At 59.7% G+C, this 57,671-nt stretch carries 51 protein-coding genes and 1 tRNA gene (2 of these 52 running past the window's edge); 25 read left to right on the forward strand and 27 right to left on the reverse strand.

All coding sequences use genetic code 11. The features are described from left to right. The 3 genes from hemH to WA367_RS14685 all read left to right on the forward strand — a co-directional run. Positions 1-672, forward strand: the 3' portion of a protein-coding gene (gene hemH / locus WA367_RS14675) for a ferrochelatase (protein ID WP_336057523.1). The gene continues 393 nt to the left of window position 1, outside the view; the window shows 672 of its 1,065 coding nt (coding positions 394-1,065); its start codon lies beyond the left edge, outside the window; it ends in the stop codon at positions 670-672. Positions 673-857: 185 nt separating this feature from the next. Continuing rightward, positions 858-1,808, forward strand: coding sequence for an SPFH domain-containing protein (locus tag WA367_RS14680; RefSeq protein ID WP_336057524.1), 951 nt, complete (start codon positions 858-860; stop codon positions 1,806-1,808). 12 nt (positions 1,809-1,820) lie between these two features. Continuing rightward, a complete protein-coding gene (locus WA367_RS14685) occupies positions 1,821-2,288 on the forward strand; it encodes an NfeD family protein (RefSeq protein ID WP_336057525.1) in 468 nt (155 codons plus the stop codon). A gap of 12 nt (positions 2,289-2,300) precedes the next feature. Here WA367_RS14685 and WA367_RS14690 read toward each other — a convergent pair whose 3' ends face one another. Next, the gene (locus WA367_RS14690; RefSeq protein WP_336057526.1) at positions 2,301-3,299 is read right to left on the reverse strand and encodes a KpsF/GutQ family sugar-phosphate isomerase; all 999 of its coding nucleotides are present in this window, start codon (positions 3,297-3,299) and stop codon (positions 2,301-2,303) included. Between the two features lie 231 nt (positions 3,300-3,530). On the opposite strand from WA367_RS14690, the gene WA367_RS14695 reads away from it, so the two are divergent. Next, positions 3,531-5,042 carry an outer membrane beta-barrel protein gene (locus tag WA367_RS14695; protein WP_336057527.1) on the forward strand — a complete coding sequence of 504 codons (1,512 nt, stop codon included), beginning with the start codon at positions 3,531-3,533 and terminating at the stop codon, positions 5,040-5,042. A 26-nt stretch (positions 5,043-5,068) separates the two neighbouring features. Here the strand turns inward: WA367_RS14695 and galU are convergent, their stop codons facing one another. Then, complete coding sequence (gene galU, locus WA367_RS14700) at positions 5,069-5,968, reverse strand: UTP--glucose-1-phosphate uridylyltransferase GalU (protein WP_336057528.1); 900 nt, start codon at positions 5,966-5,968, stop codon at positions 5,069-5,071. 177 nt (positions 5,969-6,145) lie between these two features. Between galU and WA367_RS14705 the strand changes: the two genes are divergently transcribed. Together WA367_RS14705 and WA367_RS14710 are read left to right on the forward strand one after the other, a co-directional pair. Then, positions 6,146-7,369, forward strand: a complete 1,224-nt coding sequence (locus WA367_RS14705; RefSeq protein ID WP_336057529.1) for a lytic murein transglycosylase — start codon at positions 6,146-6,148, stop codon at positions 7,367-7,369. A 17-nt stretch (positions 7,370-7,386) separates the two neighbouring features. Next, positions 7,387-8,751 (forward strand): SGNH/GDSL hydrolase family protein, encoded by a 1,365-nt coding sequence (locus tag WA367_RS14710; protein WP_336057530.1) that lies wholly within the window; start codon positions 7,387-7,389, stop codon positions 8,749-8,751. Between the two features lie 43 nt (positions 8,752-8,794). Here WA367_RS14710 and WA367_RS14715 read toward each other — a convergent pair whose 3' ends face one another. Next, entirely contained in the window at positions 8,795-10,252 is a 1,458-nt protein-coding gene (locus tag WA367_RS14715; RefSeq protein ID WP_336057531.1) for a glutamate synthase subunit beta, read from the reverse strand. 91 nt (positions 10,253-10,343) lie between these two features. Then, positions 10,344-15,074 carry a glutamate synthase large subunit gene (gene gltB, locus WA367_RS14720; protein ID WP_336057532.1) on the reverse strand — a complete coding sequence of 1,577 codons (4,731 nt, stop codon included), beginning with the start codon at positions 15,072-15,074 and terminating at the stop codon, positions 10,344-10,346. A gap of 487 nt (positions 15,075-15,561) precedes the next feature. Here gltB and WA367_RS14725 point away from each other — a divergent pair, with 487 nt between their 5' ends. From WA367_RS14725 to WA367_RS14745, 5 genes are all read left to right on the forward strand, one after another. Continuing rightward, complete coding sequence (locus WA367_RS14725; protein WP_336057533.1) at positions 15,562-16,605, forward strand: threonine aldolase family protein; 1,044 nt, start codon at positions 15,562-15,564, stop codon at positions 16,603-16,605. Positions 16,606-16,733: 128 nt separating this feature from the next. After that, positions 16,734-17,039, forward strand: a complete 306-nt coding sequence (locus WA367_RS14730; RefSeq protein ID WP_336057534.1) for a BufA1 family periplasmic bufferin-type metallophore — start codon at positions 16,734-16,736, stop codon at positions 17,037-17,039. A gap of 23 nt (positions 17,040-17,062) precedes the next feature. Next, positions 17,063-17,998 carry an MNIO family bufferin maturase gene (gene bufB, locus WA367_RS14735; RefSeq protein ID WP_336057535.1) on the forward strand — a complete coding sequence of 312 codons (936 nt, stop codon included), beginning with the start codon at positions 17,063-17,065 and terminating at the stop codon, positions 17,996-17,998. After that, on the forward strand, positions 17,982-18,758 hold the full coding sequence (locus WA367_RS14740; protein ID WP_336057536.1) for an HvfC/BufC family peptide modification chaperone: 777 nt from the start codon (positions 17,982-17,984) through the stop codon (positions 18,756-18,758). Before bufB ends, WA367_RS14740 begins: the two co-directional genes overlap by 17 nt. A 13-nt stretch (positions 18,759-18,771) precedes the next feature. Continuing rightward, positions 18,772-19,377 (forward strand): DoxX family membrane protein, encoded by a 606-nt coding sequence (locus WA367_RS14745; RefSeq protein WP_336057537.1) that lies wholly within the window; start codon positions 18,772-18,774, stop codon positions 19,375-19,377. A gap of 63 nt (positions 19,378-19,440) precedes the next feature. Here the strand turns inward: WA367_RS14745 and WA367_RS14750 are convergent, their stop codons facing one another. Further along, positions 19,441-19,908: an Hsp20 family protein gene (locus WA367_RS14750; protein ID WP_336057538.1), complete on the reverse strand. Its 468-nt coding sequence runs from the start codon at positions 19,906-19,908 to the stop codon at positions 19,441-19,443. 416 nt (positions 19,909-20,324) lie between these two features. Between WA367_RS14750 and WA367_RS14755 the strand changes: the two genes are divergently transcribed. Then, on the forward strand, positions 20,325-21,269 hold the full coding sequence (locus tag WA367_RS14755) for an alpha/beta hydrolase (RefSeq protein WP_336057539.1): 945 nt from the start codon (positions 20,325-20,327) through the stop codon (positions 21,267-21,269). 2 nt (positions 21,270-21,271) lie between these two features. Here WA367_RS14755 and hisN read toward each other — a convergent pair whose 3' ends face one another. Both hisN and WA367_RS14765 read right to left on the reverse strand, forming a co-directional pair. Continuing rightward, the gene (hisN, locus tag WA367_RS14760; RefSeq protein WP_336057540.1) at positions 21,272-22,045 is read right to left on the reverse strand and encodes a histidinol-phosphatase; all 774 of its coding nucleotides are present in this window, start codon (positions 22,043-22,045) and stop codon (positions 21,272-21,274) included. Positions 22,046-22,265: 220 nt separating this feature from the next. Then, positions 22,266-23,153 carry an N-formylglutamate amidohydrolase gene (locus tag WA367_RS14765; protein WP_336057541.1) on the reverse strand — a complete coding sequence of 296 codons (888 nt, stop codon included), beginning with the start codon at positions 23,151-23,153 and terminating at the stop codon, positions 22,266-22,268. 193 nt (positions 23,154-23,346) lie between these two features. Between WA367_RS14765 and cpdR the strand changes: the two genes are divergently transcribed. The 4 genes from cpdR (at position 23,347) to WA367_RS14785 (ending at position 28,453) form a co-directional block, all read left to right on the forward strand. Continuing rightward, the gene (gene cpdR, locus WA367_RS14770; protein WP_036478702.1) at positions 23,347-23,709 is read left to right on the forward strand and encodes a cell cycle two-component system response regulator CpdR; all 363 of its coding nucleotides are present in this window, start codon (positions 23,347-23,349) and stop codon (positions 23,707-23,709) included. A gap of 97 nt (positions 23,710-23,806) precedes the next feature. Next, a tRNA-Val gene (locus WA367_RS14775) sits at positions 23,807-23,881 on the forward strand. Positions 23,882-24,131: 250 nt separating this feature from the next. After that, a complete protein-coding gene (locus WA367_RS14780; protein WP_336057542.1) occupies positions 24,132-25,313 on the forward strand; it encodes an efflux RND transporter periplasmic adaptor subunit in 1,182 nt (393 codons plus the stop codon). Positions 25,314-25,327: 14 nt separating this feature from the next. Beyond that, a complete protein-coding gene (locus WA367_RS14785; RefSeq protein WP_336057543.1) occupies positions 25,328-28,453 on the forward strand; it encodes an efflux RND transporter permease subunit in 3,126 nt (1,041 codons plus the stop codon). A gap of 52 nt (positions 28,454-28,505) precedes the next feature. Here WA367_RS14785 and WA367_RS14790 read toward each other — a convergent pair whose 3' ends face one another. Continuing rightward, positions 28,506-29,747, reverse strand: coding sequence for an acyl-CoA dehydrogenase family protein (locus WA367_RS14790; RefSeq protein WP_336057544.1), 1,242 nt, complete (start codon positions 29,745-29,747; stop codon positions 28,506-28,508). A 139-nt stretch (positions 29,748-29,886) separates the two neighbouring features. Here WA367_RS14790 and WA367_RS14795 point away from each other — a divergent pair, with 139 nt between their 5' ends. The 4 genes from WA367_RS14795 to WA367_RS14810 are packed head-to-tail and all read left to right on the forward strand — an operon-like array spanning position 29,887 to position 33,068. Continuing rightward, positions 29,887-30,702, forward strand: a complete 816-nt coding sequence (locus WA367_RS14795) for an SDR family oxidoreductase (RefSeq protein WP_336057545.1) — start codon at positions 29,887-29,889, stop codon at positions 30,700-30,702. A 36-nt stretch (positions 30,703-30,738) separates the two neighbouring features. Next, a complete protein-coding gene (locus tag WA367_RS14800) occupies positions 30,739-31,218 on the forward strand; it encodes a MaoC family dehydratase (protein ID WP_336057546.1) in 480 nt (159 codons plus the stop codon). Continuing rightward, a complete protein-coding gene (locus WA367_RS14805) occupies positions 31,215-32,246 on the forward strand; it encodes a phosphotransferase family protein (RefSeq protein WP_336057547.1) in 1,032 nt (343 codons plus the stop codon). The genes WA367_RS14800 and WA367_RS14805 overlap by 4 nt, the downstream gene beginning before the upstream one ends. Positions 32,247-32,279: 33 nt before the next feature. Next, positions 32,280-33,068 (forward strand): SDR family NAD(P)-dependent oxidoreductase, encoded by a 789-nt coding sequence (locus WA367_RS14810; protein ID WP_336057548.1) that lies wholly within the window; start codon positions 32,280-32,282, stop codon positions 33,066-33,068. On the opposite strand, the gene WA367_RS14815 is transcribed toward WA367_RS14810, so the two are convergent. From WA367_RS14815 to WA367_RS14825, 3 genes are all read right to left on the reverse strand, one after another. Beyond that, on the reverse strand, positions 33,069-34,604 hold the full coding sequence (locus tag WA367_RS14815; RefSeq protein WP_336057549.1) for a sensor histidine kinase: 1,536 nt from the start codon (positions 34,602-34,604) through the stop codon (positions 33,069-33,071). Positions 34,605-34,776: 172 nt separating this feature from the next. Next, complete coding sequence (locus WA367_RS14820; protein ID WP_336057550.1) at positions 34,777-35,103, reverse strand: hypothetical protein; 327 nt, start codon at positions 35,101-35,103, stop codon at positions 34,777-34,779. Between the two features lie 63 nt (positions 35,104-35,166). After that, positions 35,167-36,225: a hypothetical protein gene (locus WA367_RS14825; RefSeq protein WP_336057551.1), complete on the reverse strand. Its 1,059-nt coding sequence runs from the start codon at positions 36,223-36,225 to the stop codon at positions 35,167-35,169. Between the two features lie 203 nt (positions 36,226-36,428). Here WA367_RS14825 and rpsU point away from each other — a divergent pair, with 203 nt between their 5' ends. From rpsU to WA367_RS14840, 3 genes are all read left to right on the forward strand, one after another. Beyond that, entirely contained in the window at positions 36,429-36,653 is a 225-nt protein-coding gene (gene rpsU / locus WA367_RS14830) for a 30S ribosomal protein S21 (protein ID WP_036478685.1), read from the forward strand. Positions 36,654-36,849: 196 nt separating this feature from the next. Continuing rightward, positions 36,850-37,641 carry a tetratricopeptide repeat protein gene (locus tag WA367_RS14835; protein WP_442935594.1) on the forward strand — a complete coding sequence of 264 codons (792 nt, stop codon included), beginning with the start codon at positions 36,850-36,852 and terminating at the stop codon, positions 37,639-37,641. A 73-nt stretch (positions 37,642-37,714) separates the two neighbouring features. After that, a complete protein-coding gene (locus WA367_RS14840; RefSeq protein ID WP_336057553.1) occupies positions 37,715-38,203 on the forward strand; it encodes a DUF992 domain-containing protein in 489 nt (162 codons plus the stop codon). Between the two features lie 86 nt (positions 38,204-38,289). On the opposite strand, the gene WA367_RS14845 is transcribed toward WA367_RS14840, so the two are convergent. The 11 genes from WA367_RS14845 to WA367_RS14895 form a co-directional block, all read right to left on the reverse strand. After that, positions 38,290-39,687 carry an NAD(P)(+) transhydrogenase (Re/Si-specific) subunit beta gene (locus WA367_RS14845; RefSeq protein WP_336057554.1) on the reverse strand — a complete coding sequence of 466 codons (1,398 nt, stop codon included), beginning with the start codon at positions 39,685-39,687 and terminating at the stop codon, positions 38,290-38,292. 1 nt (position 39,688) lies between these two features. Further along, positions 39,689-40,114 (reverse strand): proton-translocating transhydrogenase family protein, encoded by a 426-nt coding sequence (locus tag WA367_RS14850; protein ID WP_036478677.1) that lies wholly within the window; start codon positions 40,112-40,114, stop codon positions 39,689-39,691. Further along, positions 40,114-41,442: a Re/Si-specific NAD(P)(+) transhydrogenase subunit alpha gene (locus WA367_RS14855; protein ID WP_336057555.1), complete on the reverse strand. Its 1,329-nt coding sequence runs from the start codon at positions 41,440-41,442 to the stop codon at positions 40,114-40,116. Before WA367_RS14855 ends, WA367_RS14850 begins: the two co-directional genes overlap by 1 nt. A 73-nt stretch (positions 41,443-41,515) precedes the next feature. After that, the gene (locus WA367_RS14860) at positions 41,516-41,743 is read right to left on the reverse strand and encodes an aa3-type cytochrome c oxidase subunit IV (protein WP_336057556.1); all 228 of its coding nucleotides are present in this window, start codon (positions 41,741-41,743) and stop codon (positions 41,516-41,518) included. 143 nt (positions 41,744-41,886) lie between these two features. Further along, positions 41,887-42,720 carry an ABC transporter ATP-binding protein gene (locus tag WA367_RS14865; RefSeq protein WP_336057557.1) on the reverse strand — a complete coding sequence of 278 codons (834 nt, stop codon included), beginning with the start codon at positions 42,718-42,720 and terminating at the stop codon, positions 41,887-41,889. A 120-nt stretch (positions 42,721-42,840) separates the two neighbouring features. Next, the gene (locus WA367_RS14870; RefSeq protein ID WP_336057558.1) at positions 42,841-44,160 is read right to left on the reverse strand and encodes an ABC transporter substrate-binding protein; all 1,320 of its coding nucleotides are present in this window, start codon (positions 44,158-44,160) and stop codon (positions 42,841-42,843) included. A 70-nt stretch (positions 44,161-44,230) separates the two neighbouring features. Beyond that, positions 44,231-45,307: a branched-chain amino acid ABC transporter permease gene (locus tag WA367_RS14875; RefSeq protein ID WP_336057559.1), complete on the reverse strand. Its 1,077-nt coding sequence runs from the start codon at positions 45,305-45,307 to the stop codon at positions 44,231-44,233. A gap of 3 nt (positions 45,308-45,310) precedes the next feature. Next, positions 45,311-46,270, reverse strand: a complete 960-nt coding sequence (locus tag WA367_RS14880; protein WP_336057560.1) for a branched-chain amino acid ABC transporter permease — start codon at positions 46,268-46,270, stop codon at positions 45,311-45,313. 9 nt (positions 46,271-46,279) lie between these two features. After that, entirely contained in the window at positions 46,280-46,420 is a 141-nt protein-coding gene (locus WA367_RS14885; protein WP_081871044.1) for a DUF3096 domain-containing protein, read from the reverse strand. A gap of 11 nt (positions 46,421-46,431) precedes the next feature. Continuing rightward, positions 46,432-47,244, reverse strand: coding sequence for an ABC transporter ATP-binding protein (locus WA367_RS14890; protein WP_336057561.1), 813 nt, complete (start codon positions 47,242-47,244; stop codon positions 46,432-46,434). Then, entirely contained in the window at positions 47,241-49,229 is a 1,989-nt protein-coding gene (locus tag WA367_RS14895; RefSeq protein ID WP_442935595.1) for an AMP-binding protein, read from the reverse strand. The genes WA367_RS14890 and WA367_RS14895 overlap by 4 nt, the downstream gene beginning before the upstream one ends. A 258-nt stretch (positions 49,230-49,487) precedes the next feature. On the opposite strand from WA367_RS14895, the gene WA367_RS14900 reads away from it, so the two are divergent. Next, positions 49,488-49,688 carry a hypothetical protein gene (locus tag WA367_RS14900; protein ID WP_336057563.1) on the forward strand — a complete coding sequence of 67 codons (201 nt, stop codon included), beginning with the start codon at positions 49,488-49,490 and terminating at the stop codon, positions 49,686-49,688. Then, positions 49,685-49,945 carry a ParE family toxin-like protein gene (locus tag WA367_RS18205; protein ID WP_442935593.1) on the forward strand — a complete coding sequence of 87 codons (261 nt, stop codon included), beginning with the start codon at positions 49,685-49,687 and terminating at the stop codon, positions 49,943-49,945. Before WA367_RS14900 ends, WA367_RS18205 begins: the two co-directional genes overlap by 4 nt. Before the next feature lie 8 nt (positions 49,946-49,953). Here WA367_RS18205 and WA367_RS14905 read toward each other — a convergent pair whose 3' ends face one another. The 5 genes from WA367_RS14905 to WA367_RS14925 all read right to left on the reverse strand — a co-directional run. After that, positions 49,954-50,628: a Crp/Fnr family transcriptional regulator gene (locus WA367_RS14905; protein ID WP_336057564.1), complete on the reverse strand. Its 675-nt coding sequence runs from the start codon at positions 50,626-50,628 to the stop codon at positions 49,954-49,956. Between the two features lie 99 nt (positions 50,629-50,727). Continuing rightward, entirely contained in the window at positions 50,728-51,048 is a 321-nt protein-coding gene (locus WA367_RS14910) for a lysozyme inhibitor LprI family protein (protein WP_336057565.1), read from the reverse strand. Between the two features lie 115 nt (positions 51,049-51,163). Then, positions 51,164-51,943, reverse strand: coding sequence for an N-acyl amino acid synthase FeeM domain-containing protein (locus WA367_RS14915; RefSeq protein WP_336057566.1), 780 nt, complete (start codon positions 51,941-51,943; stop codon positions 51,164-51,166). A 169-nt stretch (positions 51,944-52,112) separates the two neighbouring features. Next, entirely contained in the window at positions 52,113-54,419 is a 2,307-nt protein-coding gene (locus WA367_RS14920; RefSeq protein ID WP_336057567.1) for a putative bifunctional diguanylate cyclase/phosphodiesterase, read from the reverse strand. 89 nt (positions 54,420-54,508) lie between these two features. Further along, positions 54,509-57,671, reverse strand: partial view of an indolepyruvate ferredoxin oxidoreductase family protein gene (locus WA367_RS14925; protein WP_336057568.1) — the 3' portion only. The gene runs 314 nt beyond the window's last position; only the last 3,163 of its 3,477 coding nucleotides appear in the window; its start codon lies beyond the right edge, outside the window; it ends in the stop codon at positions 54,509-54,511.

The raw sequence follows: 57,671 nt of genomic DNA on the forward strand, positions 1-57,671 counted from the left end.
GGCAATCCTTCCATCGAGGATGTGACCAGGAGCATGATTGAGCGCGGCTGCGACCGTATCGTCATGTTCCCGCTCTACCCGCAATATTCAGCGACGACCACTGCGACGGTGAATGACAAGTTCTTTGAGGCACTGCAGAAGATGCGCTTCCAACCGGCCATTCGCACGGTCCCCTCATATCAGGATGAGCCGGTCTATATCGAGGCACTGGCCCAATCCATCGAGCGCCATTTCGCAACGCTGGACTTCGCGCCGGATGTCGTTCTCGCCTCCTATCACGGCATTCCGCAAAGCTATTTCAAACGCGGCGACCCCTACCACTGCCATTGCCAGAAAACGACGCGCCTCCTGCGCGAGCGGCTCGGTTGGGAGAAGGACAAGCTCATCACCACCTTCCAGTCCCGTTTCGGGCCGGAAGAATGGCTGCAGCCCTATACAGACAAGACGGTTGAGAAGCTGGCGAAGGATGGCGTGAAGAACATCGCCGTGTTCAATCCGGGTTTCGTCTCGGACTGCCTTGAGACGCTGGAGGAAATTGCGGGCGAAGCCGGTGAGATATTCCATGAGAATGGCGGCGAGAACTTCACGCACATCCCCTGCCTCAACGACAGTGATCTCGGCATGGCCGTGATCGAGGAAGTGGTCCGCCGGGAACTCTCCGGCTGGGTATGATCACTTCAAGTGAAAATCAGGAACAATTGCGCCCGCTCGAACAGGCGGGCGCATTTTTGTTGTGATCAGCAGCGCACCGCAACCTTCTGTTGATCGTATCCCTGATGACAAGAGCGCAATGCTCCTGCCATAATCCGCATCATAAGGTTCACGCATTGATTTTCACGAGCCTCGCGGAGGAAAGCATGTTTTCCGGCTTTGATATTGTTCTTCTCGTTCTTGTCGTTCTCGTACTGCTTCTCATCTTCTCCGGCATCAAGACGGTGCCGCAGGGGTTCAATTATACGGTAGAGCGCTTCGGTCGCTATACGCGCACCCTCTCCCCCGGCCTGAACATCATCGTGCCCTTCATCGATCAGGTTGGCGCGAAGATGAACATGATGGAGCAGGTGCTCGACATTCCCACCCAGGACATCATCACCCGCGACAATGCCACCGTTGCTGTGGACGGCGTGGCGTTCTACCAGGTGCTGAATGCACCGCAGGCCGCGTATCAGGTATCCGGCCTGGAGAACGCGATCCTCAACCTCACCATGACGAATATTCGCTCCGTCATGGGTTCCATGGATCTGGATGAGCTCCTGTCCAACCGCGACGCCATCAACGAGCGTCTCCTGCGCATCGTGGATGAAGCCGCCAATCCCTGGGGCATCAAGATCACCCGCGTCGAGATCAAGGACATCAACCCGCCAGCCAATCTCGTGGAATCCATGGCCCGGCAAATGATGGCCGAGCGCAACAAGCGTGCGCAGATCCTCGAAGCGGAAGGTCTGAAACAGGCAGAAATTCTCGAGGCGGAGGGCCGCAAGGAAGCTGCGTTCCGCGATGCCGAGGCGCGCGAGCGTGCAGCCGAAGCAGAGGCAAAGGCGACGCAGGTCGTGTCGGAGGCCATCGCAATGGGGGACGTTCAGGCAGTGAACTACTTCATCGCGCAGAAATATACCGAGGCCCTCTCCACCATCGGCTCGTCCTCCAACAACAAGATCGTGCTGATGCCCTTCGAGGCATCTTCCCTGATCGGCACGCTTGGCGGGATCGGATCGATTGCCAGGGAAGTGTTCGGTGAAGAAGCCAAAACCGTGCGCCGCGCATCCAGTGCCCGCCCGCCATCCACGCGCTCCACGAACCAAGACTGATAGGCGGTGTTCATGATTGCCAGCATCGTATCGGAATTGGGCCCGTGGAACTGGATGGTGCTGGGCTTCGTGCTGCTGGCAGCCGAGATCCTCGTGCCCGGCGTTTTTCTCCTGTGGATCGGCATTGCCGCACTACTCACGGGCGCCCTGTCACTTCAGCTCTGGTCGCTGGAGATCTGGAGCTGGCAGCTTCAGGTTCTGGTATTCCTGCTGCTGTCACTTGCTGCCGTACTTGTTGGCAAGCGCCTGATGGACAGGACGGCCGATGAAGAAACCGACCAGCCATTGCTGAACCGCCGCGCCGAGCAGCTGGTTGGACGCACCGCCGTTCTTGAAGAGCCGATCACCAATGGCTTTGGCCGGATACGCCTTGGCGACACGACCTGGCGCGTGGAAGGACCCGACCTGCCTGTAGGCAGCCGCGTCCGCGTGAAAGCTGCACACGATGCGCAGCTTGTCGTGGAATCGGAGGAGAAGTGACCATGTGCCGCCTCAGGCGGCACCGATCCTCAGAAGATCGTGGAGATGGACAATGCCCACCGGCTTCCTGTCCTCAACCACCATCAGTGTCGTGATCGCGGACGAATTGACCATCTGAAGCGCAGTCGCCACCAGTGTCTCACCGGTGATCGTCTTGGGGTTTCTGGTCATCACGTCATCGACACTCATATCCAGAATGTCACTGTCCATGTGCCGCCGCAGATCGCCATCGGTCACGATGCCCGCCAGGCAGCCCTGCCCGTCCGTAATGCCGACACAGCCGAAACCCTTGCGGGAAATTTCGAGAATGGCTTCGCGCATATTTGTGCCAGTAGGCACAAGCGGAATGCGCTCATCGCGATGCATGATGTCGCCCACATGGGTCAGGCTCGCACCGAGCTGACCGCCAGGATGGAATGTGCGGAAGTGATCAGCGGTAAACCCTCGCGCCTCCAGTAGCGCAACGGCAAGCGCATCACCGATGGAAAGCTGCAGCAAGGTGGAGGTGGTGGGCGCAAGTCCATGCGGACAGGCTTCGGTCACCTTCGGCAGACAGACCAGCACATCGGCCTGACGCCCCAGTGCAGACTTCTCACCGGACGTCACCGCGATCAACGGAATGGCGAACCGCTTAGCATAGGCAACGATGCCCTTCAGCTCCGCTGTCTCACCTGACCATGACAGAGCCACGATGGCATCATGACGCGTGATCATGCCGAGATCGCCATGGGTGGCCTCAACAGGATGCACGAAATAGGCCGGCGTCCCCGTCGAAGCGAGCGTCGCTGCGATCTTGGAAGCAATATGTCCGCTCTTGCCCACGCCGGTTACGATCACACGACCTTCAATGCCTGAGATGATCTCGACAGCACGCGCGAAAGGCTCCGCGAGCCCGTTGTCCAGCGCAGCGTGAAGCGCGGCCAGACCCTGCTGCTCGGTCTCGATCGTGCGGCGTGCGGAGCTGAGTGCCTCAGCGCCTTGCGCACCCTGTTTGGTCTGTCTGTTCAACATGGGATCGCCGATTAGCGCTTTCGCGCGTCCATGTCCAATCAATGATGCTTCGCGTTTATATGGTGAGGCTGCAAAGGCAACTTCAACCATGTGTTAACCAACCCGCTTTACCCTTTCGTTACCAAGGCGCACCACGCGCTGCAGTCACAGAGTTTCCGGGGGCACATGTCGCGCAACGCGTTGAAGGGCAGTAATGCATGTCTATGGCTGGTGCTTACTGCAGGCACGGCCATGGCACCGCTCACGCACGCCCTTGCCCAGCAGGCAGAACTCCGTGGAGGTCTGAGCGATACGCAGGTCAATCGCCAACTGTTCTCCAACATAAGCGGTACCGGCATCCCCTCGACCGAATATGAACCCTTCACCCAATCTCCTGGCTCCAGCGAACCCAATTACGCGATCGACCACGGTCCGTTCAGCGACATCAGCATTCCCGAACGTCCCGCACCGCGTGGCAGAAATAATGAAGAGGAAAATATCGGAGAAGCGGGGATTGATGACCTTGCCACGAGCACTACACCGGCCCGTACGGATGAGCGCCGTGCGGATCCGTCGCGCGCCTCTGCTGCACAGGCAGCTGTCCCGGCGCAAGTGCCGGTTCGGCGCAATGATCCCAACCCCTATGCCCCGATCGGCCTGCGTCTGGGCACATTCAATGCCATTCCCACGCTGGAACAGGGCCTGACCTACACAACCAATGCCGACAATGCCGCTGATGCGGAGGAAGCGCTTCTTTCGGAAACGACGCTGCGCCTCGACGCCACCTCGGACTGGAGCCGCCATCAAGCCACCCTGTCGGCCTTCGGGACGATGCGTCAGTCCCTGTCAGGCGCCGAGATCGAGGAAATCCGTGCCGGCGGCGATGCAGCACTTCAACTCGACCTGTCCGACCTCTGGCAGGCACGCGCCACGCTTGGCTATCAGGTGGAGGAGGAATCCGCGGAATACGTACCGGAGACCGCAACTGCAGATGACCCGTTGCGCCACCAGATCAGCGCATCGCTAGGCATCACGCGTGATGTGGGACGCATTGCGCTGAGTGCTACGGGTGAATTGCTCCGCGATCAATATTCCGACGCCGATCTTTCTGATGGCTCCCGTCTCTCCCAGGAGGATCGTAATGCGACCCTCGCCTTGATGCGACTTCGCACCGGCTACCACCTTTCGCCGACCCTTCAGCCCTTCATTGAGCTCGAAGCCGGGCGCCGCTTCTTCGACAATGAGTTGGACCAGGAAGGATATTCACGCTCGGCAGACCGCTATGGAGCGCGCGCAGGCATTTCCCTCGACATTGCCGAAAAACTGCAGGGTGAAGTTTCCGCCGGCTGGCTAACAGAGCGACTGGATGACGATCGGCTCGGCGACATATCGGGCTTGACCTTGGCGTCATCGTTGGAATGGTCGCCCATGCGTGGAACGACCATTGGTCTTGATGCAAATACCACTGTTAACAGTGCTGGGGCCGCAGGTGACAGCGGCTCGCTGCTCTACGACGGAGCGCTGCGCCTTTCGCGCCAGTTACGTGCCAATCTCTCAGGCGATCTCGCCTTCGGTGTGGCATATGAAGATTATGCCAATGGCGCACATGACCTGACGCTGAGCGCACAGGCAGCGTCCACCTGGTGGCTCAATCGCTATGCGGGCCTCACCGGCCGCATTCGCCATGAAAAACGCACCAGTTCAGACGAGACACGAGAATATGACGCCACAAGCGTCTTCATGGGCCTGAAGCTGCAGCGCTGATCGCGCTGCAGGCTTTAATCGGCAAGTCAGGCAACCTTGCTTGAAAGGTCGGCTTCCTCGCGAATGATGTTGCGCGCGAATTCGGCAACAAACGGCGCCAGATCCTCACGCTGCAAGGCAAAGGCCAGATTGGCTTCCACGAAGCCTTCAGGCTGACCACAGTCGAAGGTGCGCCCCTTATAGATGTGCCCGTGGAAGCGCTGCTGCTTGAGAAGTGCACGCATGGCGTCCGTAATCTGGATTTCGCCGCCAGCACCCGTCTCCTGATTTTCCAGGAAGTGGAAGATCTCCGGCTGCAGGATGTAGCGGCCAGTGATGTAGAAGGGCGAAGGTGCATCTTCCGGCTTCGGCTTTTCGACCATCGAGGTGATCTCGAAACCGGTATGGGCATCCTCACCGCGGCCGACAATGCCGTATTTGTGCGTCTCCGACGGATCGCACTCTTCCACCGCAAGCACATTGCCGCCTGTCTTCTCGTAGAGTTCGACCATCTGCTTCAGGCAGCCTTTTTCCGACTGCATGATCATGTCAGGCAGAAGAAGCGCGAAGGGTTCGTTACCGACAAGTTCGCGCGCGCACCACACCGCATGCCCCAGCCCCATCGGCACCTGCTGGCGCGTATAGCTGACCTGGCCTGGCTCAGGCTGCATGGCCTTTAGCTTCTCGAGCAATTCCGTTTTGCCACGGCGCTCGAGCGTCTCATACAGCTCGAACTGATGGTCGAAGTGATCTTCGATTGCCGATTTGTTGCGGCCCGTCACGAAGATAAAGTGTTCGATACCCGCTTCGCGGGCCTCATCCACGACATACTGGATGACCGGGCGATCCACGACCGTCAGCATTTCTTTTGGCAGGGCCTTGGTCGCAGGTAGGAAGCGGGTGCCAAGACCGGCAACAGGAAATACGGCGGTACGGATTTTCTTCATAGGAAGTCCCTCTAACGAGAAATGAGCGGGCAAAGCCCGAAAACGCGCATCTTCTACAGGGGTTCCCTAATCAGAAGTAGAAGATGAAGCTGATATACGTTTCGCCTTAATCATAGGGTAAACTCTTTACTAACCGCAATCGGCCATACTGCAACGAGGTTTCCGATGGAGGTTCCAATGACTGCAAGCAGAGCCGCCCGTGGCTTTGTCGCTGTGAAGCTGTTTTTTGTATTGATTTTAGCGACATCTTTTTCAGCGCCGGCCTTTGCAGATGCCGGTTTTCAGCGATGGATACGTGATTTCCGATCCGTCGCGACGTCCCAAGGCATATCCGGCGCGGTCTATGACCAGGCGTTTCGTGGTGTCACTGCGCCCGATCCGACAGTGCTCGAAAAAGCACGCTATCAACCGGAGTTCCGCGCTGAGGCATGGGAATATTTCGACAATCGCGTGCAGGAAGCTGCCATTGCGGAAGGCCGCCAGAAGGCGCGTGAGCTCAAACCCTGGCTTGACCGCATTGAGCAGCAATTCGGCGTGAGCCGCTACATCCTGCTCGCAATCTGGTCGATCGAATCCAATTACGGTGCCGCACTGAAGCGCGACAATGTGATGAAGAACTTGCCTCAGGCTCTGGCAACGCTTGCCTATGCCGACAAGCGGCGCGCGAAATTCGCCCGCACGCAGTTGCTGGCAGCACTAAAAATCCTTCAAAACGGCGATGTTCGCCCCGACCAGCTTACCAGTTCATGGGCTGGCGCTATGGGCCATACCCAGTTCATCCCCACCAGCTACCAGGCTTATGGCGTGGACATGGATGGCGACGGTCGTCGCGATATCTGGAATTCGGTTCCCGATGCATTGGCGACCGCTGCAAATCTCCTGCGCAAGAATGGCTGGCGCACCGGCGAGACCTGGGGATACGAAGTGCTACTGCCACGTGGCCGGAAGTTCCCCGCAGGTTCCATGTCGCTCAAACGCTGGGGCGAGATCGGTGTCGTGCGCGCCAATGGGAAGGCCTATCCGGACGCCTCGCGCAATGCAGAGCTGAAGGTGCCTGATGGCCGCGAGGGCCCATCCTTCCTGATGACCAAGAACTTCTTCGTGATCAAGCGCTACAACAACTCGGACAAATATGCCCTTGCCGTCGGTCTTCTTGCCGACGCCATCCAGGGTGTCGGCGGCCTGGTCAATGACTGGAACCGCCCGTTCCAGCGCCTGTCCTTCTCCGAGACCCAGGAATTGCAACAGCGTCTGGGCGCACTAGGTTATTATGACGGAGAAATTGATGGTAAGATCGGCGGTGGCTCGCGTGAAGCCATCCGGCAGTTCCAGGCCCGCATGGGCTTGACGCAAGACGGGCACCCCAGCAAGGAAGTGCTCCAGCGGCTGCGAGGCCGATGAACTGAAGGGAGCGCCGCTTGGCCAAGAGAAACTGGTTTGACAGCGTTCTCCAACGCCTGACTGCAGCGGCGCTCTGCCTCCTTCTGGCAATCACCGGCCTCGGCGTCACCGTCGAGGCCGCGCAGTCGCAGGAACTTATTCGCAGGCAAAATCTGTTCGACCGCCTCTTCGGCGGCCCGAAACCACGCGAAGCTGCTCCACCCAAACGCACGATCCAACGCGCCAAGCCGAAACGACAGCGCGCGGCCCCGCGCGCCAAGCGCCAGCAACCGCGCCGACAGACACGCTCACGCCAGCAATCCGCACCGCGTCAGGCACCTGCCGCAGCAGCCACGAAACAGACCGACAAGTTGGAGAATGCTCGCGTCGTTCTCGTGGTGGGCGATTTCATGGCAGGTGGTCTGGCAGACGGGCTGGAAGCAGCTTATGCCGACGCGCCAGGCGTGCGCATCGTTGACAGAAGCAATGGGTCCTCCGGCTTCGTTCGCGACGATTACTATGACTGGAACGGCGAGATCGAGGCGATCCTCGAAGAAGTCAAACCTTCCGTGGTCGTGGCCATGATCGGCTCCAATGACCGCCAAGACATCAATGTCGATGGTCGCGCGGCATCACCGCGCAGCGAACCCTGGACGCAGGAATACCGCCAGCGCGTGAAGGATTTCGCTGCAGCCATCGCAGAGGAGAACATTCCGCTCATCTGGACCGGGCTGCCACCCTACAAATCCTCCTCCATGTCCTCCGACATGCTCGCCTTCAACGACATCCAGAAAGAAGCCGTCGAAGGTGTCGGCGGCGTGTTTGTCGATATTTGGGAAGGCTTTGTCGACGAGAATGGCTCCTTCATCTTCACAGGCCCCGACATCAACGGCCAACCGGTACGTCTGCGCGGCAGCGACGGCATCAACCTGACCCGTGCTGGACGCAGGAAAGTCGCCTTCTATGTCGAAAAGCCGCTGGACAAGGTTCTGGGCAATGCAGTGGATCCGGATATTGAGGCCGAGGACATAACGGATCTGCCAGCAGCGGCAGCCTTGAGCACGCCTCAGGCCGAGCCGGAAGAAACCAACCGTACCGCACCCATGAGCCTCGCCTCGCCAGAACTCTACGGCCCCACCGATCGCGTGGACGGAGCCGACCAGACGGGCATTCGCTACAGCCCGATGATGCTCGGTGCCGAGACGCCATCTGCGGATGAAGCTGAGGTGAAACGTCCCGCTCTTAATCGCCCTGCCACACCTGGACGTGCGGACCAGTTCCTCTCCACACCGCGTGATGATGAGAGCGGGAAGGACGCAGAGACGGACGGCGAGGAAGCAAGCCTCTCTCAGGCCAGCGACTGGACCACGCGCGGAAGCAAAACGGCCGGCAACGGTGAATGATCACCGCGCCGGCCGCTGATTGGATTATCTCTTGTGAGATTGATCAGCGCGGAAGCACCGTCTCTCCCATCAGTGCCTCGTCAATGGCGCGTGCCGCCTGTCGGCCTTCTCGAATGGCCCAGACAACCAGCGACTGGCCGCGGCGCACGTCGCCAGCCACGAACAGCTTGTCGACATTGGTGCGATAGTCGCGGTCATTTGCGACGACATTGGTGGAGTTGCGGCGATCTGTAGTGGTATCGAGCCGCTCGCCGAGATCCTTCAAGACGCTGTCTTCGCGCGGTCCTGCAAAGCCGATGGCGATGAAGGCGAGGTCGGCCTTGATAATGAACTCGGTACCCGCGATGGGCTTGCGCTTCTCGTCAACCTCGCAGCACTTCACGCCGGTCAGATTGCCGTCCTCGTCGCCGACAAATTCGAGCGTTGCTACCTGGAATGCACGATCTGCACCTTCCGCCTGGCTGGAGGAGGTACGCATCTTGGTTGCCCAATAGGGCCAGACCGTCAGCTTGTCTTCCTTCTCGGGCGGCTTCGGGCGGATGTCGAGCTGGGTTACGCGGACCGCCCCCTGACGGAATGCGGTGCCCACGCAGTCGGAAGCCGTGTCACCACCGCCGACGACCACAACATGCTTTCCGCCAGCCAGGATGGGCTCCTCGGCCCAGGCGACAGACTGGATGTCTTCGCCGCCCACGCGCTTGTTCTGCTGCACGAGATAGGGCATCGCATCATGCACGCCGTGAAGTTCGACGCCTGGAATGCCCGCAGGCCGTGGCTTTTCCGAACCACCGCAGTACAGAACGGCGTCGTATTCTGCCAGAAGTTCGTCCACCTTCTTGTCGACGCCGATATTGACGCCGCAATGGAAGGTAACCCCTTCACCCTGCATCTGCTCGATACGGCGGTCGATGAAGTGCTTCTCCATCTTGAAATCGGGAATGCCGTAGCGCATCAGGCCACCCGGCTTGCTCTCGCGCTCATAGACATGAACGTCATGACCAGCACGGCCAAGCTGCTGGGCTGCAGCCATGCCCGAGGGACCGGAACCGATGATCGCGACCTTCTTGCCGGTCTTCTGTTCTGCCGGCTGAGGCCGGATGAAGCCAAGCTCATAGGCCTTGTCCGCTATGGCCTGCTCGATGGTCTTGATGGAGACCGGCACGTCTTCAAGATTGAGCGTGCATGCTTCCTCGCAGGGTGCGGGGCAGACGCGCCCCGTCCATTCGGGGAAGTTGTTGGTCGAGTGCAGGTTGCGGATCGCCGTTTCCCAGTCCCCCTGATAGACCAGATCGTTCCAATCGGGGATCTGGTTGTGCACCGGGCAGCCAGTGGGGCCGTGGCAATAGGGAATGCCGCAGTCCATGCAGCGCGCAGCCTGCTTTTCGACCTCCTTGTCCGACATTGGGAGCGTGAACTCCTTGAAATGCCGAATGCGGTCGGAAGCCGGCTGATACTTGTGCACCTGCCGATCGATCTCGAGAAAACCTGTAACCTTGCCCATCAGTTTGTCCTTCTGCCGGGAGCTCGCGCTCCTTGAGAGGGCGTCGCGTCACATCGCGCCGGCCCTTGGTGGTTGAAGAGGGAGTTGGCGGCTATTCGGCCGCCATTCCCATGCGCATGCGTTCCATTTCTTCCAGAGCCCGGCGGTACTCGACCGGCATCACCTTGCGGAATTTCGGGCGGTAGTCTGCCCAATTGTCCAGGATCTGCTTGGCGCGCGTGGAGCCGGTATAGTGGAGATGGTTGGCGATCAGTTTGGCGAGGCGCTCTTCATCGTGGCGGGTCATGTCACCGGAAACGTCGACGCGGCCCTTGTGTGCGATGTCGCCACCGTGATGATGAAGTTTCTCGAGGATGTCGTCCTCTTCCGGAACCGGTTCCAGCTCAACCATGGCCATGTTGCAGCGCTCTGAGAAGTCGCCTTCCTCGTCCAGCACATAGGCCACGCCACCGGACATGCCTGCAGCGAAGTTGCGACCCGTTTGGCCGAGAACGACAACGACACCACCGGTCATGTATTCGCAACCATGGTCGCCGACGCCTTCAACAACCGCAACGGCACCGGAATTGCGAACCGCAAAACGCTCGCCCGCCACGCCGCGGAAGTAGCATTCGCCTTCCACGGCTCCGTAGAGGACGGTGTTGCCGACGATGATCGAGTTCTCCGGCACGATCTGTGCACGCTCATCCGGACGGATGACGATACGGCCACCGGACAGACCCTTGCCGACATAGTCATTGCCGTCGCCAATCAGCTCGAAGGAAACGCCACGCGCCAGGAAGGCACCAAATGACTGACCCGCGGTACCGGTGAGGCGAACGCTGATAGTGTCGTCTTTCAGACCTCTGTGCCCGAAGCGCTTGGCAACTTCGCCCGACAGCATTGCGCCGGCCGAGCGGTCGATGTTGCAGATCGGGAAGTCGAGCTGCACCGGCTCCTTGTTCTCAAGAGCAGGCATTGCAGCAGCGATCAGCTTGCGATCAAGCACATCGTCGATCGGATGCTTCTGGCGCTTCGTCCAGCGGATCTCGTCTTCTGGAGCTTCCGGCTTGAAGAAGACGCGGGAGAAATCAAGCCCCTTGGCCTTCCAGTGATCCACCACCGCGCGCTTTTCGAGAAGCTGCGACTGGCCGATCAGCTCGTCAAGCTTGCGCACGCCCATGGCGGCCATGATCTCGCGCACTTCCTCGGCAACATAGAAGAAGTAGTTGATCACATGCTCGGGCGTACCCTTGAAGCGCTTGCGCAGAACGGGATCCTGCGTGGCAATACCAACCGGGCAGGTGTTCAGGTGACACTTGCGCATCATGATGCAGCCGGCCGCGATCAGTGGCGCGGTCGAGAAGCCGAATTCGTCGGCACCCAGAAGCGCACCGACAATCACGTCGCGACCGGTCTTCAGACCGCCGTCAACCTGCAGCGCAACGCGTGAGCGCAGGCCGTTGAGAACCAGCGTCTGATGCGTCTCTGCAAGACCCATCTCCCACGGGCTGCCCGCATGCTTGATGGAAGTGAGCGGCGACGCACCCGTACCACCATCATAGCCAGCGATGGTGATGTGGTCGGCGCGCGCCTTCGCGACACCTGCCGCAACCGTGCCAACGCCAACCTCGGAAACGAGCTTGACCGATACATCGGCGGCCGGATTGACGTTCTTCAGATCGTAGATCAGCTGCGCCAGATCCTCGATCGAGTAGATGTCATGGTGCGGCGGCGGGGAGATGAGGCCAACGCCCGGCGTGGAGTGACGGACTTTTGCAATGGTCGCATCCACCTTGTGCCCGGGAAGCTGACCGCCCTCGCCCGGCTTGGCGCCCTGCGCGACCTTGATCTGCATCATATCGGAATTCACAAGATACTCGGTGGTGACACCGAAGCGACCCGAGGCGACCTGCTTGATCGCCGAACGCTCCGGATTCTTCGAACCATCCGGCAGCGGGTAGAACCGGTCCGGCTCCTCGCCACCCTCACCCGTATTGGATTTGCCGCCAATCTGGTTCATGGCGCGTGCAAGCGTCGTATGCGCTTCGCGGCTGATCGAACCGAAGGACATTGCGCCGGTGGAGAAACGCTTCACCAGCTCTTCCGCAGGCTCCACCTCTTCCAGCGGCACCGGCTTGCGCCCGATGTCCTCCGCCTTCTTGATGCCGAACAGGCCGCGAATGGTCTGTGCGCGGGCGCTTTCGCCGTTGATCAGGTCGGCGAACTCCCGGTAGTTCGTCCAGGACTTCTTGCGCACCGCATGCTGCAGCGTTGCAACCGCATCCGGCGACCAGGCGTGGTCTTCGCCACGCATGCGATAGGCATATTCACCGCCCACTTCCAGCGCATTGCGCAGGACCGGATCATGGCTGAATGCGCGGCTGTGACGCTCCACAGTCTCGCGGGCAACTTCCTCAAGGCCGATGCCCTCGATGGTGGTAGCCGTACCGGTGAAATACTGCGCCACGAAGTCGGTCTTGAGCCCGACCGCATCGAAGATCTGCGCCCCACAATAGGACTGGTAGGTCGAGATGCCCATCTTGGACATGACCTTCAGGATGCCCTTGCCGATTGACTTGATATAGCGATGCACAACCTCGTTGGCATCTACCTCCGGAGGGAATTCGCCCTTGGTATGGAGGTCAAGCAGCGTGTCAAAGGCAAGATACGGGTTGATCGCCTCGGCACCATAACCTGCAAGGCAGGCGAAGTGGTGCACTTCGCGCGGCTCGCCGGATTCGACCACCAGGCCGACAGCCGTGCGCAGCCCCTTGCGGATCAGGTGATGATGCACGGCAGCGGTAGCCAGCAGCATCGGGATGGCGATGCGATCGGGACCAAGCTGACGGTCCGAAAGGATGATGATGTTGTAACCACCGGCAACGGCGGCCTCGGCACGGTCGCACAGGCGATCAAGCGCTCCCTTCATGCCTTCCGCGCCTTCAAGCACGGAATAGGTCACGTCAAGCGTCTTGGTGTCGAAGCGGTCTTCGGTGTGGCCGATGGAGCGGATCTTCTCCAGATCGCCATTGGTCAGGATCGGCTGGCGCACTTCAAGCCGCTTGCGACGCGAATTGCCCACCAGATCAAAGATGTTCGGACGCGGACCGATGAAGGAGACAAGGCTCATCACCAGCTCTTCGCGGATCGGATCAATCGGCGGGTTCGTCACCTGCGCGAAGTTCTGCTTGAAATAGGTGTAGAGCAGCTTGGGCTTGTCCGACATGGCCGAGATCGGCGTGTCGGTACCCATGGAGCCGATGCCTTCCTGGCCGGTCGTGGCCATGGGCGGCATGAGCATGCGCGTGTCTTCCTGGCTGTAGCCGAAAGCCTGCTGACGGTCGAGCATCGACACGTCCTTGCGCAGCGCACGCGGCTCCACCGGCTTCAGCTCTTCCAGAATAAGCTGGGCGTTCTTCAGCCATTCCTTGAACGGGTGCTTGGCAGCGACCTGCGCCTTCACCTCCTCATCGGGTACGATGCGACCTTCCTCGAGATCGATGAGAAGCATGCGGCCCGGCTGCAGGCGCCACTTCTTCACGACCTTTTCCTCCGGTACCACGAGCGCACCGGCTTCGGAGGCCAGGATCACGCGATCATCATCGGTAACAAGGTAGCGTGCGGGGCGAAGGCCGTTTCGATCGAGCGTTGCGCCAATCTGGCGGCCATCGGTAAATGCGACGGCGGCAGGACCATCCCACGGCTCCATGAGAGCTGCGTGATATTCGTAGAACGCCTTGCGTTCATCGCCCATCAGCTTGTTGCCGGCCCATGCTTCCGGGATCAGCATCATCATGGCGTGAACCATCGAATAGCCGCCCTGGTAGAGGAATTCGAGAGCATTGTCGAAGCAGGCCGTGTCGGACTGGCCTTCATAGGAAATCGGCCAAAGCTTGGAGATGTCGTTGCCGAAGAGCTCTGAATCGACCGATGCCTGACGTGCTGCCATCCAGTTGACGTTGCCGCGCACCGTGTTGATCTCGCCGTTATGGGCGACCATGCGGTAAGGATGCGACAGCTTCCAGGAGGGGAAGGTATTGGTGGAGAAGCGCTGATGCACCAGCGCCAGCGCGGATTCGAAACGCTCGTCCTTCAGGTCGCTGTAATAGGCTCCAAGCTGATAGGCGAGGAACATGCCCTTGTAGACGATGGTGCGCGCCGACATGGAGACGATATAGAAGCCATTGTCACGACCGCCGGTCTCTTCATGGATGCGGCCGGAGATGACCTTGCGCACGATATAGAGGCGGCGCTCGAAGTCCTCGGCATCGCCAACACTCGTGCCGCGACCGATGAAGACCTGGCGGTGGACCGGCTCGGATGCAACAATGTCCGGTGCCTTTGACAGACCCGAATTGTCGACCGGCACGTCACGGAAGCCAAGAAGCTCCTGACCTTCCGCACGCACGACGTCCGCAATGACGTTCTCGATATGCTTCTGCAGCTCTTCATCTTGGGGCATGAAGAGATAGCCGACGCCATACTGGCCGGCTTCGGGCAGTTCCACACCCTTGGCCGCCATCTCTTCACGGAAGAGACGATCGGGGATCTGGACAAGCATGCCTGCGCCGTCACCCACCAGCGGGTCGGCGCCAACCGCACCGCGATGGGTGAGGTTCTCGAGCATGGCCAGGCCATCGCTGATGATGGAATGGGACTTCTGGCCCTTCATATGCGCCACAAAGCCGACACCGCAGGCGTCGTGCTCGTTCAGCGGATCATAAAGCCCCTGGCGAGCAGGCAGGCCGGAAAGAATTGTGGAGGCACGTTTTTCGGCGCGCGTCCTGGCCTGCACGTCAGACAGGTGTCCGCTCGTCGCAGATGGCGTCAGTTGCGTCATCGATACATCCTCCAATATGCACCTTGGGAGAGGCGAAGGTGCCGGTCAGTTGCAGGCGGGGCACTCGTCTAAGCGGCGCGTCCCGTTATGAAAGGTTCGGCATATCTTTCGAAAAGCCGGAAGAGCGTTCTCCCTCTCCCAGGGATCCGCTTCTTCTAGTGGCGTCACGCTGACCTGTTTCCGGGGCGTTCCGCTTTGTCGTTTCGCCGCCGTCAGCGCGCTCGATTATAGCGCAGTTTGACCGACGATGACGCGACTAAATAAGACAGGAGTGCTGTCCTATTTATTCAATTGCCAGAAAAGCGAGAGCCGCACAAGACGAAACAGCAAAAAATCCGCGCCTTCCCTGAAACAAAATTTCTCAAACAGCCATAATCCCGCAAGTTTTGGCTTTCGAGCGCAATTTTCCACAGTGCAGCACCGCACGGGCTTGCCTAGAAACAGGCCGAGACAGCAGTCTCTGCCCGCATATCAAAGGACATGATTCATGAATTTTGCATCCGACAACTGGGCAGGCGCACATCCCTCCATCAATGAGGCTCTCGCACGTCATTCGCAGGGCTTTGCCAGCGCCTACGGCACCAGTGATCTCGATCGCGAAATCGAAGACCAGTTCTGCAATATTTTCGAGCGACAGGTCGCCGTCTTCTTCGTCTCGACCGGCACCGCGGCAAATTCGCTTTCAATGGCTTTGACAATGAAGCCCGGCGGTGTGTGCTTCGCCCATGAGGCAGCGCATGTAATTGCTGATGAAGGTGGCGCTCCGGAATTTCTATCGGGCGGCGGTCGGCTGCGCGGTGTAAGCGGAGAACTTGGCCGCATCGATCCGGCAGCACTCGAGGCGGTCATCGCCGATTATCCGGCCGAGTTCGTGCATGCGGGGCAACCTGCCTCCGTCTCCATCACCCAGGCGAGCGAGATCGGAACCGTCTATGACCTCAAGCAGATCGACGCGATAAGCAGCATTGCCAAGAAGCACGGCCTGCCCTTGCACATGGACGGCGCCCGCTTCGCCAATGCGCTTGTTTCGCTGGACGCCACGCCGGCCGAAATGACCTGGAAGCGCGGCGTCGACATTCTCTCCTTTGGCGGCACGAAGAATGGATGCTGGTGCGCCGAAGCTATCGTAGTGATGAACCCGGACAAGGCGCGAGAGATGCCCTTTATCCGCAAGCGCTCGGCACAGCTCTTCTCCAAAAGCCGTTTCGTGGCCGCGCAGTTCGCAGGCTATTTTGCAGAGGATCTTTGGCTGAAGACGGCCCGCCATGCCAACGCCATGGGCAGACGCCTTGCCGAAAGCCTTACATCCGCCGGTACTGCACGCCTTGCCTGGCAACCCCAGGCAAACGAAATCTTCCTGATCATCGAGAAGCAGAAAGCTGATGCTGCGTTGGAGGCAGGAGCGCGCTTCTATCCGTGGCCTGTGCCGCGCGATGTGTCTTGCGGCGAAAATGAGGGCCTCTACCGCTTCGTGACTTCCTTCGCCACCCGCGAAGAAGATGTGGACGCACTGGCAGACCTTCTGAAGTAGCGACAAGGCGCTTCATCATCACGCGATGGTGAACCCGCACTCGCATGCGATTGATTTCCCCGTGAAGCCCCCGACTGCCAGTCTTTGGGGGCCGGAATGGTCCGGCTGATCTTCACGGAGGAATATCAATGTCCGGAAAAACCGCCCTCAGCGCTGCCTATATTGCCGGCTCGGTTGCTGCAGCACTTTCTGCCGCGACGCTTGCCACGGCCACCACCGCACAGGCTCAGTCCAAGGAAAAGTGCTATGGCGTATCCATGGCTGGCCAGAATGACTGCGCAGCCGGTCCCGGCACCACCTGTGCCGGCACTTCCAAGGTCGATTATCAGGGCAATGCCTGGAAGATGGTTGATGCCGGCACCTGCGCCGACATCGAACTGCCCGACGGTCGCATGGGTTCTCTGGAACCGCTCGACCGCGACATCCCATCCTGATTTTTTCCCCGGGGAGCGCGATCATGACCGGAACCCACCCAAACAGGGCAACCGGGAACGGCCGCTTTCCGGCTTTTTCCCTCGGCGCCGATGCGGGCGCGAGTTTCAAGCCGCAGCATTTCGATGCCATACTCGCTGACCACTCTGCCATTGGCTTTCTCGAAGTGCACGCGGAAAACTACATGGGCGCAGGCGGACCACCCCACGCCCTTCTTGCACGGCTGCGCGAAATCATCCCGATCTCGCTCCATGGTGTGTGCATGTCGATCGGAGGCCTGCAGCCTCTGGACAAGGATCATCTGAAGCGTTTTGCGGCACTCGTGGAACGCTACGAGCCGGCAATGGTGTCGGAGCATTTGGCATGGTCGACCCATGACGATGTCTTCTTCAACGACCTTCTGCCTCTGCCCTATACGGACGAAACCCTGGCACGAGTCTGTGACCACATTGATGAGGTGCAGAACACGATCGCCCGCCCGATCCTGCTGGAAAACCCGTCCACCTATGTCCTCTTTGAAGAGTCGAGCTGGTCGGAGACGGACTTTCTGAAAGAGGTCGTGCGCCGCACCGGCTGCGGCCTTCTTCTCGACATCAACAATGTCTTCGTCTCGGCCACCAATCACGGCTACAGCGCGCTGGACTATCTCGACGCATTCCCGCTGAACCAAGTTGGCGAGATACATCTGGCAGGCCATGACGAACAGGCCGACGATGAAGGCGCCCCCCTCCTCATTGACAGCCATGACCGCCCCGTTGCCGATCCGGTCTGGACGCTCTACGGCCATGTCATAGGCCGATGCGGACCGGTGCCGACGCTGGTTGAGTGGGACGCCGAAATTCCCGATTGGCCTATCCTCAAGGCTGAAGCCATGGCTGCCGGAGAAATCCTGGCACACGCTGCGCGCAGGACCGCGAGCAAGCGCAACGGCGCGGAAAGAGCCAATGGCCATCTCGTCTGAATCCCGCAGTTACGACCGCGATCTGGCGCAAGCCTTGAGCGGCCGCGGCGCCCCGAAGCCCGGGCGCATCATCGGCCCGCGGGGCAAGGCAGCCGAGAAACGTTTTGACGTCTACCGCAACAATGTTGCCTACAGCATCGCCTCTGCCCTGCTCGACATCTATCCCGCAACCGCCCGTGTGATCGCGGAGGACAATTTTCGTCGTCTCGCTGCGTTGTATCTGGAGCGCCACCCGCCCCGATCACCTCTTCTGTTCGAGTATGGACGGGAGATGGGTGCCTTCCTAGCCCGGTTCGAGCCGCTGTCCCACCTGCCCTATCTGTCCGATCTGGCACGACTCGAAAGAGCCTGGCTTGATGCCTATCACGCAGCCGATGCCGATCCGCTTGATGGTGAAACGCTTGCGTCGTGCAAACCGGAAGATCTGCCGGGGCTGACGCTCAAGGCCCACCCCACCATGCACATCGTCGCCTCGCCCTATGCCATTCTCGACATCTTCAACGCCAATCGCGGGCAGATTGCTGAACGACGGCGCATCAATGCCGCCAATGCGCAAACCGTGCTTGTCACGCGACCGCAGCTCACCGTTCAGCTGGCGGGAATCTCATCCGGCCAGGCGGCATTTATGGAACAGCTTTCCGCAGGGAAGCCCTTCGCCGAAGCAATCGGCGCGGCACAGGCGCGCGACCCCGGCTTCGATCTGGCTTCAGCCATCGCGCTGATGATCGAAAGCGGCGCCATGCTGCCACCAGCGCAGTGAAAGGAGAAGCATCATGCACAGTATCGCTCAACGGCTCGTCTCCATCCATCACAGGAGCTTCCGTGCGCTGGAGCACTTTGCTGACAACTGGCTTCCGGGCCTGGCCGCCCGCTTCGCCTTCCTCGCCGTGCTCTACCTCTACTTCCTGAACTCCGCACGCACCAAGGTTGGCGAAGGTTTCTTCGGCTTCTTCAACATCTCGGACGCAGCCTATTTCCAGATTGCGCTCCCCGCGGTGGAAGCGGCCGGTTTCGATGTCTCGCAGGTCTCCTTCTTCCCCTGGACACCTATTGTCTGGGCCGGCACCTATGCCGAATTCCTGCTGCCGCTCCTGATCGTGCTCGGGCTTTTCACGCGGCTAGCCGCACTCGGTATGATCGGCTTCATCATCGTGCAGTCTTTCGTGGACATCACCGTACACCAGGTGGGTGGCGAAACCGCCGGCGCATGGTTCGACCGCTTTTCCGACGGCCTCATCTGGGATCAGCGCACCCTTTGGGCCTTCCTGCTCGGCTATCTCGTACTCAAGGGCGCGGGCGCTGTGTCTCTCGACTGGGCACTGTGGCGCTGGTGGCATTCTTCACCTGAAACACCGCCCCATGCCGCAACGGTGACCTGAATGAAAAATGGCGGCGCCCATCGGCACCGCCATCTTCATGAATATGAGGTCTTCCGCGCCTGATCAGGCAGCAGTCTTCGCCTCGATCTGCTTGTTTGCATTCCCGGTCGCGCGTGCGATCGGAATGCGGCGCGGCTTCATTTCATCGGGAATGTTACGCTTCAGTTCGATATGAAGCAGGCCGTCCTTCAAAGTAGCGCCGGCAACCTCGACAAAATCGGCAAGCTGGAAGCGGCGCTCAAAGCTGCGCGATGCGATACCGCGATAGAGCAGCTCGACATTCTCCTCGCGGTCTTCTTCCTGCTTCTCGCCCTTGATGGTCAGCACGTTACGATGTGCTTCAAGCGAGATGTCGTCCTCGGAAAAACCGGCGACGGCCATCGAAATGCGATAGGCATCCTCACCCGTGCGCTCGATATTGTAGGGCGGGTAGCTCGGCGTATCGGGCTGGCCGATGGAATCGAGCATCGTGAAGAGCCGGTCAAAGCCGACGGTTGAACGGTAGAGCGGTGAAAAATCGACATGACGCATGGTCTGTCCTCCTGTTGAGCAACAAGTTTGCGTATGGCCTTTCAGAGGAACCCACATTGGGCGTTCCGGTGTTGGCCAGCGGCCCCGTTTTGGCAACCGCAGGAGATATTTGGGTACGCTTTTTCACCGGTTCAAGAGGCTGTAAATCCCACATCCGCAATGCCCCTCCCCCCCTATGGAGCGATGAATACAGCCTGAACAACGCCTTCTGTCTGCGTTCATCTGCAATCGGATAGGTTTGCTCCATACTCCGAGTTCGCAGGCTGTCTAACGTCCCTTCGACAGTCTGTGGCGATGCCGGGGGCGGGTCACCTGCCCCCGGCATTCTCCATATTTTCCAGCCTCGCCCTTTGAATTTCTGCCGCGTAACGCTATCACGCTGTCAAACGAGCCCAGCACCCAAGGCGGCGGAACCCATGGCTGAAATCCTTCTCCAGACGCCTGACAACCCGCTGCCTGAAGGCATCACCGCTGCCTATCTGTCCGCGCGGGACGGCGTGCACTTGCGCTATGCGATATTGAAGGCGCCGGGCTCACGCGGCACCGCCGTGCTTCTGACCGGGCGCAACGAGAGCATCGAGAAATATTTCGAGACGATGCGAGACCTCGCCGCGCGTGGCTTCACCACCGCAATTTTCGACTGGCGCGGCCAGGGCGGCTCGGATCGGCTGCTGCGCGACCCTCGTCGCGGCCATGTGGAGCGGTTCGATGCCTATGCGCAGGACCTCGATCAGTTCTTCGAAGAGGTCGTGCTGCCGGACTGCCGCCCGCCCTATAACGTGCTTGCCCATTCCATGGGAGCATTGATCGCGCTCAGTGCCGCCGACAAGCTCGTGAACCGTGTCAGGCGCATGGTTCTGCTCGCCCCTCCACTCACCTTTTCCGCACCCATGTCGATGAAGTGGCTGAAAAGGCTGGCAGGCTTCTATTTCGCACTTGGCCTTGGCAGCCGCTATCTGCCCGGCACGAAGCGCCGCGGCGTCCTGCCGCCCTTCAAGGGTAATCGGCTGACCACGGATGTCGAGCGCTTCACCCGCAATCAGAACATCGTGCGCGCGCACCCTCAGCTCGGTCTCGGCGGCCCGACAGCGGCATGGATCTATGCCGCATGCCTGGCGACAGAACAGGTGCGCGAGCCCGATTTCATGGCATCCGTCCGCATCCCGACACTTTTCATTGCTGCAGGAGCGGATCAGGTGGTCTCCACGCCGGCCGTCGAGCGCTATGCCCGCCATCTGCGTTCAGGCTCATCGATCACCGTCGATGGCGCCCGTCACGAAATGCTGCAGGAAACTGATCTCTATCGCGAACAGGTCATTGCCGCCTTTGCAGCCTTTGCAAAAACCGGCGAGATTGCCTGACTTCAGCCGCAAAGCAGGGCCAACGCTTCGGCATGAAGCTCCGGCGTGGCAGCAGCAATCACATCACCGCCCTCATCAGCCCGTCCGCCGTCCCAGCTCGTGATGACTCCGCCTGCCGCCTCGATTACGGGGATAAGAGCCACGATGTCATAGGTTTGCAGTCCCGACTCGATGACAAGATCGACATTGCCGCTCGCCAGCATCGCATAGGCGTAACAATCCGTCCCGTAGCGCGCCAGCTGCGAAGCCGCTTCCACCGCATCGTAAAGCGCACGCTTGCCGTCCAGAAATAGAGCAGGCGTCGTGGTGCAGATGGTAGCCTCGCCAAGTGTGCACGTCTTGCGCGTGGCAAGCTTCCGGTCTCCGCCGGGCCCTTCATAGTAACCGGCACTTCCGTCCGCCATGAAAAGCTCGCCTGTAAAAGGCTGCGCCATCATGCCGGCAACCGCACGGCCATTAACCTTCAGCCCCACAAGCGTGCCCCAGAGCGGTATTCCCGAGATGAAGGCGCGCGTACCGTCGATCGGGTCAATGACCCATTCACGACCGCTGGTCCCATCCTTGATGCCAAACTCTTCGCCAAGAATGGCATCATCCGGAAATTGCTCTTCGATCAATGTGCGGATGGCGCGCTCCGCCATGCGATCAGCCTCCGTCACCGGATCGAAACCGCTCGCAACCTTGTTCGAAACGTCTCCGTGAGAGCGAAAACGGGGCAGTGTCTGTTCTGCCGCGGCCTTGGCGATTCGGCGCATGAATTCCCGTTCGACGATCAATTTCGGCTCCCCGGACCGCGAAAAGGTCCCTATTTGGCTAATAAATTGTGCATGACAGCGCGGCAGCGGGCGCATCAATTGACACGGCCATGTCTGCACATAAAGTGATTCTCAGGGTAGATGACATGCTACCCTGCCCTGCAGCAAGGGCGTTTCCTCCCTGGACTTGTGGCCGTGTCGCCAAGGCGATGCGGTCTTTTTTGGGCAGTAGCAGAAGCGGCTATTCGGCAGCAAGCGGTGGCACGATGAAGTGCTGCGCGGGGATGTCCATCAGCTCAACCATGAATGAACGCAGATCATCAGCCAGGCGGGCAAATCCTTCCGTGCGCGTCAGATCTTTCTCGTTCATGTACAGCCCGCGATTGATCTCGATCTGCATGGCATGAAGCTGCTCGGCGGGACGACCGTAATGTTCGGTGATGAAGCCCCCTGCATAGGGCTTGTTGTGCGCGACGGTGTAGCCCTTTGAAGCCAGGATCCGGATGGCGCGCTCGACCAATGCCGGGCTGGCTGATGCGCCAAACCTGTCTCCAATGATGAAATCCGGACGCAGGCCCATCTCCCCGGTTCGAATATTGGCGGGCATGGAATGGCAATCCACCAGGATTGCATAGCCGAAGCGGCCGCGCGTCCGCCCGAGAAGATCGGCAAGGCAAGCGTGATAGGGTCGATAGATGCCGTCGATGCGCGACATGGCCTCGTCCAGCGCGATGCGGCTCTTGTAGATCTCCATGCCCTCGCCCACCAGCCGCGGCACGGTCCCGAGCCCTCCGGCAACGCGCGGGGATCTGATATTGGCATAAGGGGGCAATGGCTCGCGGAACATGCGCGGGTCGAGTTCCCAAGGCTCGCGGTTCACATCCAGATAGGCACGGGGAAAATTGGCGCTCAGCAACGGCGCGCCCAGCGAAGGGGCGGGCGCAAACAACTCATCCACATAACAATCTTCCGAACGCCTGATCGCGGTGGCGTCGAGTCGGCTCATCGATAGAAAGCGTTCCGGATAGTGGCTGCCGCTATGGGGGGAATTGAAGACGAAAGGCGCTGTCTGTGCGGGTTCCACGACCTTGAAGGCAGGAACTTTGCCGAAATCTTCTACTGCGCCCATTCACATTTTCCCGTTCGCCGCGCTTCGTCCTGCTGCACTTCGCGCGCCCCTTGGATGGAAGCGTGCCACCGCTGCGGGCTTGTGTCCATGCCTGCCACGGCAACATTCACTTGATATTTACCGTGCCCGAATCATATAGCAATGAGGTTGAAGGCGCCGGGTTCCGGCTGCCCGTTGAGACGCGGAAGTTGATATGGCACGAATTCTGCTTGCGGAAGATGATGAAGACATGCGCCGCTTCCTGGTCAAGGCGCTTGAGCGCGCCGGCCATGACGTGGTGGATTTTGACAATGGTGCGGGCGCTTATTCCCGCCTGCGTGAGGAGCCGTTCTCGCTGCTGCTCACCGACATCGTCATGCCCGAAATGGACGGAATTGAGCTTGCCCGCCGTGCGACCGAGATTGATCCTGACCTGAAGGTCATGTTCATCACCGGTTTTGCTGCGGTCGCGCTGAACCCCGATTCCGAGGCACCCCGCGACGCGAAAGTCCTGTCGAAACCCTTCCATTTGCGCGATCTCGTGAACGAGGTCGAAAAACTGCTTCAGGCGGCCTGAACGGGCCGCGTGAAAAACCTCGACGGCAAAGTTTGATTTTTGTTCGAGAGGCTATTGACGGGCGCTTGGAACTTGTGGTCTATGCGCCGCGTCGGATGGGCGTGTAGCTCAGCGGGAGAGCACTTCGTTGACATCGAAGGGGTCACTGGTTCAATCCCAGTCACGCCCACCATCCTTCCCCCAAGCAGATTGAATTTTCGGCAAGATCCTGCGCCGATCCAGCGCTTTTGAATAACGCGCCGCGCCCTGCAAGCCGCCTTATTGGCGGCACAGGCAGATGCTAAGCCTTACGACAATTTAATAATTTAACGCGTGAAACCCGCGCCGCGTGTGGCGTAAGAAGAACATGCACCCTGCAGCATGTTCTTCTGCGAGCGGGTTTTGCGCCAGTGATTTATTGATTCCCCTTGGGAGAATTTCCGATGAAGTGGTGGAAGCAGGCTCTCTTGAGCCTCATGCTCCTGATTGCTGCCGGTGCCGGCTGGTACCTGTTCTTTCCTGGTGCCAGGGATATCGCTGCGCGCTGGGGCCTCGAAAGCGGCCCTGCTGCCGCTGCAACTGCTCCTGATCAGAATGCTTCCGGCCAGCAGCGAGGCGGCGGTCGACCTGGCGGACGTGGTGGACGCGGCGGACCAGGCATGAACACCGCGGTCGTGGCCGAACCCGTAACCACAGCCATCATCAATGACCGCCTTACCGCCATCGGCACGGGCCGCGCCCAAAGCTCCGTCGAAGTGCGCCCCTTCGCATCCGGTCGCATTACCGATTTGACGATCGAAGCCGGAGCTCGCGTGGAAGCCGGCGACGTCATTGCGCGCCTCGATAGTGATGCGGAGACCATTGCGCTGGATCGCGCGAAAATCGCGCTGGAAGACGCGCAATCCACCCTCAAGCGCATCTCCGCCCTGCGTTCATCCAACACGGTCACAGCCGTTCAGCAGACCGAGGCTGAGCTTGCCGTCAGAAATGCCGAGCTTGCGCTGCGCGACGCGGAACTGAACCTCTCACGTCGTATCATCGCCGCGCCAATCGCCGGTGTGGTCGGCATTCTGCCGATAAATCAGGGTGCCTATGTCACGTCTTCCGATACCATCGCGCAGATCGAGGACCGTTCAAGCGTGCTTGTGGATTTTTGGGTACCTGAGCGCTATGCGCAGCAGATTGCAACAGGCATGACGCTGACCGCCCAATCCGTCGCCCGCCCCGCAGAGGTCTATGACGGCGTCATATCGGCCATCGACAACCAGATCGATAGCGAAAGCCGCACATTGCGCGTGCAAGGCAAGATCGCCAATCCGCAGGACCGTCTGCGCTCCGGCATGGCCTTCAAGGTGACGCTGCGCTTTACGGGCGACGAATATCCTGCGGTGCCGCCGCTGGCGATCCAGTGGGGCAATGACGGTGCCTATGTCTGGGCTGTCGTGGATGGTGTGGCCAACCAGAAGCCGGTCAAGATCATCCAGCGCAACACCGACAGTGTGCTTGTGGAGGCGGACTTCGCCGAAGGCACCCGAGTGGTAACGGAAGGCGTGCATGCCGTGCGTGAGGGCTCTGAGCCGCGCATTGCCGGTGATACGCCACAACGCGATCAGCGCGGTTCGTGAAGGAGAGCGCCGGCATGGCCAGCGAAAGCAACACCAGCGGCACTCTCGGCCTGACAGCCCTGTTCGTCCGTCGACCAGTCTTCGCCTTTGTTGTGAACACGTTGATCGCGGTCGCCGGTCTCGCAGCGCTCTACGGCGTGGAAGTGCGAGAATTGCCCGATGTTGACCGGCCGGTCATCTCCATCACAACCAGCTTTGACGGCGCAGCCGCGGAGACAATCGACCGCGAGATTACCGATTTCGTGGAAGGCGCGGTCGCGCGCATTTCAGGTGTGACGGCGATCTCGTCGCAATCCTCTTTCGGTCGCAGCCGCGTAACGGTCGAGTTCTCCGAAAGTGTCAATCTCGACACCGCCGCATCCGACGCTCGCGATGCCGTGGGCCGCATCGAGAACCAGCTTCCCGACGAAGCGGATTCACCAACGGTCGTTAAGGCCGATGACGATGCCGAAGCCGTGCTTCGCCTGGCTCTGACCTCCGAGACCATGTCAGTGGAAGACATGACGGTGCTGGTGGAAGAAGAAGTCGCCGACCGGCTTGCCGCTGTTCCAGGCGTTGCCGACGTGCAGGTCTTTGGCGACCGCGACAAGATCTTCCGCATCGACATTGATCAGACGCGCCTCGCCAGCCTCGGGCTTTCGGTAGCCGATATCAGCAGTGCCCTCAACACCATCGCTTTCGACACACCGGCAGGCTCGATCACCAACAGCACACAGGATCTGATCGTCCGCGCGACATCATCCATCGAAACCCCGGAGGATTTCGAAGCGGTCGAACTGGCGCAGAATGTGCGTCTCGGTGACGTCGCCACGGTGACGCTTGGTCCGGACGAAGGCGGCACCATCCTGCGCGCAAACGGCAAGACCGGCATAGGCCTCGGCATTGTGCGCCAGGCGCAATCGAACACGCTGGAAATCTCCAATGGCGTGCGTGAGGCTGTCGAGGCGATCCGCCCCAACCTGCCGGAAGGCACCACGCTGGAGATTACCAGCGATGACGCGACCTTCATTGAGGGAGCGATCCACGAAGTTCAGATCGCGCTCGGCATCTCGGTGACGGTTGTGCTCTTCGTGATCTTCATGTTCCTGCGCGACATCCGCGCGACCATCATTCCAGGTGTGGCCATCCCTGTCGCACTGATCGGCACGGTCGCTGCGATCTATCTCGCAGGCTTCTCGATCAACATCCTGACGCTTCTCGCGCTCGTGCTCGCCACCGGCCTCGTCGTCGATGACGCTATTGTTGTGCTGGAAAACATCGTGCGCCGCCGCAACGAGGGCATGGGCCCACGTGCTGCAGCCGTGCTGGGCACACAGGAGGTCTTCTTCGCCGTCATCGCCACAACGGCAACGCTGGTCGCGGTCTTTGTGCCGCTCTCCTTCTTGCCCGGTCAGGCCGGCGGACTATTCCGCGAATTCGGCTTCGTGCTGGCGATTTCGGTCTTTCTGTCCTCCATCGTCGCACTTTCGCTCTGCCCGATGCTCGCCTCACGACTGCTTGCCGCAGGTGTTCGCTTGGAAGGTGAAGCCGAGCGCAGTAACGGGCTTGGAGATCGCATCGGCGCAATCTTCTCCCGCCTCTATGCCGCCACGCTGCGTTTCTGCCTCAACGCACCTTCGCTGATCATCATCGCATCCATTCTATTCGCAGCAGCCGCTTTCAGCCTCTACGGCTCCATCAAGAACGAACTGACCCCAAACGAAGACCGCGCGATGGCCTTCATGCGGGTCTCCGCCCCACAGGGTGTGAGCGCGGATTACCTTGCCGGTCAGCTTCGCCGTATCGAGGCATTGGTCTCGCCTCTGATTGAAAGCGGTGATGTACGCAGCACGTTCTCCGTCTCGGGTCGCGGCGGCTCCAACAGCGGCTTCCTGATCCTTGGCCTTGCGCCATGGGACGAGCGTGAGCGTAGCCAGCAGGAGATCCTCGACGAGATCAATGCGCTGGCCGCACGGGTTCCAGGCGTTCGTGCCTTTGCCTTCCAGCCCAATAGCCTCGGCATCCGCGGGTCGGGCAGCGGTCTGCAATTCGCAGTGGCCGGCAGCAGCTATGACCGGCTCACCGCCGCAGCGAATGCCATCCTTGCGGAAATGGAGCAGGATGAACGCTTCGACCGCCCGCGCCTCTCCCGCGACGCGACCCAGCCGCAGCTGAAGGTGGTCATCGACCGTGAACGCGCTGCCGATCTCGGCATCAACTATACGGGCATGAGCCAGGCCATACAGGCTCTGCTCGATGGCCGTTCGGTCGGCTCGGTCTTCCTTGATGACAAGAGCATCGACGTGAAGATGCTTTCGACCCTGAACCCGATCAACGATCCGACAGATCTGGAAAACATCTTCATCAAGACAGGTGACGGCCGCTTCGTGCCGCTCTCCACCATAACCACGCTTTCCGAACAGGCCGTGCCACCCTCGCTCGGACGCGAGAACCAGTTGCGGGTGATCAACATCACCTCTTCCCTCTCTGACGGTTTCGCACTGGGGGAGGCGCTTGAGGAAGTGCAAAGAATCGCCGAAGACCACCTGCCACCGGGCGCACGCATCGTCCCTCTGGCCGAAGCCGCTTCGCTTGGCGAAACCACCAGCAGCATGTTCACGATCTTCGGCTTTGCCATCGTGATCATCCTTCTGGTCCTTGCCGCCCAGTTCGAAAGCTTTGTCAGCGCACTCATCATCATGGCAACGGTGCCGCTTGGCCTGGCCTGCGCCATCTTCGCGCTTCTGCTGACGGGCCAGAGCCTGAATGTCTACAGCCAGATCGGCCTTGTCCTGCTGGTTGGCATCATGGCGAAGAACGGCATTCTGATTGTGGAATTCGCCAATCAGCTGCGCGATCAGGGGCTGAATGTGCGTGAAGCGGTGGAACGCGCTTCAATCATTCGCCTGCGTCCGGTCGCAATGACCATGATCTGTACCGTGGTTGGCGGTATCCCGCTGATCCTTGCAACGGGAGCCGGTGCGGAAGCACGCGTTGCGCTGGGTTGGGTTATCGTCGGCGGCCTCGGCCTCTCGGCCGTGTCGACCCTTTACCTCACCCCGGTAGCCTATCTGCTGCTTGGGCGCTTCATCACGCCGAAGGTGGAAGAAGAAGCGCGTCTGACCCGCGAACTTGATCAGGCAACGTCCCTTCCAAGCTAAGCTCGAATGAACAATGTCAGGCGGCTCCTTGAGAACCGCCTGACAATCGAACTCAGATCTTTTCCTGAGTGTATTTCTTCAGTTCCGTACGCGCGATCTGGCGGCGGTGAACCGCATCAGGACCGTCCACGATGCGAAGCGTGCGCAGATGCGTCCAGGCACGCGCCAGCGGCGTGTCCTGGCTGATCCCCTGCGCTCCGAACAGCTGCACCGCCTCATCGGCCACCTTCAGCGCCATGCGCGGTGCTGCCACCTTGATCTGGCTGATCCAGGGTGCCGCCGCCTTCGGGTCGCCCTGATCCATCATCCACGCCGCCTTGAGGCACAAGAGCCGCGCCATCTCGATCTCCATGCGGCAATCCGCGATGATGTCGAAATTGGCACCCAGTTCCGCCAGGCGCTTGCCGAATGCCTGACGCTCCAGCGCGCGCTTGCACATAAGCTCCAGGGCTCGCTCGGCCTGCCCAATTGCGCGCATGCAGTGGTGGATGCGCCCCGGCCCAAGCCGCCCCTGTGCAATGGCAAAGCCCTTGCCCTCACCCACCAGCAGATGGTCTGCCGGCACGCGCACATTCTCAAAGCGGATGTGCATGTGCCCGTGCGGAGCATCATCCTCGCCATAAACGAGCATGGGCCTCAACACGGTCACGCCGGGCGTGTCTGCCGGCACAAGGATCATCGAGTGCTGCTCATGGCGCGAGCGGTCCGGATCCGGCGTGTGCACCATCACGATATAGATCGAGCAGCGCGGATCGCCCGCCCCTGATGACCACCACTTTTCGCCATTGAGCACATACTCGTCGCCATCGCGCTCGCAGCGCATAGAAATGTTCGTGGCATCGGATGATGCGACATCCGGCTCGGTCATCAGATAGGCCGACCTGATCTCTCCTTCGAGCAACGGCTTCAGCCAGCGCTCCTTGTGCTCAGGCCGCCCGAAACGCTCCAGAACCTCCATGTTTCCGGTATCCGGGGCCGAACAGTTGAAGACTTCCGCCCCCAGATGCGCCTTGCCCATCTCCTCCGCCAGATAGGCATACTCAACCGTGTTGAGTCCGTAGCCGCGCTCGGAATCCGTCAGCCAGAAGTTCCACAGGCCGCGCTCCTTGGCCTTGGCTTTCAGCCCTTCAAGAATCTCGCTCTGGCGCTTGGTATACGCCCAGCGATTGCCCTCACGGCCCACCTCGGCAAGAAACTCCTCGTCAAGCGGCATGATCTCCTCGCGCACCATGGCCGCGACTTTTTCATGTATCGGCTTCAGCCGCTCACTCATGCCGAGATTCATCTCGTCCATCCACATCTCCTCCCGCCATTTGGCCTGCTGGACGTGCCGGTGAAAACCGGCCCTTTACGAAAGCGTGAAAGGTGAACAGACTGCCACCACCTGTCAATCGCCATGGGCGTGGCAGGCGGCTCAAGGATGAGGAGACTTGATGAGCTATCTGGAGGAACTTTTCTCACTGAAGGGCAAGCGCGCATTGGTGACCGGTGGCGCCTCGGGCATCGGCCAGATGGCTGCCACGGCACTTGTGCAGGCAGGCGCCCATGTGATGATCGCTTCGCGTCGGGGAGAGGAATGCGAAGCAACGGCAGAAGAGCTGAATGCGCTTGAGGCAGACGGTTCAGCTGAAGGTTTTGCCGGTGACGTGGGAACCGAAGAAGGCATCAACGCACTGGCAAAGGCAGTCAGCGAGCGCACCGACAAGCTCCACATCCTGTTCAACAATGCCGGTGTCAGCTGGGGCGAGCGGTTGGAAAGCTTCCCCTACAGCGCCTGGGCGCGGGTGATGAATGTGAACGTCACCGGCCTCTTTCATCTCACCCGCGAACTTCTGCCAAAGTTACAGGCCGCAGCCAGCGATGCTGACCCTGCGCGCATCATCAATCTTGGCTCCGTCATGGGCACCCAGCCCGTAGCAGAAGGGGCTTACTCCTACACGGCATCCAAGGCCGCCGTACATCACCTCACGAAGACACTGGCGGATGAGTTCGCCGAGAAGCGCATCACGGTGAACGCCTTCGCGCCCGGCCCCTTCCAGAGCCGCATGACGGCTTTTGCGACCGGCTCGGACGAGAAAGCCGCTAAGGTGGGCTCGCGCGTTCCGTTGGGTCGCATCGGCCAGCCGGATGACATCGCAGGTGCCACCCTGTATCTGTGCTCGCGCGCGGGCGCTTATGTGACTGGAGCAATCCTGCCGATTGACGGGGGCCAATCCGTGCAGCACGGCATCAGGCTGTTCCGCGACTAGAAGAACAAGATGACCAACGGAGCTTGATGCGCCTTCATGAAGATGATCTCAATTGATGACGCCCGTGAACTTGTCGGCCAGGAAGTGGGCGTGTCCGAGTGGCGCATGGTCACGCAGGACATGATAGACAAATTCGCCGATGCGACGGACGATCACCAGTTCATTCATACCGACCCGGAACGCGCTGCGAAGGAGACACCCTATGGCGGCACCATTGCGCACGGCTTCCTCACGCTTTCGCTTCTATCCACCATGGTGTTCGAGGCTGTGCCACGGCTTGAAGGCACCGGCATGGGCGTCAATTTCGGCTTCGACAAGATTCGCTTCCTAAATCCGGTGAAATGTGGCGCGCGCATACGCACGCGCTTTCATCTTGCCGAACTGCGCGTACGCCCGTCAGGCATTGTCGAGGTGCATTACGACCTCTCCATGGAGATCGAAAACTCCATGAAACCGGCCATCACGGCACGCTGGCTGACACTCGCAATGCCCGATCGTACGGGGGAAGATGCATGAGCAAAGCCAACGCATCCGAAATCGAAGCGCTTCGGCCCTTTCTGGAGGATCGCGTCGCGCAGCTTGGAAGCATTGCGCATATCAAGAAGTTCGGGTCGGGTCAGTCAAACCCGACCTATATGCTGGAGACGAGCACGGGCAAATTCGTGCTGCGCACCCAGCCGCCCGGCAAACTTCTGAAATCGGCACATCGCGTTGATCGCGAGTTCCGCGTCATGCAGGCTCTGGCCGAAACGGAGGTACCTGTCCCACCGGTCCTCTTTCTGGCTGATGAGGACAATCCGCTTGGTCGCATGTTCTATCTCATGGGCCATGTGGAAGGCCGCATCTTCTGGGACCCCGCACTTCCCGAAGCTCACGACAATGATGAGCGTGCCGCCATCTTCGATGCCATGAATGCGACGCTTGCCGCCTTGCACAATGTGAATGTGAAGGCGGCAGGGTTGGAAGACTACGGCAGGCCAGGCGACTATTTCGCCCGCCAATATGCGCGTTGGTCGGAACAGTACCGCGCAACCGAAACCCGTGAAATCGCGAATATGGACCGGCTGATCGCCTGGCTTGGCGAAAACATGCCGCCTGATGACGGCCAAAGCTGTCTCGTTCATGGCGACTTCCGCCACGACAACATGATCTTCGCTCCCAAGCGGCCTGCCGTGCTTGCCCTGATCGATTGGGAACTTTCAACGCTGGGCCACCCGCTGGCCGACCTGTCCTATCAGTGCATGCAGTGGCGCCTGCCGCACGCATCAGCCTTCAAGGGCCTCGGTGGCATCGATCGCACTAGGCTGGGCCTGCCCTCCGAAGAGACCTATGTGGAGCGCTACGCCGAACGCCGCGGCCTTTCGGATATCCCCCACTGGAACTTCTATCTCGCATTCGCCTTCTTCCGCCTCGCAGCCATATGCCAGGGTGTCTACAAGCGCGCGCTTGACGGCAACGCCTCCAACCCGCAAAAGGCCGAAGCCTACGGTCAGCAGGTTGAAACCATGGCCGATCTGGCAATGGACTTGGTTCAAAGCGCTTGAAGCGCGGGACAGAAGAACGGGGATATGGGGCAGATGAAGCGCTTTGACGGACGCACCGTGCTGCTGACAGGCGCATGCGGTGGATTTGGCCGGTCGATCGCCTTCGCCCTCGCAGCCGAAGGCGCGAATCTCATATTGTCGGACTATGAGCCGGGGCCGCTTGAGCAGCTGACCGCAGAGCTGCAGGCAGCCCATCCCCGTGAGATCGTGTCTCATGCCGGTGATATCGCGGACGAGAAGACTTCCGAGGCTCTCGTTGATCTTGCGCTGGACCGTTTCTCCGCCCTCGATATCGCGATCAACAATGCCGGGATTGCGCAATCTTTCGTGCGCTTTCACCTGATCCCGTCGGACGAGGCCCGCCGCGTGCTGGAAGTGGATCTGCTGGGCGTCTTCTTCGCCATGAAGCACCAGCTTCCGGCCATGGAGCGCCAGCATCGGAGGACGAAGCGCAAGGGCGCGATCGTCAATATCTCCTCCGTCGCCGGGCTCGGGGGCGCGCCGCGTCTGGCGATCTACTCCGCTGCCAAACATGGCGTGGTGGGCCTCACGCGCACCGCAGCCGCGGAATATGCCTCCAAGGGAATTCGGGTAAACGCCGTCTGCCCTTCCTTCGCACGTACGGACATGGTGACGGAGATGCTCTCCATGTCACCGGCCGATCAGGAGAAGGCAGAAGCCGAATTGACGCGCGGGGTGCCGATGAAGCGGCTGGCAGAAGTGGATGAGGTGGTCACGGCGGTGCTCTTTGCAGCCGACCCCGCCAACAGCTTCATGACCGGACAGGCCATCGGTATAGACGGTGGCATCTCCGCCCTTTGATTAGCCAGACAAAGTGCGAGCGGCCTCGGAATTGTGCAATGGTACGCGGCAGACGAACCGGTAACCGTTGTCGGTATCCGTCTGGATCACTCCGCCCCATTTCTGCTCAACCAGCAGCCCGATGAGTTTCGAACCAAACCCTGTCCCGCGTGTCTGGCGGCAGCGTTCCATGCCCTTCGATTGTGCATCGCTCCATTCGAAGTGGAACTGCTCCTTGCCGTCAGCGTCTCGTTCGATGCGCCAGGAAAGATCAACGGCCCCTTCCGCATTTCTAAGCGTGCCATATTTGACAGCATTGGTCGAAAGCTCGTGCAGAATAAGCCCCAGATCGAAGCAGAGCTCAGGCGGAAGTAGCACGTCACGCCCCCTCATATTCACTCGATCCCGGAAAGGCTCCAGAACCTCGCGCGCCAGGGCCGCGAACTGGGTCATCGTCCAGCCCCCCTTCGCGATCAGGAAATTTGAGCGCGACAGCGATCCCAGCCGCTCCGCAAATGCGCGATGAGCCAGTGCCAGATCCTGATCTGGCGTGAAGGTGCGATGTGCCAGCGTGTTGACGAGCTGAAGCATGTTGCCTGCACGATGGGCCATCTCGCGCACGAGCAACATTCTGTGTTCGGTTGCGGCAATCTGTCGGGCGCTGTTGGCCACGATATGCGCCAATGCGTTGAGGAATTCCGCATCTGCCGTATCGAAGGCGCGCGGTGCTGTTGCATAGACGCTGAAGACACCGAATGGCCGCTCGTCGGCACCGGCCACGACCGTGCTCATGCCACTGATGACACAATGATCATGAAGAAGCTGCGGCCCCGTGAACCGGGTTTCCAGCTTCAGGTTGCTCACAATGACCGGATGCCCCTCTTTCAAGGTAAAGCCTGCCATCGTCGAAGGGTCGTTGCTGACTCGCTCGTGTCCCGCCGCACCATTGCGCCAACCGATACCTGCAAGCAGAACAAACTCCTCACCGCTATTGGACAGTTGAAGGATCTTGGCCAGCGGCACTTCCAGAACATCCGCAGCCACGCGAACTGCTCGATCGGCTACAGCCTGCAGAGAATCTTCACCAAGCGCGAAACTGCCAAGCTCTTCCAGCGCCTTTTGCTGGCGCAAACGCCGGGTCAGTTGCATCTCAGCCTTTACGCGGGCGGTGACGTCCATGCAGGCACCGGTCAGCCACCGCTCCCCCTTCTCATCCGTGACTACGCCGCCGCGCGTTTCTATCCACCGGATGGTAGTCGTCAGCTTGGGATTGGTGCGGTAGATGAAGGAATAGGGCTCGCCGCTGTCGATGGCCGATCTGATCGCGCGCCAGACCTCGTCCATGTCATCGGGATGAACATCGCGCTTGAAGCTTTCCAGCGAAGCGTCATAGCCGCCTGGAGGCGCTCCATGCACAGCTTCAAGATTGTCGGTCCACAGCAGCAGATCCGTATCGATCTTCCAACGCCAAACGCCCACACCCGCCAGACGGAGGCCGTCCAGCAGATGGTCGGAAGATTCAAGAAAGTCGCAACGTTCAGGCGCCACCGCATACATTGAAGTCACCCCTCGCGACCGGCACATACGTGCCGCTCAACGGAATGATAAACATGAAGGTGGAGCAGGAACAATTCTTTTTCGCCGCTGACACCACGGCTGGTCACCAGGCAATTTACCAAGGTGGGAAGCGAATAGGCAGAGCGCCTGAACGCTCCGCCTGAACTTGCCGTCATTTCTTGTTCTCGTCGCGGTCGCGCGCCGGATCACCGGTACGCGTAATGGAGGTGACTGCGGGAGGATCGGATGCCGGAAACGTCTCTTCCAGCCCTTCTTCCAATTCCTCTTCATCCGCGCGCTCGGGTTGCTCGTTGTCCTTGGCGAATTCGCCCGGAGCACCCGTTCGGGTCGCGCGTGTCACGGATACCGGATCGCTGGCAGGGAATGTTTCTTCCAGCCCTTCTTCCAGCTCGTCATCAAGCTCTTCGCGTTTGTGCTTTTCCGAAACGCGATCATCGTGATCGGTATTGGATTTCGGATTGTTTGGATCAGCGTGCATAAGAACCATCCTGTTTTACCCCTCAACGCAAGGTGATGGCAGGCGGTTCCTTGGCGACGATGATTATGTTGATGAAGCTGAAGCCCCCTCGCCCGTTGCGCGACGCCACGTAATCAACGCATAGCCCGCGATCAGCACGCTGATGAAAAATTCGCGGACTTCTGAAAGCTCATAGCCATCTTCCATATTGTGACCGAGTGTCAGGAAGACCAGTTGCGAAAGCATGAGAAGCGCAGCCTGGATCAATGCAGCCATGCGCAGCTTGACGTCGTTTCTCCCGATCACGACAGCTGTCAGAAGGCCGCAAAAGAACCAGATCTGGTAGGGAATGATGTTCCACGATTCATACATCAACCCGCAGACCGGCAGGGCGAACAAAGCGAACCATGTCGGAGGAACATAATAGCCGAATTGGGACAGCATCTGTGGCAATCGCTTGGGCCAGAAAGCCGGCAGCAAGACAAAAGCCAGAACGGCGGCGCTGTAATAGACCAGCTCGAACCGGTAGGTATAGAAATTGTGGAGGTTGGTCTCGTTCTGGAGATTGCCCTTGAACGCCTCCGGCGTTCCGAAGCCGATCCAGTGCTGTCCCCATGATGTCTCTTCCATCAGGATCAGAAACACGGCACCTGACAGAAGCGCGTGGATTACGCCTCCATTGATCCCCAGAAGCATTCCACGCCCGGTACGCCAGGCGGCGGACACGCTCAGCACCAGGAATACAAGCGCCCCCACAAGCACCACCTCCGTAAGAACGCTCAGCGGCTGCAATTCGCGCACGAAGTGGTTGAGGCTGCGCGGAACCAGGATCACCGCCAGCGCCGTGGCGAGAAGAAAAAGCATGCTGCCCGATATCGACGGCAAGGCAAAGGGCGGAATGCCGATTGCGTCGCGCCCTCTCAGCCGCGTGCCAACAAGCACTATGCCCATAGCCGCCAAGATGGCCGCCAGCGTTTTTGCAAGACCGAAAAGGGAGAAATCGGGCGCTCCCTTGTCCAGGATTTCGACGCCCAGCAGGAAATGCCCGTAACCTCCCACGCCAAGGGCAGGAAGAACAGCAACAAGCATCAATGCAATGTCTGAAATGCGAAACCGAACCTCACGGTCTGCCAGTTCGTCCATTCCCCCGCCCCCTTAGCCGACACAACTTTATGGACTTCTATCGGAGAGAGGTTTGAGGAAGGTAAAGATGCAGCTCGAGCGAAAAATACTCGACAGCTTCAAGAACATCTGCTATGAGCCGCCCCATTTCGCGGTGGAATCTTCCACTGCGGTTCAAGCCTGTGTGAACAGGTGTACCATCAACGCAATGACAGGAAACCCCGGTGCAGGTACTCGTCCGCGACAACAATGTTGATCAGGCGCTTCGCGCGCTTAAGAAAAAGATGCAGCGCGAAGGCATTTTCCGCGAGATGAAGATGCGCGGGCATTATGAAAAGCCTTCCGAAAAGCGCGCCCGTGAAAAGGCAGAAGCTGTGCGCCGTGCGCGCAAGCTGGCCCGCAAGCGCGCGCAGCGTGAAGGCGTCCTGGGACGGCCGGCAGCACGCTGATTGCCGTTTTCTTGACGATTTCCTGCCTTACGGCATGGGTGGCGTGATCGCGAGGTCAGCGCCACCTTTTTCGTTTGCGACAACGAAAACAGAGGCGCAGGATGCGCGGCGAGTAAAGATCTAGAAATGGGTGGGTATGAGATTGATGGCTGAGCTTGGGATGACTTCTGGTGGAACAATGCTGCGCAAGCTGGGGATGGCCGCATTCCTGATCGTTCCCCTTGCCGCCTGCAGCCCGGCCGATACCGTGGATGATCTTGCTCGCATCGATACCGCGCAAGGCTCGCAGGAGAACATCGCCTCACTGACCGCGGTCATCCAGCGCACGCCCAATGATCCCGAGGCCTACAATATTCGTGGCGCAGCCCTCGGCCGGGCGGGGCGCTACCGCGAGGCACTGGAAGATTTCAACAAGGCCATACAGCTGGATCCGCGCTCTGCACGCGCCTATGCCAATCGAGCGCTGATCTATCGGCGCATGGGTGACAATGCAAAGGCCGTCGCCGACTATACCCAGGCCATCAGCATCAATCCCAACTACGACACCGCCTATATTGGGCGCGGCGAGATCTACCGCCTTAACGGCCGCACGCAGGAAGCCTTTCAGGACTTCGAACGCGCCATCCAGCTCGATACCACCGATCCACGCGCCTATCTGCGCCGCGGGCTGCTCTATCAGGCGAGCAACCAGCATCAATATGCGATCGAGGATTTCGCGACAGCGATATCACTCTCCCCCGATCAGCCTTATGGCTATAACGGCCGCGGCGTCTCCTATCTGGCGCTGGGTGATACCGAAAATGCCTTTACCGACTTCAACACCGCAATCCGGTTGGACGAGGATCTGGCTGAAAGCTGGGCCAACCAGGCGCTGGTCTACGAGCAGCAGGGCGACAAGGCCAAGGCTGCACAGTCCTACAGCCGCGCGCTTCAGCTTGACGCCAATTACGAGCCCGCGCGCGAAGGTCTTGCCCGCACGAAAGTCTGAGCCGCTCGACTTTCTAAGGAACCAGATTGCGTGAGTGAAGTTCATCCCTCTCCAGATTACAGGAGACGGATGAATGAGAAAGCACGCAATCCTGGCCGCAGCACTTGCAGCAACAACGCTTGGTGCCGCAACACCCGCGTTCAGCCAGGACCGCACGGAGATCGGCATTCTCGACTGCATTATCGAGGGTGGCGCCGACATTGCAGTCGTGACCTCCAAGGATCTTTCCTGCACTTTCGATCCAGCCGGTGATGATCGCCCGCCAGAAGCCTATTTCGGTGTGGTCAACAAGATTGGCCTTGAAATCGGTGCTACCAGCGAAAAGGTGATGCGCTGGGCTGTTCTGGCCCCGACGGCTGATGCTTATGCGCCCGGTGCACTGGCTGACGATTATGTCGGCGCCAGTGCGGAAATTACCGCCGGTATTGGCGGCGGCGCAAATCTTCTGGTCTCAGAAAGCAACAAGAACCTCGTCCTGCAGCCGCTTTCCGTTCAGGCGCAGACGGGTCTGAACTTGGCCGTCGGTGTCAGCGAATTCCAGCTTCGCTCTACCGCACAGTAAAAGCTCCAACGAGGCGTTCCCTGCCCCGTACGAAAAAGCCCGGTGCATCGCTGCACCGGGCTTTTTCACTTTCGCGGTTTTGGATCTTAGTGATCCATCGCCTTGACGATCTCTTCGGTCATCTTCTTGGCGTCACCGAGCAGCATCATCGTGCCATCCTTGTAGAACAGCGTGTTGTCGATGCCTGCATAGCCGGAGCCAAGCGAGCGCTTCACGAAGAGGCAGGTGCGCGCCTTGTCAACGTCAAGGATCGGCATGCCGTAGATCGGCGAGGACTTGTCATCACGCGCTGACGGATTGGTGACGTCATTGGCACCGATCACATAGGCAACGTCGGCCTGCGCGAATTCCGAATTGATGTCTTCAAGCTCGAAGACCTCGTCGTAAGGAACCTGCGCTTCGGCCAGAAGCACGTTCATGTGGCCAGGCATACGACCGGCGACCGGATGGATGGCGTACTTCACTTCAACGCCATTGGCCTTCAGCGTGTCGGCCAGCTCACGCAGGGCGTGCTGCGCCTGTGCAACCGCCATGCCGTAACCCGGCACGATAATGACCTTCTGTGCGTTCGCCATCAGATAGGCCGCATCATCTGCAGAACCCTGCTTGACGGTGCGCTCGATGCCATCATCCGCTGCTGCAGCGGTCTCGCCACCGAAGCCGCCGAGAATGACGGAGATGAAGGAGCGGTTCATGCCCTTGCACATGATGTAGGACAGGATCGCACCGGAAGAGCCAACCAGCGCACCGGTGATGATCAGCGCCAGATTGCCGAGCGTGAAACCGATGCCGGCTGCCGCCCAACCCGAGTAGGAGTTGAGCATGGAGACGACCACCGGCATGTCCGCGCCGCCGATCGGGATGATGATGAGCACGCCCAGCACAAGCGACAGAAGCACGATCAGCCAGAAGATCGTGGTGGACTGCGTTGCCACCAGCATCACGATCAGGACGACCAGCGCAATCGCGAGACCGGCATTCACCACATGGCGCATCGGCAGCATGATCGGCTTGCCGGACATGCGGCCATCAAGCTTCAGGAAGGCGATGATGGAGCCGGTGAAGGTGACGGCACCGATTGCCACACCAAGCGACATCTCGACCAGCGCCTGGGCATGAATTTCACCCAGCGTGCCGATGCCGAAGCTTTCCGGAGAATAAAGTGCTGCGGCAGCCACCATGACGGCCGCCAGACCGACCAGAGAGTGGAAGGCAGCGACGAGCTGGGGCATCGCGGTCATGGCGATACGCTTGGCGATAACCGCACCGACAGCACCACCAATGGCAAGGCCGAGAACGATCAGCGCGAAACCGCCAAAGGATGGCGTTGCGAAGAGCAGCGTCGTGCCGATGGCGATGCCCATACCGACCATGCCGTAGACATTGCCCTGGCGGCTGGTGGTGGGATGAGACAGCCCGCGCAGTGCCAGGATGAACAGGACACCGGAAACGAGGTACAGGAAGGATGCAAGATTGGCGTTCACGTCACTTGTCCTTCTTCTTGTACATGGCAAGCATGCGGCTGGTGACGAGGAAGCCACCAAAGATGTTCACCGAGGCCAGGATCAGCGCCACGAAGCCGAAGCCCGTCGCAAGTCCCGAAGCCGAAATGCCAACCGCCAGAAGCGCGCCGACCACGATCACCGAGGAAATCGCGTTGGTGACCGACATCAGCGGCGTGTGAAGCGCCGGTGTCACCGACCAGACCACGTAGTAGCCAACGAAGATCGCCAGCACGAAGATGGCGAGGCGAAAGACAAACGGGTCGATCGCTCCACCTGAAGCACCATGGGCTGCAGCGCCCACGGCATCGGCGACCTCAGAGGCCTCCATGCCTTCCACCGCAGCGCGCACGCTGGCGGCGGCACGCTCGAGCTGATCGAGCGCCTGTTCCAATGCGTTACCTTCCATCAGAGGTCTCCCCCGCTCTTGGGTTCATCAGCCTTCGGGGCGGCCTTGCGGCGCGTCGTCTTGGCTGTGCCCGTTCCCTTGGCCGCAGATTTGCGCGCCGGTGCCTTTTTCGGAGCAACCTCCAGGCCAGGCTCCGTGCCTCCGGCAGCCTTGGCGACCTGCGGATCAGCCTTGGCAGGCGCGGCGGATGCGGCCGCGGCTGCGTCCTTGAAGTTCGGATGAACCACCGCACCGTCATGGGTCAGCATCGTCGCCTTGACGAGCTCGTCTTCCATGTCGATCGCCAGTTCCTTCTTCTCCTTGTCGACCATGGTCTCAAGGAACGCGTAGAGGTTCTTGGCGTATAGCAGCGAAGCGGAAGCCGCGACACGTCCCGGCACATTGATGTGACCGATGATCTTCACGTCATTTGCGGTCGTAACCACTTGGCCGGCAACAGCACCCTCGACATTGCCGCCACGCTCGACCGCAAGATCGACAATGACCGAACCGGCCTTCATCGAGGCAACCATGTCCTTGGTCACAAGGCGCGGAGCCGGACGACCGGGGATCAATGCCGTGGTGATGACGATGTCCTGCTTGGCGATATGATCCGCAACGAGCTCGGCCTGCGCCTTCTTTTCGTCATCCGTCAGTTCGCGGGCATAGCCACCCTCACCGGAAGCATCCTTGAGCGCTTCGGTCATGATGAACTTGGCACCCAGCGACTGCACCTGCTCACCGGCAGCAGCACGCACATCGGTTGCGGTCACGACCGCGCCGAGACGGCGTGCGGTTGCAATGGCCTGAAGGCCAGCAACACCGGCGCCCATGACAAACACCTTGGCAGCAGGAACCGTGCCTGCAGCCGTCATCATCATCGGCAGTGCGCGGTCGTACTCGGCAGCAGCGTCGATCACTGCGCGATAGCCAGCAAGATTGGCCTGCGAAGACAGTACGTCCATGCTCTGTGCGCGGGTGATGCGCGGCATGAACTCCATCGCAAAACCGGTCACACCAGCTTTCGCCATCGCAGCCACTTCGGCTTCGTTGCCGTAGGGGTCCATGGTGGCAATGACCACCGCACCCTTTTTGTAAGTGGAAAGTTCCGAAGAGGTCGGGCGGCGCAGCTTAAGGATGATATCGGCTTTTGCCGCATCCTTCGCGCTCGCGATGGTCGCGCCTGCTTTCTCGAAATCGCTGTCAAGAATGCGCGACAGCGTGCCGGCGCCCTTTTCTATAAACACCTCGAAGCCAAGACCCGAGAGCCGCTTCACCGTATCAGGTGACGCGGCAACCCGAGGCTCGCTGGCGTCGAGCTCTTTGGGCACAAATAGTCTCTGTCCCACCGTCAGTTCCTTTCGGTTGGACCATCCCCCGCCTCAATTTTCTGACCCGTCAGGTGCCGGGCCGTGTGCGCATTCAGCGCATCAGCCACCCCCCTAGGGCGCAGATGAGAACAAAGAGAATGGTGCTGGAGAAAAAGCCTGCAGATGTGAAGAAGCCAAAGGCCATCGCGATCAGAAGCGCGATAACGACCAGGCTCGAATATTTCGTAATGGCCAGGAACAGGTTGTAGGTACGCTCGTGCTCGGCGTAGTCCATTTCGGCGCCAGTTTCGGCCGGTCCGGTAGGCATATGTTCAGCCATCGCTTCAACCCCTTGGGAATAGAATTGGAAGGGGCATAGCGAAAGATTTGGCGAAGGGCAATGCCGCCCGCGTACCAAATAGTACGTATGAACAGCCGCAAGCCCCTGTTTAAAAACTTAAATTGATCCGAAGATCGCTTTCGTCACGAAAGCCAGCGCTTGCGGCGCTTGTAATGTTTCACATTGCGGAAGGAGCGCCGCCCCTCTCCGCCGACGCCCAGATAGAACTCCTTGACGTCCTCGTTCTCGCGCAGCGCGCTCGCCTCACCATCCAGAACGATGCGCCCGGATTCAAGGATATAGCCATATTTGGCGTAGCGCAGCGCGACATTGGTATTCTGCTCGGCAAGCAGGAAGGAAACGCCCTGCTCCTCGTTCAGCTTGCGCACGATCTCGAAGATCTCTTCCACGAGCTGCGGCGCAAGGCCCATGGAGGGTTCGTCGAGCAGGATCATCTTGGGCCGCGACATCAAGGCACGCCCGATAGCGGTCATCTGCTGTTCGCCACCGGAGGTATACCCGGCCTGACTGTTGCGACGCACCTTCAGACGCGGGAAATATTCATAGACCATTTCGAGGTCTTGCTTGATGGCCGACTGCCCGTCGCTGCGCGTAAAGGCACCGGTCAGGAGGTTGTCCTCTACAGACAGATGCCCGAAGCAGTGGCGCCCTTCCATGACCTGGATGCAGCCCGAACGCACCAGGTCGTTGGGTGACAGGTTCTGCACCTGATTGCCGTCAAAGACGATATTGCCCTTCGTGACCTCACCGCGCTCGGCATGCAGCAGGTTCGAGATCGCCTTCAATGTCGTCGTCTTCCCTGCACCATTCGCTCCCAGAAGAGCCGTGATGCCGCCACGCGGCACGGTGAGCGAGACGCCCTTGAGCACGAGGATCACGTGGTCGTAGATGACCTCGATATTGTTGACCTCGAGGATAGGTTCAGCTGGCTGTATGGCGGGTGACGGGTTTGACATTGGTTTGAGCCTTGAGCCTTCGACTTCGCGCCCGGAATGCGCTTCTTCGTGTTCGCCGCCCCCGTCAGCATCTTGCGCTGACGGGGAAGGCCTTGATGCATCAGCTTTCAGGCTTGCGCCTTACATGCTGCACTCTTCATTGACGGGCCATGGCGAATTCGCCTCGGCATATTCCTTCGCCTTTTCTTCCTCCAGCGGGCGAATGACATCGCGATCGGCCTTCAGAAGATCCGAGGCCTTCACGAACTTCGAGCCGTCCCATTCAAGGATCCAGCCACCGCCGTGGCCGGTATGGTCGGCACAAGAGGTCGAGAAGGGTACGAGCATGCCTTCGGCACCCAGTTCGGCCAGACGCGCCTCGTCGAGCTTGATGTTTTCAAGCCCCCAGCGGACCTGCTCTGCATTGGGATTCTGGGTATCGAACTCTTCCTGTGCAGCGCGGATGCCTTCAACGAGGATCAGCGAGATCATCACGCCGCGCTGGTAGAAGACGCTGTCGAACTCGCCCTCACCCTGGTTGATCTGCGACTTGCCGGCATCAATCACGTGCTTCTTGATATCCTGCATCAGGGCGGAGTCGGAATTCGGCACGCTCCAGGAGATGGAGCGATAGCCCTTGCCCTGATCGCCGATCAGCTTCAGGTCGCCATCATGGCCGGACCACCACACGCCGTAGAACTGATCCATGGGATACTTTGTCTTGGCGGCTTCCGTCATGGCACCGGCATTCATGGCACCCCAGCCCCACATGATGACATTGTCCGGACGCTCGCGCCGGATCTGCAGCCACTGGGCAGACTGGTTCTGCATCTCGGTCAGGCCGACCGGGATCGGCACCAACTCAAAGCCATGTTCCGCCGAAAGCTTCTCCAGAAGCGGCAGGGGCTCCTTGCCGAACGGATGATCAAGATGCAGGAAGGCGATCTTCTTACCGTTGAGGGTCGAGAGATCGCCGCCGGAAATGTCCTGCAGGATCATGTAGGCACCATCCCAATAGGAGGATGGCGGGTTGTAGGCCCACTGGAAGACCTTGCCGTCCGCCATGGCCGAGAAGCCGTAACCTGGAGCCAGGATCGGGATGTTGTCGACATTGGACTTGGGCAGAACCTGCAGCGTGATGCCCGTCGACCAGGGCTGCGTGACAACCGCGTTGGCCTTGGTCTTCTCGTAGCACTCGACACCCTTCTCGGTGTTGTAGCCGGTCTCGCACTCGTCATAGACAAGCTTGGTGCCGTTGAGGCCGCCATCACGCTCGTTGAGCATGGTGATGTAGTCACGCTGGCCGTTCATCAAGGGCGTGCCGGTCGAGGCAAATGGGCCCGTGCGGTAGGAAAGGTTCGGCACATAGATGCCGTCACCCTGCGCGCTGGCCGGACCGGTGAGCATCACCGTCGCAACCAGTGCCGTTGAGACGGCAGCTTTTCTGATCCAGTGTTTCATTCTCATCTCCTCCACTTGCCTGCATTCTCCGTTCTGGAAGGGGCAGGCCACCCGGTTGGCAGCCAATCCGTCAGTGCGGGAATGGCCACAATATCAGTTTCTCGCGGATCATGGCCCAGAAGCGGGCCAGCCCGTGCGGCTCTACGATCAGGAACGTGATGATGAGCGCGCCCACGAGCATGACGTTCAGATGTTCGACAGTGGCCGAGCCGATCGGAATGCCGAAGGCCTCCGGGACGCTGCCGATGATCACGGGCAGGGCAACGATGAGGATCGCACCGAGATAGTTGCCCAGGATCGAGCCGAGCCCGCCAATGATGGCGATGAACAGCACGCGGAACGACAGCGGGATATCAAACAGGTTCGCCTCTGCCGCACCGCGCCACAGGAACACGAACAGCGCACCTGACACGCCGACGATATAGGACGACACGAAGAATGCCGTCAGCTTCGCGCGCATCAGATTGATGCCGACGAGTTCTGCGGCGATGTCCATGTCACGCACCGCCTTCCACATGCGCCCGATGCGACCGCGCGTGATGTTGATGGCGAAGAAGGTCATCGCGCAGACGAAGCAAAGCACGAAATAGTACTGCGTGATTGCTTCGGCACGCGGGCCCGCGACGGTTATGCCGAACATCTCGATATTCGGCACCTGGATAGCGCCCGAAGCGTTGTAGTTGTAAAGCCACGCCCATTTCTGGAACAGCCACACGAGGAAGAACTGCGCAGCCAGCGTGGCGATCGCCAGGTAGAAGCCCTTGATCCTGAGCGATGGCAGGCCAAACAGCACACCAACCGCTGCCGAGAAGAAACCGGACATCGCGATGGCGATGACGATGTTCATCTCCGGAAAGACCGTGAGCAGCTTGTAGCAGGCATAGGCGCCCACACCCATGAAGGCGCCGGTACCCAGCGAAAGCTGCCCGGCGTAACCCGTCAGGATGTTGAGACCCAATGCTGCCAGAGAATAGATCAGCACCGGTATCAGCAGCGCCCGAAAGGCGAACTCGCTTGCAGTCAGCGGAAACACCACGAAGGCGAGCAGCAGGATGAAAGCCAGCAGATAAGCATCCTGACGCACCGGAAAGAGTGCGTGATCGGCCTCATAGCTGGTCTTGAACTGGCCGGCTGTACGATAGAACATGTCTTACACCCGCTCGATGATGCGTTCGCCAAAGAGGCCTTGCGGACGGAACAGGAGCACGATCAGCGCCAGAACATAGGCGAACCACATCTCCGTGTTGCCGCCCAGCAGCGGCTGGCCCCAATAGATCTCGAAGAGCTTTTCCAGAATGCCGATGGCAAGCCCGCCAATGATGGCACCCATCACGCTTTCCAGCCCGCCGAGCATGAGAACAGGAAGTGCCTTGTAGGCAATCACCTCCAGCGCGAAGGACACACCAGCCCTGGCGCCCCAGACAATACCCGTGGCCAGCGCGATGACACCTGCGATGAACCACACGATCACCCAGATCGTGGAGAGCGAAATGCCCACCGAGAGTGCCGCCTGGTGATCGTCACCCAGCGCACGAATGGCGCGGCCGATCTTCGACTTGTTCAGGAAAAGAAGGAGCACGCCCACCAAGAGCACAGCACCGATGACAGCCGTCAGGTCCTTCTGCTCGATGGAGACGAAACCGCCAAAGGGTTCCAGCGTGAAACTGCCGGTGGGGATACCCAGCTGCTCGGTGATCATCACCTTGTTCTCGCCGCCAAAGATGATCTCGCCCAGGCCGATAAGGAACAGCGTGATGCCGATGGTTGCCATGAACAGGATGATGTCTGGCTGGTTGACCAGAGGCCGCAGCACCGCGCGCTCGATGGCGACTGCCAGCATGAACATGACGCCAAGCGTCAGAGGCAGTGCCAGAAGTGCGGGCACGCCTTTCTCATGCAAGCCAACAAGCGTAAGGGCCGCGAAGACCACCATGATGCCCTGCGCGAAGTTGAAGATGCGCGAGGATTTGAAGATCAGAACGAAGCCCAGCGCGATGAGCGCATAGAGAACGCCGCCCACCAGACCTTCCCATAGCACCTGAAGGAGAAAGTCGGGTGCAGCGATCATGTCCGCGAAGGGATCGACGAAAATGCCTTTGAGAGTGTCCATGATCGCTCCTTAGCCTGCCAGACCTGGAAAGAGGCCGAGAAGGCCGACAATGATGAGATAGAAGGCCACGATGTAGTTGAGCAGCCTCGGAAAGATGAGGATGAGCACGCCCGCGATGAGCGAGACGAGCGGAGTGAGTGTGAAATCCATCGCCGCCTCCTTCAGTGCGGAACGCCCAGATAGGCGTCGATCACATCCTGGTTGTTCTTGACTTCGTCGGGCGTGCCGTCGGCGATCTTTTTGCCGTAATCCAGCACCACCACACGGTCGGAAAGATCCATCACCACGCCCATGTCGTGCTCGATCAGAGCGATGGTGGTGCCGCGCTGCTGGTTCACGTCGATGATGAAGCGGCTCATGTCTTCCTTTTCCTCGAGATTCATGCCCGCCATGGGCTCATCAAGGAGGAGAAGGCTGGGCTCCATCGCCAATGCGCGACCCAGCTCGACACGCTTCTGGAGGCCGTAAGGCAGCTTGCCCACGGGGGTGCGGCGGATGTGCTGGATCTCGAGAAAATCTATGATCTCCTCGACCTTTTCGCGATGCTCGATCTCTTCATTGAGTGCTGGCCCCTGCCACAGCATCTGCCAGAGCATGTTGCGCTTCATCATTACCGAGCGCCCGGCCATGATGTTGTCCAGCGTCGACATGCCCTTGAACAACGCAACGTTCTGGAAGGTACGGGCAATACCCTGCCCCACCGCCTCATGCGGTTTCATGGAACGCCGCTCCTTGCCGCGGAAGATGATCGTGCCTTCCTGCGGGGTGTAGAAGCCGTTGATGACATTGAGCATCGAGGTCTTGCCGGCACCATTCGGGCCGATGATCGCGCGTATCTCACCCTGCTTCACATTGAGGGAAATGTCGGTGATCGCCTTCACGCCGCCGAAGGAGAGTGAGACATTGCGCACATCAAGAAGAATATCGTTGTCCTCGCGCACCTGCATGGTTTCGGGATCGGCTCTCATATTCATTCCGCCGCCTCCATCACCGGACTGTCATAGGGAAAGACTTCCGCATCCTCGATGCGCACGGTGGCGCGGATGATGCCCTTGCGGCCGTCCTCATAGGTGACCTGCGTCTCCACATATTTCTCGCTGGAGCCGTCATAAAGCGCCTCGATCAGCTCTCCATAGCGGTCCGCGATGAAGGAGCGGCGCACCTTCTGGGTGCGGGTCAGCTCGCCGTCATCGGCATCCAGTTCCTTGTGCAGCACAAGGAAGCGGCGAACCTGCGAACCAGCCATCAAGGGCTCGGCAGCAAGCTTGCGATTGGCTTCGGCCACATGCTGCGCAATGGTCTCATAGACCCGCGGATGACCTGCAAGTTCCTGGTAGGAGGCATAGGCGATATTGTTGCGCTCCGCCCAGTTGCCGACCGCGGTCAGATCGATATTGATGAAGGCTGCGCAGAATTCCCGCTCATGCCCGAACGCCACCACTTCCTTGATCTCGGGGAAGAATTTCAGCGCGTTCTCGATATATTTCGGCGCAAAGAGCGAGCCGTCCGCGAGTTTGCCGACATCCTTGGCACGATCGATGATGCGAAGCTGGCCGTCGCTGTCGAGGAAGCCCGCATCGCCGGTATGCACCCAGCCATCCGGCGTCTTGGTCTCACGCGTGGCCTCGTCATTCTTGTAGTAGCCCATGAAGACGCCCGGCGAGCGATACATGACCTCGCCATTCTCCGCGATGCGGATTTCCACTTCGGGCGATGGCAGGCCAACCGTTTCAGGCTTGATGCCGCCATCCGGCTGCGCGGTAATGTAGACGCAAGCCTCGGTCTGACCGTAAAGCTGCTTCAGATTGAGTCCGATGGACCGATAGAAGCGGAAAAGCTCCGGCCCGATCGCCTCACCTGCCGTGTACCCAACGCGCAGGCGAGAGAAGCCGAGGCGGTTTTTCAGCGGCCCGTAGACAAAAAATTCGCCCAGCGAGTAGAGCAGCCGATCCTTCAAACCAACCGTTTTGCCATCAAGAATGGGCTCGCCAACCTTGCGTGCATGGGCAAGGAAATAGTCGAACATCTTCTTCTTGATACGGCCCGCATCTTCCATGCGCACCATGATCTGGGTGAGAAGCGTCTCGAAAACGCGCGGTGGTGCGAAGAAATAGGTCGGCGCGATCTCGCGGCGGTCCTCATTCACCGTCTCCTGGCTTTCCGGACAGCTCACGCAGAAGCCTGCCGTATGCGCCTGCGCCACCGAGAAGACGTGGTCGCCGACCCATGCCAGCGGCAGATAAGCGATGACACTTTCATTCTCGCTGAGATTATCGAAGCGGTTGCCATTCAAGGCTGAACGAACAAGGCTTTCATTTGAAAGCATCACGCCTTTCGGGCGACCGGTTGTTCCCGAAGTGTAGAGCATCACGCCGAGATCGGATCCCGATCCCTGCGCCACCTCGGCCTCGAAACGTGCCGCCGCATTTGGCTCGCGCTCAAGGATTTCCAGCCCCATGGCCCGCACCTGCGCATAATTGTGCAGATGTGTGTGGTCGTAGTCCCTCAGACCGCGCGGCTCGTCATAGATGATCTCGGTCAGTCGCGGCACATCGCCTGCAACAGACAAAAGCTTGTCCACCTGTTCCTGATCTTCGACGACGGCATATTTGACCTCGGCATGGTCAAGCACATAGGCCATCTCTTCGGCGACGGAATCCGCATAGACGGGGACCGGTACACCTCCAAGCGCCTGAGCGGCGATGAAGGTCCAGTAGAGCCGTGGACGGTTGGTGCCAATGACGGCAATCCGATCACCGCGCTTGAAGCCGATTGCCTGCAGACCCAGTGAGAAAGCGCGAACCTCCTCGCACTGCTGATCCCAGGTCCAGCTCTGCCAGATGCCGTAATCCTTGTGCCGCATCGAAGGCCTGCCCTTGAAGCGCTCGGCATTCAACAGCAGATACTTCGCAAGCGTGTCGGGTGACGCGGGTTTGTGCGCCAAGCCGTATCCTCCCATATTGGCGGCGAACCGCCCTGCAACGCTTAAAAGCGCTGCTTCTCCCTTGTTCCCACCGGCGCAAACGTCTCCCGCGCTTCGCACCGGCGTCGGCACCGGGTCCTCCACCCGAAGCCTGATGTTTCACGGAGGTTTTCACGATTTGAAATGGGTGGCAACACGGGGCTTGACAGACAAACACCGGATTTGCAGTTATTATCCAGCGGAGGTTCGTGCGAAAAGACGGATAAAGTTACCCGCAATTGATCGAGGTACCGCATGTCCCGACTGGAAAAGATCGAGCAGAGTGTGGCGGAACTTGCCGACGACGAGCTCAATCAATTCGCCGAATGGTTCGATGAACTTCGGTGGAAGCGCTGGGACTCCGCGATCAAAAGAGACTCGGAGGCAGGCAAGCTCGATGACCTCTTGCAGGAAGCGGACGAGGTTGATCTGCAAAGCTCGGCAAGATCGCTTTGAAGCATGTCGGGTCTGCCCGTTTCTGGAAGTGTTATGCCCAACTGCCTGAGAAGCTCAGAGGGCAAGCCGATCAGGCCTTCGAGCTCCTTAAACAGGATGAACGTCACCCTTCACTGCACTTCAAGCGGGTTGGGAAGTTTTGGTCGGTTCGTGTAACCCGCGACTATCGTGCTCTCGGGGTCAGGAAGCCGGACTCAATGATTTGGGTCTGGATCGGCAATCACGCGGACTATGATCGCTTGGTTAACCGCAGCTAGAGAATGATTCACACATCATACTGAGCCAACGCATCGGGCTCCAGCACCGTGATTTTGCCATGCGCTGCCGTTAGCAGCCCTTCTTCTTCCAGTTCCTTGAGCGCCTTGTTGACGACCGGGCGCGACACGCCTGCAAGCAGGCCAAGCTCTTCCTGGCTTATTTCGATCTCGTTGCGGGTCGCCGGATAAAGCACGGGATTGAAAAACCACGAGAGATTGCGTGCCACGCGCGCCTTGGGGTGCAGGATACGATCATATTCGATGGTCGCGATGAACTGACCCATGCGCTCATTGAGCTGACGCACCAGGAAGCGGTTGAAGCCCTTTGAATTTTCATAAAGCCACATGAATGTGGCCCGCTGCATCATCCACATGCGTGTGTCGCGGATGGCGACCAGATCATATTTGCGCGGCTCGTCCTTAAGCACCGAGCCTTCGCCGAACCAGCTGCCCGTTGCGGCACCAGCAAATGTCATTGCCTTGCCCTGAGCGGAAATCGCACTGATCTTGATGAGGCCGTCAGCCACACCGGTCCAGTAGTCGAGCTTGTCATCGCGGTGGCAGATATAGACGCCCTTCTGATAGACGCGCTCGACCGTGCCGCGGGCGGCACGCTCCAGCTCTTCAGCCGTGAGTTCACCAGCCCAAATGGTCGATCTCGCCGTGTCTACCGAAATGCTCATGCCTCTCCCGCTCCTGCGCACTGCAGGCCAGGATCAGCTTATGCGATTCTGATCATCTAAGGGAGGGTGAAGCAGTTTCACGCCAAGCGAATGAAATGCCTAACTTGCCCGCTGAAAGGTGTTGAGGCGCATGCGCTGGAAATCGTAAGCATCAATGATGCACTCGAAACTGCTGCCGCAACGGTCACGCCGTAGCAAAAACTCCCGCTGCATGCGCTGGAGCCTGGCCCGCCCCACCCGGTCCGTTAGTGAGCGGGTGCGGAAATACATGGAGGAAACCTGCTCATCAAGGCGCGCAAGGCCGGGGTTGTTGCAAATTGTGGCCTCTGTTGGCGTCAGCCGTGCCGAACAGCTGAAGGACTGGGCCGATGCCGAGCCGGTAACAGCGAGCCCCAAGAGTGCAGCCAGAAACAGTCGCATGCGCCCCTCCCGCTGGCAGCTTACAAGGTGGCACCAGCATGATCTTGCCGCGAGTTGACCATGTGCACAACCCCTGTGCGCAACCGACGACCGCTTGCAAGCACACGATATCGGATCAGGCAGCGTTCAGCTGGTACTTCGCGGTCGGCAATACGGTAAGCGGCGTGGAGGTACCCGGCTCACGTGGCGCGAACAACATTTTCTGCTCCGCGCGCGTTGAGAGGAAGAACGGGAAGCGTGTCACGATCGGCCCGAATTCCTTGGCGCAGACCCCTCCATACAGCATCAGGGGAATGCTGATCGGCGGATAGCTGCGTGGCGGCGCCATTTCCCGCGCCCCGAAGATCCGGCGATAAAAGGCCGTATGCTCCTGCCGGATAAGACAGGCGCAATAGGTGGAGCGGAACCAGGAATAGCCGACAATCACAAGCCGCAGCGCCACATAGGGCAATACTCGGAAGTCCTTGTTCAGCTCGGGATCGGCCGCGAACATGGAGGGGTTGATGCAGCTTGCCCCCTGCTCGATCAGCGGCATCATCACATCACCAAATCCCTTGGTGACCGGTCCATGTGGGTTATCGCGATCAATCTGGTGCAGACGAACGGTCGCCACGAGCCGGTTGTCGATGAAGATGCCGAAGCAGTGGCTGTTGGGCAGTTCGTCCAGGCTATCCTTGACCATGCGCGCATTTGAATCGGTTACGAATCCATGCGGCCGATAAGCCTTGTAGCGCAGGCGATAGATAGCCTCGAGATCTTCCCCGGTCTCGCAGCGCCTGTACTCGGTGCGCTCAAGAAGCTTGAGCACATTGCCAACCAGAGCCGAGTTGCCCGGGCTTGGCCGACCGCCGCTATTGCCGATTGAATCTCTTGTCGTGGAAATGTGAATTCCCATACCCCGACCCCCGTCGCTATCTGAATCCTATGCCAAAGAGCGAAAGAGGCAAGCCATTTTCGCGTTAAACGAGTTTACCTTGCGTTAAGGTTAATATTTCGTTCACGAGGCTTTGGATAGAGACGGCACGCAGTGCGGTCAATGAAGCGGTGGTTGAGATGAAAATCGGTCAGGCGCGCGCTGGCAGAAGCGCCTTTTGCAGTTCGCTGCCAAGCGCCCAGCTCGACTGGGACATGGTCTTGATACCCGAAGCGCTCAGTGCCGAGCCGAAGAGGAAGCCCTGTACCAGATCAGGCTGTACAGCAACGGAAAGCGTCTTCAACTGGCCGAAGGTTTCGACACCCTCGACAGTGATCGCCAGGCCAAGATTGCGCGACAGCTCCACAACACCGGTGATCAGCTTGAGCGAACGCTCGTCAGTAGTGATGTCAGCAACAAAGCTGCCATCGATCTTGACCTTGTCAAGCGGCAGCGTGTGCAGATAGCTCAGGCTTGAATAGCCGGTGCCGAAATCGTCCAGCGCAATGCTGACGCCCAACCCCTTCAATGCCTGCAGATATTCACGCGTGGCCTGCTGATCATCCAGCAATGCCGTTTCGGTGACTTCAATCTCCAGTCGAGCAGGATCAAGGCCTGTCGCCTCCAGGACTTGGCGTACCTTGTCGACCACGGTGGGATCGTGAAAATCCTTGGCGGACAGATTGACCGAAACACGCAGATGGTCGGGCCAGGTGGCGCATTCGCGGCAGGATGTGTCGAGCACCATTGCGGTGATGTCGGAGACAATGCCCATTTCTTCGGCAAGCGGAATGAAGATGGCTGGCGAGATTGGCCCAAGCTCGGGATGGTGCCAACGGCAAAGCGCCTCACTGCCCGCGATCTGCATGGTGTGCATATCCACGATGGGCTGAAAAACGACGCGCAGAGCCCGCGTCTCAATCGCATTGCGCAAATCTGCCTTCAGCGTCTGGCGGTTGCGGAAAGCCGCATCCATCTCCTGCTCGAACAGGCGCCAGCCGTTCTTTCCAAGATCCTTCGCCTGGTAGAGTGCGAGATCGGCCTTTACGGTCAGCTCATCAACAGTCGCGTCACTGGCCCGCGAAATGGCCGCGCCGCAGCTGGCCTGCACGCGAAGCATATGACCGGTCACATCAACTTCGCCGTTGAGATGCTCGAGAATGGCCTCCATCCGCATGGAGAGATCTTCACGACCATCCAGACGATCGAAATAGATCATGAACTCGTCACCGCCAAAACGGCTGACGCGGACGTCATCGCCAGCGATTTCGGAAAGGCGCTCGCCGACGGCATAGATCAGGCCGTCACCGACCGGATGGCCCAGCGTGTCATTGATGGACTTGAAATCATCAAGATCGAAAACCGCCAGTGCGCAGTAACGCTTCTGATCGCCCGACTGCATCAGATCGCTGACGAGCTCATGGAAATATGCCCGGTTGGGCAGACCGGTGAGATTGTCATAGCGGGCCATGAACCGGATTTTCTCTTCCGCCTGAATGCGACTGGTGACCTCTTCGAAGGTCACAACTCCCAGTTCATCACGTCCCTCACGCGCAGAAAATTCCAGATGGCGCCCATCCAGCAAACGCAGCAGAACCTTTCGATTGCGCCCTTCTCTGAGTGCCGATGCCAATTGCACCTGTGCGTTACGGCATTCCTTCCGATCAAGAAGCCCGGCAGCCACACCGCGCGCTAGAAGCGCCTGGAGGCTGCGCCCTACAGCCTGGTCGGTGGACTGAAACCCGAGCGTTTCCACGGCCTGAGCATTGGCAACAACCACGCGTCCATTGGCGTCGAACATGATGAGCCCGTGCGACATGGTGTTGAGGGCACGGTTGAAGCGGTGGGCGAGGCGCGAGGAGCGCACCTGCTCACTGATGGCCGTGAAGAGCACCTCGCGCACGAGGCGTGCCATCTTCATGACGACCATCATGAAAGGTGCAATGAACATGCCCAGGATGAAATGATAAATGTCGCCCTTGAGCACGAGAGCGATTGAAATGGGCGCCACGACGGTCAATGTCAGGATCGACACCATGCGCGGCGAGCCGTAATTGCGACCGGCAATGGTAATCGTGCCGCAAAGCACGGCCGATACGGCAGCAAGCTCGGAAAAGGGGTCCTGACTCCAGTAAACGGCAAAGAAGCCAAAGCTCCCCACTACCAGGCCGTGAACCGCACCCCAGATGATGTAGCGCTGCTCCCAGTGAAGCGCGGACGGATAGTCGGAGATGAGCGCGTGATCGACGCGCGTGATCAGGAAATAGCGAGCAAAACCGGCGAAAAGCATCAGCGCGCCCATCACAAGATGAGCGGTCATACCCGTCTTTACGTAAAGTAGTACGGCAATCGCAGCAAAACAGGCTGCGCCAAGCGGCAGCACGCCCACATCCTGAAAGAGCGAGCGGATATAACCGACATAGACGTCTTCAGGTATATAGCTTTTCTGCTTCTTCACTGCCCGTCCCCATTGACGAGCAGAGCATTACACAACCGAATTAAGAAAGGTTTAGTGCCCGAATCGCCGTTAAAACCTTTCTAACAGTCTTATTCGGCGGCGTGGAGAACCGGATCGGGATCATTTTGCTTCAGTCTTTCCACAAGACGTGCACGTTCCGCCTGCGCCCGCTCCACATGCGCTTCCTTCACATGCCCATAGCCGCGGATAAGCTCCGGAACTGCCGCGAGCGCCGCAGCTGCATCAAGCCTGGAGGCTGAGAGCTCTCGCTCGATGAGGTCCAGATCGGCTTCATATTCGGCAAGCAGGCGACGCTCCATCTTGCGCTCGGCCGTGTGACCGAACGGATCAAGTGCCGTACCGCGCAGCTTGCGGAAGCGCGCGAGCACGCCGAAAGCCCTCATCATCCATTGTCCGTAGCGGGCCTTTTTCAGATGCCCCTCATGGTCTCGCTTGGCCAGAAGCGGCGGCGCGAGATGGAACTCGAGGCTCTCATAGCTCTCGAATGCACCCTCGAGCTGCTTCTTGAAGCTGCCGTCGGTGTAGAGGCGCGCGACCTCATATTCATCCTTGATGGCCATGAGCTTGAACAGATTGCGCGCAGCATGCTCGGTAACACGCGTGGAGCCAGGAACAGCGCGATCCTCCGCCTGTCGCAACTGCTCGATGCGCTGACGGTACCGCTCAGCATAGGCAGCGTCCTGATAGTCGGTGAGGAATTCAACGCGACGCGCAATGATATCCTCAAGGCTCGTGGCAATCTCGCGACCGGCGGCCGGTGCGGCATCTGCCACCAGTTTGCGCACATGCTCCGGGTCGTGCGCCGCGCGACGCCCCCAGCGGAACGCAGCGATATTCATGGACACTGCCTGTCCGTTGAGGTGAATGGCTTTCTCGATGGCTTCGTCCGAAACCGGAATGCCGCCAAGCTGGTATGCCATGCCGAGCATGAACATGTTGGCACCAATGGAATTGCCAAGAAGTACGGTCGCCGTGCGCGTTGCATCAAAGAAATGCGCATGTCCTTCACCGGCCGCCTCGCGCACGGCCTTTTTCAGCCGCTCAACAGGCAGCGAGAAGTCGGCGGAACGTGCAAAGTCGCCGGGCATGACTTCGGCCGTATTGGCTACGAAAAGCGTGTGATCGTGCCGCACCGCAGCCAATACCTTGCGCGCGCCCGAAACGACGAGATCGCAGCCAAGCACGAGATCAGCCTTGCCTGCGGGAACGCGGATGGAGTGTACATCGGCAGGCGTCTTTGCGATTTTCAGATGCGAGAATACCGCGCCACCCTTCTGGGCAAGGCCAGCCATGTCGATGATGCCGGCACCCTTGCCTTCCATGTGCGCGGCCATGCCGAGAATGGCACCGATGGTAACGACACCCGTGCCGCCAATACCATCGACGACACCGGCCCAACCGCCCACACCCAGTGGCATGATTTTCGCAGGCGGCACACCATCAAGCGGATCGCTGCCATTGGTGGCACCCTTCACCTTCTTCAGCTTGCCGCCATGCACGGTGACAAAGGACGGACAGAAGCCATTGACGCACGAGAAATCCTTGTTGCAGCTCGATTGATCGATCGTGCGCTTGCGGCCGAATTCGGTTTCCACCGGCTGCACCGAGACGCAATTGGATTTGACGCCGCAGTCGCCGCAGCCTTCGCAGACGAGTTCGTTGATGATGACGCGCTTGTCCGGATCTGGAAACGTGCCCCGCTTGCGACGACGGCGCTTTTCAGCCGCGCAGGTCTGATCATAGAGCAGGACCGTGACGCCCTTTTCCTCGCGCAGCTCTCGCTGCACCTGGTCCAGATCATCCCGGTGGTGGATGGTGGAGCCGGCAGGGAAACTGATCTTGCCCTCATACTTTTCCGGTTCATCGGAAACGACGGCGATACGCTTGACGCCTTCCGCACGCACCTGGGCGGCGATCATGTCCACGGTCAGGCCGCCTTCATGGGGCTGTCCGCCGGTCATGGCGACTGCATCATTATAGAGGATCTTGTAGGTGACGTTCAGCCCAGCCGCGACCGCCGCACGCAGCGCCAGCGAGCCGGAATGGTTGTAGGTGCCGTCACCGAGGTTCTGGAAGAAATGCTCGCGCTTGGTGAAAGGCGCCTGCCCGATGAACTGCGCGCCTTCGCCACCCATGGCCGTAAAGCCGATTGTGCCCCGCTCCATCCACAGCGCCATGAAGTGGCAGCCGATGCCGCCGCCGGCAATGGAGCCTTCCGGCAGATTGGTGGACGTGTTGTGCGGGCAACCGGAGCAGAAATGCGGACGACGCAAAGCCACGTCCTGCGTGTCGGCCAGCATCGCCTGGAACTGACGCAGCTTCGACACGCGTGCAGCGATCTCTTCGGAATGGCCCATATGCTTGAGAATGCGCTCGCCGATTGTGATGGCGATATGGTTGATGTCGAGCGAGCCCATCGGCGAGAAAAGCCGCTCGTCGCGCTCGTCCTTCTTGCCGATGATGATTGGCTGATTGGCGGTGCCGTACAGGTTCTCGCGAAGCTGAACCTCGACCAGCGAGCGCTTTTCCTCAACCACAATGACCATATCGAGGCCCTGGATGAACTGCGCCATGTGCTGGTAGTCGAAGGGCCATGGGGCCGCGACCTTGAAGAGGCGCAGGCCAATCGTGTTCGCGCGCTCCTCGTCAATGCCCAGCTCATCCAGCGCCTGGCGCACATCCAGAAAGCTGGTTCCAAGTGTGATGATGCCGATCTTGGCGTTGCGCCCGCCTGAGTAGACCATGCGGTTGAGGCCATTGGCCGTAATGAAGGCTGCGGCCGCCTCACGCTTGTAGTCATGAAGCCGCTGCTCCTGGCCAAGCATGTTCACTTCGTGACGGATGTTCAGCCCACCCTCAGGCATATCCACATCCGGAAGTACGATGTTCAACCGCTCCATGGCGACATCAACGGAAGCGGTGGACTCGATATTGTCCTTCACGCATTTGATAGCCGTCCAGGTGCCGGCAAAGCGCGACAGCGCATAGCCATAAAGACCGTAATCGATCAGCTCCTGCACGCCGGCAGGATTGAGGATTGGCACCATTGCATCGACAAAGGCGAATTCGCTGGAATTGGCAACGGTGGACGACTCCGCCGTGTGGTCGTCACCCATCAATGCGAGAACGCCGCCATGCTTCGACGACCCGGCCGCATTGGCGTGGCGGAAGACGTCGCCGGTGCGGTCTACGCCCGGACCCTTGCCGTACCACAGCGCGAAGACGCCGTCG

Origin of the sequence: Nitratireductor sp. CH_MIT9313-5, assembly GCF_037029545.1 — a bacterium.
GTDB lineage: Bacteria > Pseudomonadota > Alphaproteobacteria > Rhizobiales > Rhizobiaceae > Chelativorans.

Excerpts from the sequence above, each read along its gene's own strand:
- WA367_RS14910 (WP_336057565.1), bottom strand. The coding sequence starts at position 51,048 with ATGCGACTGTTTCTGGCTGCACTCTTGGGGCTCGCTGTTACCGGCTCG.
- WA367_RS14905 (WP_336057564.1), bottom strand. The coding sequence starts at position 50,628 with ATGAGCATTTCGGTAGACACGGCGAGATCGACCATTTGGGCTGGTGAA.
- WA367_RS14805 (WP_336057547.1), top strand. The coding sequence starts at position 31,215 with ATGAGCAAAGCCAACGCATCCGAAATCGAAGCGCTTCGGCCCTTTCTG.
- WA367_RS14740 (WP_336057536.1), top strand. The coding sequence starts at position 17,982 with ATGGCCATCTCGTCTGAATCCCGCAGTTACGACCGCGATCTGGCGCAA.
- galU (WP_336057528.1), bottom strand. The coding sequence starts at position 5,968 with ATGAAGAAAATCCGTACCGCCGTATTTCCTGTTGCCGGTCTTGGCACC.
- WA367_RS14755 (WP_336057539.1), top strand. The coding sequence starts at position 20,325 with ATGGCTGAAATCCTTCTCCAGACGCCTGACAACCCGCTGCCTGAAGGC.
- WA367_RS14850 (WP_036478677.1), bottom strand. The coding sequence starts at position 40,114 with ATGGAAGGTAACGCATTGGAACAGGCGCTCGATCAGCTCGAGCGTGCC.
- WA367_RS14685 (WP_336057525.1), top strand. The coding sequence starts at position 1,821 with ATGATTGCCAGCATCGTATCGGAATTGGGCCCGTGGAACTGGATGGTG.
- WA367_RS14695 (WP_336057527.1), top strand. The coding sequence starts at position 3,531 with ATGGCACCGCTCACGCACGCCCTTGCCCAGCAGGCAGAACTCCGTGGA.
- WA367_RS14785 (WP_336057543.1), top strand. The coding sequence starts at position 25,328 with ATGGCCAGCGAAAGCAACACCAGCGGCACTCTCGGCCTGACAGCCCTG.
- WA367_RS14915 (WP_336057566.1), bottom strand. The coding sequence starts at position 51,943 with ATGGGAATTCACATTTCCACGACAAGAGATTCAATCGGCAATAGCGGC.
- WA367_RS14780 (WP_336057542.1), top strand. The coding sequence starts at position 24,132 with ATGAAGTGGTGGAAGCAGGCTCTCTTGAGCCTCATGCTCCTGATTGCT.
- WA367_RS14900 (WP_336057563.1), top strand. The coding sequence starts at position 49,488 with ATGTCCCGACTGGAAAAGATCGAGCAGAGTGTGGCGGAACTTGCCGAC.
- WA367_RS14880 (WP_336057560.1), bottom strand. The coding sequence starts at position 46,270 with ATGGACACTCTCAAAGGCATTTTCGTCGATCCCTTCGCGGACATGATC.
- WA367_RS14825 (WP_336057551.1), bottom strand. The coding sequence starts at position 36,225 with ATGGACGAACTGGCAGACCGTGAGGTTCGGTTTCGCATTTCAGACATT.
- WA367_RS14795 (WP_336057545.1), top strand. The coding sequence starts at position 29,887 with ATGAGCTATCTGGAGGAACTTTTCTCACTGAAGGGCAAGCGCGCATTG.
- WA367_RS14750 (WP_336057538.1), bottom strand. The coding sequence starts at position 19,908 with ATGCGTCATGTCGATTTTTCACCGCTCTACCGTTCAACCGTCGGCTTT.
- WA367_RS14745 (WP_336057537.1), top strand. The coding sequence starts at position 18,772 with ATGCACAGTATCGCTCAACGGCTCGTCTCCATCCATCACAGGAGCTTC.
- WA367_RS14840 (WP_336057553.1), top strand. The coding sequence starts at position 37,715 with ATGAGAAAGCACGCAATCCTGGCCGCAGCACTTGCAGCAACAACGCTT.
- WA367_RS14765 (WP_336057541.1), bottom strand. The coding sequence starts at position 23,153 with ATGGGCGCAGTAGAAGATTTCGGCAAAGTTCCTGCCTTCAAGGTCGTG.
- WA367_RS14810 (WP_336057548.1), top strand. The coding sequence starts at position 32,280 with ATGAAGCGCTTTGACGGACGCACCGTGCTGCTGACAGGCGCATGCGGT.
- bufB (WP_336057535.1), top strand. The coding sequence starts at position 17,063 with ATGACCGGAACCCACCCAAACAGGGCAACCGGGAACGGCCGCTTTCCG.
- WA367_RS14875 (WP_336057559.1), bottom strand. The coding sequence starts at position 45,307 with ATGTTCTATCGTACAGCCGGCCAGTTCAAGACCAGCTATGAGGCCGAT.
- cpdR (WP_036478702.1), top strand. The coding sequence starts at position 23,347 with ATGGCACGAATTCTGCTTGCGGAAGATGATGAAGACATGCGCCGCTTC.
- WA367_RS14820 (WP_336057550.1), bottom strand. The coding sequence starts at position 35,103 with ATGCACGCTGATCCAAACAATCCGAAATCCAATACCGATCACGATGAT.
- WA367_RS14865 (WP_336057557.1), bottom strand. The coding sequence starts at position 42,720 with ATGTCAAACCCGTCACCCGCCATACAGCCAGCTGAACCTATCCTCGAG.
- WA367_RS14690 (WP_336057526.1), bottom strand. The coding sequence starts at position 3,299 with ATGTTGAACAGACAGACCAAACAGGGTGCGCAAGGCGCTGAGGCACTC.
- WA367_RS14730 (WP_336057534.1), top strand. The coding sequence starts at position 16,734 with ATGTCCGGAAAAACCGCCCTCAGCGCTGCCTATATTGCCGGCTCGGTT.
- WA367_RS14715 (WP_336057531.1), bottom strand. The coding sequence starts at position 10,252 with ATGGGCAAGGTTACAGGTTTTCTCGAGATCGATCGGCAGGTGCACAAG.
- WA367_RS14860 (WP_336057556.1), bottom strand. The coding sequence starts at position 41,743 with ATGGCTGAACATATGCCTACCGGACCGGCCGAAACTGGCGCCGAAATG.
- WA367_RS14800 (WP_336057546.1), top strand. The coding sequence starts at position 30,739 with ATGAAGATGATCTCAATTGATGACGCCCGTGAACTTGTCGGCCAGGAA.
- WA367_RS14885 (WP_081871044.1), bottom strand. The coding sequence starts at position 46,420 with ATGGATTTCACACTCACTCCGCTCGTCTCGCTCATCGCGGGCGTGCTC.
- WA367_RS14815 (WP_336057549.1), bottom strand. The coding sequence starts at position 34,604 with ATGTATGCGGTGGCGCCTGAACGTTGCGACTTTCTTGAATCTTCCGAC.
- WA367_RS14725 (WP_336057533.1), top strand. The coding sequence starts at position 15,562 with ATGAATTTTGCATCCGACAACTGGGCAGGCGCACATCCCTCCATCAAT.
- WA367_RS14680 (WP_336057524.1), top strand. The coding sequence starts at position 858 with ATGTTTTCCGGCTTTGATATTGTTCTTCTCGTTCTTGTCGTTCTCGTA.
- WA367_RS14790 (WP_336057544.1), bottom strand. The coding sequence starts at position 29,747 with ATGGACGAGATGAATCTCGGCATGAGTGAGCGGCTGAAGCCGATACAT.
- WA367_RS14705 (WP_336057529.1), top strand. The coding sequence starts at position 6,146 with ATGACTGCAAGCAGAGCCGCCCGTGGCTTTGTCGCTGTGAAGCTGTTT.
- WA367_RS14890 (WP_336057561.1), bottom strand. The coding sequence starts at position 47,244 with ATGAATATGAGAGCCGATCCCGAAACCATGCAGGTGCGCGAGGACAAC.
- WA367_RS14835 (WP_442935594.1), top strand. The coding sequence starts at position 36,850 with ATGGCCGCATTCCTGATCGTTCCCCTTGCCGCCTGCAGCCCGGCCGAT.
- WA367_RS14895 (WP_442935595.1), bottom strand. The coding sequence starts at position 49,229 with ATGGGAGGATACGGCTTGGCGCACAAACCCGCGTCACCCGACACGCTT.
- gltB (WP_336057532.1), bottom strand. The coding sequence starts at position 15,074 with ATGACGCAACTGACGCCATCTGCGACGAGCGGACACCTGTCTGACGTG.
- WA367_RS14870 (WP_336057558.1), bottom strand. The coding sequence starts at position 44,160 with ATGAAACACTGGATCAGAAAAGCTGCCGTCTCAACGGCACTGGTTGCG.